Below are 54130 nucleotides of genomic sequence, written 5' to 3' on the forward strand. Positions count from 1 at the left end.
GTGCTCCGGGCTGGGTCTGCAAAGGCGATTGGCCCCCGCAGGGCGCAGCATGGCTGCCCGGGAAAACGAGCATTATAGAGCGCAAGTACCGCTTTGCCAAGAACTTCGCCGGGGTTCCCCCTGGCAGGGCTGCGGTGCAGCGGCCAGAAACTATAATCATGCCTTTGAGTTGGGCCTGTTGCGGGCATTCTGTTGCTGCTTGGCAACGCCGCACCAGCCTGTTGCCTGGGTACGCTTCATGCTAGACAAATCGGGTTCGGTCCCACAGCCCCTGCCGGGGGCGGTGGCACAGGTGCTGGCGCAGCTGGACACGGAAATGGCTGCCGTTGATGCTGTCATCGCCCGGCGTCTGCAGTCGGATGTGGTGCTGGTGCAGCAGGTGTCCACCTACATCGTCGGGTCGGGCGGCAAGCGCATGCGTCCGCGCCTGCTGCTGCTCATGGCCATGGCCATGGGCTACAGCCACCCGGACCAGCACGAACTGGCCGCCACGGTCGAGTTCATCCACACCAGCACGCTGCTGCACGACGACGTGGTCGACGAATCGGCCCTGCGCCGCGGCCGCGCCACAGCCAACGCCACTTTTGGCAACGCCGCCAGCGTGCTGGTGGGTGATTTCCTGTACTCGCGCGCTTTCCAGATGATGGTCAGCACGGGGCGGATGCGCGTGCTGGAAATACTGGCCGAAGCGACCAACATCATCGCCGAGGGCGAGGTGCTGCAGCTGATGAACATGCACGACCCGGAGATTTCGGTCGAGCGTTATCTGCAGGTCATCCGCTGCAAGACAGCCAAACTGTTCGAGGCCAGCGCGCGTCTGGGCGCGGTGCTGGCGCTGCATCCGCGCGAGGGCGAACCCGCTGCGCCCTGGCCCGAGGCTCTGGCCGGGCAGAGCGCCGACAGCATCGAGCGCGGCTGCGCCGATTTTGGCGCCAGCCTGGGCACCGCCTTTCAGCTGGTCGATGACATCCTGGATTACGAGGGCGACACCCACACCCTGGGCAAAAACATCGGCGACGACCTGCGCGAAGGCAAGGCCACGCTGCCGCTGCTGGTGGCCATGTCGCGCTGCAGCGACAGCGACCGCGCCTGGCTGCGCCAGTGCATCGAGCACGGCGAGGTCGATCGCCTGCCCGACGTGATCCGCATCGTGCGTGAGACCGGCGCGCTGGACGCCACCCGCGACGTGGCCCGCGCCGAGGTGGACCGTGCCTGCGAGGCGCTGGCGCCGCTGCCCGAAAGCCCGGTCAAGGACACGCTGCTGCACCTGGCGCGAACCAGCCTGGTGCGTCTGTTCTGATCAGGCCGGATCGCTGTCCGGTGCGTCTTTGGGGCTGTGCTCGAGCAGCCCGGCGCGCAGCTCGCCCAGATGCTGGTGCAGGGCCTGTTCGCGCTCCTGCAGCAGCTGCATGAAGGGCTGGCTGCCCGCCTCTTCAAGGCGGCCGATCTGCACCTGATAGCCCATGGGCGCCAGCATGGCGCGCAGCCACTGCTCGCCCAGCTTTTCCAGCGCCAGATCGAAGGCGGCGAATTCGACGCCCGAGCGCAGTCGCTCTTCGAGATCCTTGCGCTGGCGCTCGCCGGCTTCGCTCAGGGCGCTGCCTTCGGTTTCCAGCTTGGTGCGCTCGCCGCGCAGCAGGGTGTTGCCCGACACCTGCATCTGGCGCAGCAGCCAGTCTTCCTCGTTGGATTTGACGCCCTGGAACTCGGCGTGCAGCCCGTCGATCGTCAGCAGCGGGCCGTCAGCGCGCACGCGCAGGCGCTCCAGGTCTATGCCCAGCAGCACCTTGACCTTGCGGCGCAGCACGCCGACGTACTCCAGGTGGTCCTTGCCGGACAGGCTGGAGAGCGTCTTCTCGCGCTCGCCCATGTCCTCGCGCTTGAAATCGGTCAGCGTGCTGTCCACTTCCAGCAGCGTCAGACGCAGCACGCTGCGCACCTGCTGGAACTGCAGCTGCTGGGCCTTCACCCGCTCGACCTCGGCGATCAGGTCGCCGCGCTGGCGCAGCGCCACGTCCAGATCGGCTTTCAGCTCCGCCTCGCGCTGCGCGGCGCGGCTGGATTCGCCCGACACCAGCATTTTGGGCAGCACCAGGCTCAGGATCAGGGCGCCGACAAAGGCGCCAAGGCCGGCCAGCAGCACCGCCATGCCTTGGGTCGTGGCCAGAAAGGCCATCGCCAGAAAGAGCACCACCGTCGCCGCCCCGACCGCAAACAGCACGCGGTAGCCGATGCGCCGCAGCGGCGCCATCAGCTTCGAGGTGAATCCGCCAAACAGGGCCATGGCGCCTGGCCTCAGGCGATGGCCTTGTAACGCACGCGCTTGGGCCGCGCGCCTTCTTCGCCGAGGCGTTTCTTCTTGTCGGCTTCGTACTCCTGGTAGTTGCCGTCAAAAAACACCCAGCGCGATTCGTCTTCGGCGGCCAGGATGTGCGTGCAGATACGGTCCAGGAACCAGCGGTCGTGGCTGATGACCATCGCGCTGCCACCGAACTCCAGCAGCGCTTCTTCCAGCGCGCGCAGGGTTTCGACGTCCAGATCGTTCGAGGGCTCGTCCAGCATCAGCACATTGCCGCCCTGGGCCAGGGTTTTGGCCAGGTGCAGGCGCCCGCGCTCACCGCCCGACAGGGTGCCGACCATTTTCTGCTGGTCGTTGCCCTTGAAGTTGAAGCGGCCGATGTAGGCGCGCGACGGCATGACGAACTTGCCCACGACGATGTTGTCCAGGCCGCCGGAAACGTCTTCCCAGACGGTCTTGTTGGGGTCCAGGCTGGCGCGGCTCTGGTCCACAAAGGCCAGCTGCGCGGTCTTGCCGATGACGACTTCGCCGCTGTCAGGCGTTTCAACGCCCTGGATCATGCGGAACAGCGTCGATTTGCCCGCCCCGTTGGGGCCGATGATGCCGACGATGGCGCCTGGCGGCACCTTGAAGCTGAGGTTGTCGATCAGCACGCGGTCGCCAAAGCTCTTGGTGACGTTTTTGAACTCGATCACCTCGTTGCCCAGGCGCTCGGCGACGGGGATGAAGATTTCGTTGGTCTCGTTGCGCTTCTGGTAATCGGTGTCGGACAGCTCTTCGAAGCGGGCCAGACGCGCCTTGCTCTTGGCCTGGCGGCCCTTGGCGTTGCTGCGCACCCACTTCAGTTCTTCCTTCATGGCCTTGGCGCGGGCGTCTTCGCTCTTCTGTTCGGCCTCCAGGCGCTTCTCTTTCTGGTCCAGCCAGTCGGAGTAATTGCCCTTCCAGGGGATGCCCTGGCCGCGGTCCAGTTCCAGAATCCATTCAGCGGCGTTGTCCAGGAAGTAGCGGTCGTGGGTGATGGCCACCACGGTGCCGGAGAAGCGCTTGAGGAACAGCTCCAGCCACTCGACCGATTCGGCGTCCAGGTGGTTGGTGGGTTCGTCGAGCAGCAGCATGTCAGGGCGCGACAGCAGCAGGCGGCACAGCGCCACGCGGCGCTTCTCACCGCCCGAGAGCACGCCGATTTTGGCCTCCCAGGGGGGCAGGCGCAGCGCGTCGGCGGCCATTTCCAGCTGCAGGTCGGTGTTCTCGCTGCCCGCTGCGGCGATGACGGCTTCCAGCTCGGCCTGCTCGGCGGCCAGGGCGTCAAAGTCGGCGTCGGGTTCAGCGTAGGCGGTATAGACCTCTTCCAGGCGCTTTTTGGCGGCCAGCACGCCGCCGATGCCTTCTTCTACCGCCTGACGCACGGTGTACTCGGGGTCGATCTGGGGCTCCTGGGGCAGGTAGCCGATGTTCAGGCCGGGCATGGGCACGGCTTCGCCTTCGATCTCCTTGTCCAGGCCCGCCATGATTTTCAGCAGCGTCGATTTGCCCGAGCCGTTCAGGCCGAGCACGCCGATCTTGGCGCCAGGGAAGAAGGACAGCGAAACATCTTTCAGGATATGGCGTTTGGGCGGCACGATCTTGCCGACCCGGTTCATGGTGAAAACGTATTGGGCCATGGGGAATTTCTCGGGTAAGGGACGGGGCGCTGCAGCGCCAACCCCGGCATTATCGCCCAAGGCCACTGGCGTGTGACGGGGCGGGCGATGCGCTGGAAAAGCGCGGAATTTCCCCTGTATTCCTGACCTGTTTGGTGCGGGCTGCTGCGCAGAATGGCGGTATAAGCATTCACAATCCGATAAATCACTGTCTCTGCAGAACCTCCTCTGGCCGTCAAAATGCCCGATCCGATCACCCTGATCCAGCTCTGGACCGGACGCCTGCGCCAACGCTGGGCCCGGGCGGAGGGTTCGGTGTCGCCGCTGCTGGATTTCGGTCCTGCGCGCCACGGCATACCGGCCAGCGCGCTGCTGCAGCTGGCCAACATTGACCTGATCGACGGGGTCTGGGCTTTCGACTGTCGCAGCGGTGTGTCGCAGGTTTCGCAGCGCTGGCTGCAGACGCTGGGCTACACGCCCGACGATGTCCAGGGCCAGTCCATTTTCGACTTCTGGGCCGAGCGCATCCATCCGGAAGACCGCCAGCGCATCCTGGCCGGGGAAGAGCGCCAGCGCAGCGGCGAGCTCAGCGAGATGACCAAAACCTACCGCCTGCGCCATCGCGACGGGCGTTACCGCTGGCTGCACAGCCATTCCATCGTGACGCGGCGCGCGCCCGATGGCCGCCCTCTGAACATTCTGGGCAGCGACCGCGACATCACCGGCGAGCGCGAGCGCGAGGAAATGCTCGATTTCCTGCACACGCACGACGAGCTGACCGGGCTGCTCAACCGCCGCCAGTTCCACTCGCGCGCGCACTGGATGATCGACCTGGCGCGGCGCGAGAACAGCGGCTTTGCGCTGGTGCGCATCAATCTGGACCACTTTGGCGAAATCAACACCCTGATTGGTCACGAGGCGGGCGACGCGCTGCTGTGCGACGCCGCGCGCAGCCTGCAGGCGCTGACGGGCGACGGCGACGTGCTGGCGCGCATGGGCAGCGACGAGTTCGCGCTGGTGCTGGGGCCGGGCGAGGGCATACCGCCGCTGGGGCGGCGCCTGGAGGAGCTGCGCGACGCCCTCGATTCCCGCCACAGCGCCCCGGAGGGCGAGGTGCACGTCAGCGCGTCGATCGGTGTGGCGATGTTTCCGCAGGACGGCGCCCACCTGGACGAGCTGCTGCAGCACGCCGAGCTGGCCATGAGCTCCGCCAAACGCGCCGGGGGCCACGCCGTGTGCTGCTACACCAGCGCCATGAACCAGGAGGCCCAGCGCAAGCGCCGCCTGCTGGCCGACCTGACGCAGGCGCTGGCACGCGGCGAGGGCCTGGCGCTGCACTACCAGCCCATCGTCGAGCTGGAGGGCGGCGGCTGCAGCAAGGTCGAGGCCCTGATGCGCTGGACGCACCCGGTGCTGGGCGCGATCAGCCCGGCGGTCTTCATCCCCATGGCCGAAGAGGCCGGACTGATCCACGAGCTGGGTGATTTCGTCATGCGCCAGTCGCAGCGCGACATGGACCTGCTGGAGCAGGAGGGCCTGCCGCCGGTGCAGTTCAGCGTCAACCTTTCGCCGCTGCAGATCATGGCGCGCAACCGCGTCAACTGGGCCGACCAGACGCTGACCGATGGCGTCAGCCGCCACGCAGGGCGGCTGTGCATCGAAGTCACCGAAGGCGTGCTGCTGGCGCGCGGCCGTGCGGTGCTGGACAAGCTCGACGGCCTGCGCCAGCTGGGCATCCAGATCGCGCTGGACGATTTCGGCACGGGCTATTCGTCGCTGTCCTACTTGAACACTTTCCACGTCGATTTCCTGAAAATCGACCGCTCTTTCGTCAGCCGCATCCAGGGCGACAGCCGCAGCCTGGCGCTGTGCGAGGCGATGGTGCTGATGGCGCACAAGATCGGCATCCGCGTCATCGCCGAAGGCATCGAGACGCCGCAGCAGCTGCAGCTGCTGGCCGACATGGGCTGCGATTTCGGCCAGGGCTATCACCTGGGCCGGCCCATGGCGCTGGAGCAGCTGCGCGAGGTGCTGCGCACCACCGGCCGCGCACCGCAGCCTGCGTCTGCGCTGGCCCAGCTGGCTTAAGATCGCGGCTTCCATCAGACGGCAGACCGGGAGCGCACCATGTCTTACATCGACGATTCACTCTCTGCGGGCGAAACCGTGGTGGCCCGCTTCGGCCAGCACTGGCTGACCTGGATGCCGGTGGCGCTGTGCGTGCTGCTGGCGCCGGTCACGCTGGGGCTTTCGCTGATCGTGGCGGGCGTTCTGGCGCTGCGCATCCGCTCGCTGGAGCAGGGTCTGACCACGCGCCGCGTCATCCTCAAGACCGGCTTCATCAGCCGTCACAGCGAGGAAATGCGCCTGGGCTCGGTCGAAACGGTGGAGATCCGCCAGAGCCTGTGGGGCCGGATACTGGGCTACGGCAGCATCGAAATCACCGGGCGCGGGACCAGCGATCTGCTGCTGCGCCGCGTGGCCGACCCCATGGCGGTCAAGCGCGCGATCGAGAGCGCCGCCAACAGCGCCGAAGCCCATACCTGATCAGAAATTCAGCCGCAGGCCCAGATTGAGCTGGGTGCTGTCCTCGGGCCGCAGGCGGTCCATCTGCAGGCGCCGGCGCTGCTGCTGCAGCGTGGGCGTCTGGGCCAGCCAGTCGGCGTGCCGCCGTGTGGCGCTGGGTGCGGGCGCGCCGTCGCCCACGCTGAAGGTGACGTTGGCTCCGGGCAGCGTGCGGGCCGGGTCGGGCGGCTCTTCCAGGATCGACGGGGCCGCGCGCCCGGCCGCCAGGCTGGGCTGCTGCCAGGGCATCAGCGGCGTGGGTGCCCAGCGCGCCGTCAGGTTCTCCGCAGTGGCCTCGGTGGCCTGCGGACCAAACGGCATGGGGGCACCAGGGGCAGGCGTCTGCGGGCTGTGCAGCAGGCCCAGCCGGTCGCCGATCCGGTGGCCCACGTCCTGCGCCCAATGCCAGGCGCGCTGCAACGGCCGGGTGACCAGCGTGGTCAGCGGGCGGGGTTCGGGCGGGGACGCGGGCTCCGGGGCCCTCAGCGGCAGGGCGCTGGAATCCACCATGGGGCTGCAGCCAAATCCCACGGCGCTGGTGCAGCCCGGCGGCAGGGCGCCCGCCGCTGCGGCGGCCGGAGCCAGGATGGCGGGCGCGGCCACCTGGGCAGCGGCAGGCGCGGGCACGCAGACCAGAACAGCGGCCAGCAGGGCGGCCAGCGCGAGCGGGGGCGGCGGTGCAGTGTTCACCGGCGCATTGTCACCCGCTGACCAGATGGTCGTCCAGCACCTCAACCCAGTGTTTGACGGGCCATTGCGTGCCACTTTGAAGATGACTGATGCAGCCAATGTTGGCACTGATCAGCACATGACCGGCGCTGGGCGGCGGGCCGTCGGCGGCCAGGGCGTGCAGATCGCGCAGGCGGGCGTCGCGCAGCTGCTGGCTCAGCTCTGGCTGCAGCACGCTGTACGTGCCCGCCGAGCCGCAGCACAGGTGGCCGCCCAGGTCGTCCTGGCGCACCACAAAGCCCAGTTCGCGCAGCGAGGTCTGGACCGCGCTGGTCACGCCCTGGCCGTGCTGCAGCGTGCAGGGCGCGTGCCAGACCAGCGTGGGGCGGCTGGCCGAATCGCTGTCGCGCAGGCGCAGGGCCAGATCGGGCACCAGGCTGGGCAGCAGCTCGCTGACATCCACCGTCATGGCGCTGATGGCCGCGGCGCGCTTGGCGTAGTAGGGCTCGTCGGCCAGCAGCTCGCCGTACTGCTTGACGGTCAGGCCGCAGCCCGACACGTTCATGACGATGCGCTCGATCTCGCCCGACTGGATGTGCGGCCACCAGGCATCCACGTTCTGGCGCACCTGTTTCAGGCCTTTTTCGCTGTCGCCCAGGTGCAGGCGCACAGCGCCGCAGCAGCCCACGCCGTCGCCAACCAGGCTCTGGATGCCGACGGCATCGAGCACCCGCGCCGTGGCGCTGTTGATGTTGGGGCGCAGGCTGGGCTGGACGCAGCCCAGCAGCAGCAGCACCTTGCGCGCGTGTTCGCGGATGGGCCAGCGGTGCGCCTTGCCCAGCTTTTCCGAGCGCGGCGGCGCCTGGTCGCGCGTGGGAATGTTCTTCTGCAGCGAAGCTGGCATCAGCGGCCGCAGCGTCTGGCCGGCCTTGACGGCGGTGGACAGCAGCGGCGAGCCCAGGCCCTCGCGCAGCATCCAGCGGCGCAGGCGCTCGCCGCGCGGGCGCTCGACGCGCTCGTCGACAATCTCGCGGCCCACGTCCAGGATGCGCACGTAGTTGACGCCCGACGGGCAGGTGGTTTCGCAGTTGCGGCAGGTCAGGCAGCGGTCCAGGTGCTGCTGGGTCTCGCGCGTGGCTTCGGCGCCTTCCAGCACCTGCTTGATCAGGTAGAGGCGGCCGCGCGGGCCGTCCAGCTCGTTGCCCAGGAGCTGGTAGGTCGGGCAGGTGGCGTTGCAAAAGCCGCAGTGCACGCACGAGGAGAGCAGCTGCTGGGCCTTCTGGGCGCGCTCGTCGTCCTGGAGTGCGGGGGACAGGGCGGTGTACATGGTGTGCGTCGGGTCGTGGGCCGTTAATGGGGTGGGGCGTGCGGGCTCAGGAGCCGGGCTCGGAGCGGGACGCGCTCACCAGGCGCCCGTCCAGCGGGCCGTGTCAAAGACATCGTGCGGATCGCAGGCCTGTTTGATGCGGCGGTGGATCGTGGCGACGGCGGGGTCGGTGGCGTCGTGGGCGGGCGTGCTGTCCTGGCTCTGGGTGTGCAGCACCTGGGCGTGGCCGCCGACTGAGCGCAGCACCTCGCGCACGCGGGCGGGCAGCTCGTCGCTGAGCAGCCAGCGCAGCGCGCCCTGCCATTCGATCAGCGTGTTGCCGGGCAGGGGCAGCGCGGGCGTGGTCGAGGGCAGCGACAGCCGCCACAGGCGGTGGTGGCGGCCTTTTTCCAGGCGGTGCACGGCGGCCAGATAGTCCTGCTGCTGCGCGGAGACGGTTTCGTCGGGCGAGGCTTCAGGGCGTGCCGTGCCCTGGTGGATGCGCTTGAGCACCGCCGCGTCAAACTGGCTGACGGCGTGGGCCTGGGCAAAAAAGCCGTCGCGCACGTCGCGCAGGCCCATCCAGAAATCGTGGGCGGTGCCCGGGTCTATGCCCTCGCCGGGGTGACCGAGTTCGAGCAGCTCGCCGCCCAGGTGCTGTACGGCGTGGCGCACGACGGGGCGGGCTCCGGCCAGGCGAATGGCCAGCGTGCCGTCGAACCAGGCCGTGCCGGTGATGGGCCAGGGCTGTCCGGCCCAGCGGTTCATGGCGGCCAGCGCCTGGTCCTGATTGATGTCAAAGCGCAGCGTGGCCGTGGCGGCGGGCAGCGGCATCACCTTGAGCGTGACCTCGCAGATCAGGCCCAGCGCGCCCATGGAGCCGGCCATCAGCCGCGACAGGTCGTACCCCGCGACGTTTTTGATGACGGTGCCGCCGCTGCGCAGCAGCTGGCCGCGGCCGTTGATCCAGGTCATGCCCAGCACGTGGTCGCGCAGCGGGCCGCTGTGCGGGCGGGCCGGACCGCTCCAGCCCATGGCGACGGTGCCGCCGACCGTGTCCAGCCCGGCGGTGGCGGCGTGCCATTCGTGCACGCGCACCGGGCGCGGCGTGCCGTCGTCCAGCTGGCCAGGCTGTGGCGGCAGGGTCAGGGGCCCCAGGCGCGGGGGCTCGAAAGCCAGCGCCTGGCCGTGGCGGGCCAGTTCGGCCTCGACCCAGACCAGCGGCGTGCCCGCCGCGACAGTGACGAAGAGTTCGGAGGGCTGATAGTCGATCAGGCCCAGGGCGGCGGTGGCGTCCAGCACGCGCGCATCCGGCGTTGCGCGGTGCCCGCCCAGCAGGCTGTCTTTGGTGCCCCGGCCGCGCAGGCGCAGGCGGCGCCCTTCGGCGGCGGCCTGGCGGATGGTGCGGGACCAGCCGGTGTAGAGATCGTCCAGCGCCGCCCGGTCAGCGACCAGGCCAGCGTCGCGCAGCAGGGTCATTCAGAACCTCTCCAGTTCGGGGTGGGGCAGCGCGCCACCCGTGACGTGCATGCGGCCGGCTTCGGCGCAGCGGCTCAGCGTGGGCACGGCCTTGCCGGGATTGAGCAGGCCGGGTTCGTCGAAGGCGCGTTTGATGGCGTGCATCTGCGCCAGCGTGTCGGCGTCGAACTGCGCGCACATGGCGCCCAGCTTTTCCAGGCCCACGCCGTGTTCGCCGGTGACGGTGCCGCCCATGGCGACGCTCAGGTGCAGGATCTCGTCGCCGAAGGCCTGCGCGCGCAGCAGCTGGTCGGGGTCGCTGCCATCGAACAGGATCAGCGGGTGCAGGTTGCCGTCGCCCGCGTGGAAGACGTTGCTGCAGCGCAGCTGGTAGCGCTCCTGCATGGCGGCGATGGCTTCCAGCATGTCGGCCAGGCGGTGCCGCGGAATGGTGGAATCCATGCAGATGTAATCGGGGCTGATCCGTCCGCTGGCCGGGAAGGCGTTTTTGCGGCCTTTCCAGAACTGCAGGCGCTGGGCCTCGCTGCTGCTGGCGACGATGCGGTAGGCGCCGTTGTCCTGCAGCACCTGCGTCATGCGCTCGATTTCGTCATCGACCTCGTCGGTGCTGCCATCGCTTTCGCACAGCAGGATGGCGGCGGCGCGGCGGTCGTAACCGACCTGGACAAAATCGTCCACGGCGGCGGTCATGGCCTGATCCATCATTTCCAGCCCGGCCGGGATGATGCCCTGGGCGATGATGGCGGCGACCGCATCGCCTGCCTGGCGCACGGTGTGGAAGCTGGCCAGCAGGCAGCGCGCTTCGGCGGGGCGGGGCAGCAGGCGCACGGTGGCCTCCACGATGACCATCAGCAGGCCTTCGCTGCCCACGATGAGCGGCAGCAGATCAAAGCCCGGCGCGTCCAGCGCCAGCGATCCGAGGGTGATGGGCTCGCCGTCTATGGTGTAGCCGCGCACCTGCATGACGTTGTGCAGCGTCAGGCCGTATTTCAGGCAGTGCACGCCGCCCGCGTTTTCGGCGATGTTGCCGCCGATGGTGCAGGCCAGCTGGCTGCTGGGGTCGGGGGCGTAGAAGAGGCCGTGCGCCGCCGCCGCCTGGCTGATCGAGACATTGCGCACCCCGCACTGCACGGTGGCGGTGCGCGCCTGCGCGTCGATGCCGACAATGCGGCGGAACTTGGCCAGACTCAGCACCACGCCGTTGCCGTGCGGGGTGGCGCCGCCCGAAAGCCCCGTGCCCGCGCCGCGTGCGACCACAGGCACATCCAGCTTCGAGCAGACTTTGAGCACAGCCTGCACCTGAGCCTCGGTTTCGGGCAGGGCAACGGCCAGCGGCGGCTGGCGAAAGAGGGTGAGGCCATCGTTCTCGAAAGCCGTCGTGGCGGTCGTTGACGCCAGCAGCGCATGCGCGGGCAGGACGGCGGCCAGGGCCTTGACGATCTGTTTCTGGCGCTGGGCGCGCTCGTCGCCCGCCAGGACGGCTGCGTCGGCGTGCGGACTGGCGCGGGAGGAATCGGCAGCGGGCAAAGCAGGGGCCGTGGCAGCGGTTTCGGTCATGATGTCGGTTCAGTGGCCTTGTGTCGGACAGCGTGGCGTGCAGGCCATACTGTAACGTCTGCGCAGACTTTCGGCCGCGCCCCTGCGATCGGGGAGGACTCACTTCCGCCAAATGCGGACAACACCCGTAAAATGCGCGGTTTGCGTTGCTTTATATGACCCTGCGGCCTGGACGGCCCTGAAAGGACTCTTCCGTGTTTTTCATCTCTGATGCTTTTGCCCAATCGGCCCCGGCCGCCGCGACGTCGGCCTCTCCCCTTGGCGGGCTGATGCAGATGGCACCGCTGGTGCTGATGTTCATCGTGCTGTACTTCTTCATGATCCGCCCCCAGATGAAGCGCCAGAAAGAGCACAAGGCCATGCTGGCCGCGCTGGCCAAGGGCGACGAGGTCGTCATCTCCGGTGGCATTCTGGGCCGCGTGGCCGAGCTGGGCGAGCAGATCGTGCAGATCGAAGTGGCGTCCGGCACGGTGCTGTCGGTGCAGCGTCCGGCCATCCTGCAGGTGCTGCCCAAAGGCAGCCTGAAAGCCGCCTGAAGCCAGTCCGAACGGCTGCCCCTTGCTGATCCGCCGCCTTGATGGCCGGGCGCTGTCGCTGACACGTCCGGCCTGCGGCATTGTGTTTTGTCTTCGCCGAGCCCGGAAAGGGTCTGCGCCATGAACCGTTATCCCCTGTGGAAATACGCCCTGCTGCTGCTGAGTCTGCTGGTGGGTCTGCTGTACACCTTGCCCAATTTTTACGGCGAAGCGCCTGCGGTGCAGGTTTCGTCGGCCAAATCGGTGGTCAAGGTGGACAACCGCACCCTGCAGAAGGTCGAGGAGACCCTGCGCAGCCAGGGGCTGTCCAGCGATCTTGTCCAGTGGGATGGCAACACCATCCGCGCCCGTTTTGGCAGCACGGATGAGCAGATCAAGGCCAAGGACGCCATCAACAGCGCGCTCAACCCCGACGCGCAGGACCCGTCCTACGTCGTGGCGCTGAACCTGATCTCGCGCACCCCGGCCTGGCTGACGGCGCTGGGCGCCAATCCCATGTTCCTGGGGCTGGACCTGCGCGGCGGCGTGCACTTCCTGATGCAGGTGGACATGGCCACCGTCATCCAGAAAAAGGTCGAAGCCCTGTCGGGCGATGTGCGCAGCACGCTGCGCACGGCCGGCATCACGCCGCAGAACCTGCAAAGCAGCGCCCGCACGCTGACGCTGACCCTGGCCAGCGCCGACGAGGCCGCCCGCGCCCGCGACGCGCTGGGCCGCGAGCTGCCGGACCTGGTCTGGACGCCCGCGCCGGGCAACCCCGTGCAGCTGTCTGGCGCGCTGCGCCCGGCGGTGCTGCAGGCCACGCAGGAAGGCGCGCTCAAGCAGAACATCGCCACGCTGCGCAACCGCGTGAACGAGCTGGGCGTGGCCGAGCCCATCATCCAGCAGCAGGGGCTGGACCGCATCGTCATCCAGCTGCCGGGTGTGCAGGACACGGCCAAGGCCAAGGACATCATCGGGCGCACCGCCACGCTGGAAGTGCGCATGGTGGACGACAGCGCCGCCGCGCAGGCGGCAGCTCAGGGCGGATCCATCCCGCTGGGCATGGAGCGCTACGCCGAGCGCGGCGAGGGCGGCGGCGCGGTGGTGGTCCACCGCCAGGCCATCCTGACGGGCGAAAACCTGAGCGACGCGCAGGCCGGTTTCGATTCGCAGACGCAGGAGCCCGTGGTCAACCTGACGCTGGACAGCCGCGGCACGCGCATTTTCCGCGACGTCACCCGCGACAACGTCGGCAAGCGCATGGCCATCCTGCTCTTTGAAAAGGGCAAGGGCGAGGTCGTGACCGCGCCGGTGATCCGCACCGAAATCCCGGGGGGCCGGGTGCAGATCTCCGGCGCCATGACGGCCATCGAGGCCGCCGACACCGCCCTGCTGCTGCGCGCCGGTTCGCTGGCCGCGCCCATGGACATCATCGAAGAGCGCACCATAGGCCCGAGCCTGGGCGCCGAAAACATCGCCAAGGGCTTCCACAGCGTGGCCTGGGGCTTTGCCGCCATCGCGGTCTTCATGATCGTGTACTACGTGCTGTTTGGCGTGTTCTCGGCGCTGGCGCTGTCCTTCAACCTGCTGCTGCTGGTCGCGCTGCTGTCCATGCTGCAGGCCACGCTGACGCTGCCGGGCATTGCCGCCATCGCGCTGGCGCTGGGCATGGCGATCGACTCCAACGTGCTGATCAACGAGCGCATCCGCGAAGAGCTGCGCGCCGGGCTGCCGCCGCAGAAGGCCATCGCGCTGGGCTACGACCGCGCCTGGGCGACGATTCTGGATTCCAACGTGACCACGCTGGCGGCGGGCGTTGCGCTGCTGGTCTTTGGCACCGGCCCGATCCGCGGCTTTGCCATCGTCCACTGCCTGGGCATCCTGACCTCGATGTTCTCGTCGGTGGTGTTCTCGCGCGCGCTGGTCAACCTGTGGTACGGCGGCAAGAAAAAGCTCAAGACCGTGGCCATTGGCACGGTGTGGCGCCCGGACGGCCCTGTCACCGATCTGGCCGTCGAGGACGCTGAAGGCGATGGGCCCGGCTTTGTCGCCACCCCGGCCCGCCTGGGTAAAACCGCCCCCACGCGCAAGCACTGAAAGCGAGCAGGCACTATGGAACTCTTTCGCATCCGTCGCGACATCCCCTTCATGCGCCATGCCCTGGTGCTGAACGCGGTGTCTTTCATCACTTTCCTGCTGGCGGTGTTTTTCATCGTCACGCGCGGCCTGCATCTGTCGGTGGAGTTCACCGGCGGCACGGTCATCGAGGCCGCCTACACCCAGCCGGCCAACCTGGAGAAAGTCCGCCACGCGGTCGAAAGCCTGCAACTGGGCGAGACGCTGGTGCAGAACTTCGGCACCTCGCGCGACGTCATGATCCGCGTGCCGGTGCGCAAGGACGTGGATTCGGCGGTGGTCGCCGCCCGCGTGTTTGGCACGATCTGCAGCGCCGAGGGCGGCAGCGTCAAGGTGGTGCAGCAGGTCGGCAAATCGGGCGAAGCCGTCACCCGCGAGGCCTGCACGGCCGCGGACGGCAGCGAGCCCATCCGCCTGTCGCGCACCGAATTCATCGGCCCGGCCGTGGGCGCAGAACTGGCCAGCAGCGGCGCGATGGCGCTGGGCTTTGTGGTCGTGCTGATCATGGCCTATCTGGCGCTGCGCTTCGAGTGGAAGTTCGCCGTGGCGGGCATCATCGCCAACCTGCACGACGTGGTCATCATCCTGGGCTTTTTCGCCTTTTTCCAGTGGGAGTTCTCGCTGGCGGTGCTGGCGGCGGTGCTGGCGGTGCTGGGCTATTCGGTGAACGAATCCGTGGTGATTTTTGACCGCGTGCGTGAAATGTTCCGCAAAACGCGCAGCATGGACACGCCCGCCGTCATCAACCACGCCATCACCAGCACGATCAGCCGCACCATCATCACCCACGGCTCGACCCAGATGATGGTGCTGTCCATGCTGTTCTTTGGCGGGCCCACGCTGCACTACTTTGCGCTGGCGCTGACCATCGGCATCTGCTTCGGGATTTACTCCTCGGTGTTCGTGGCAGCATCCATCGCCATGTGGCTGGGCGTGCAGCGTTCTGATCTCGTGAAAACCGGTAACAAAGGCCACGACGACAACGATCCGAACGCTGGGGCGGTGGTGTAAAGTCCGCCGCAGGTTCCGTGCGCCGGCCCCGGGATGAGCCAGCGCCTGCCCCCCTTTGCCGGAGTACCTCTGTGTCCCAGAACAATCTGCCCGACCGCTGCCGCCGTTTTTTTGTCCGTGAGTGGCAGTCCGGCCTGCTGGATTCCATCGTCATCATCCAGAAGGCGGCGCTGACCCTGCTGGACAAGCCCAAGGAGCCCGGGCTGCAGCAGCGTCTGCGCGACGTGATTCACGAGGTTGAACGCCACATTGGCGGCTGGCCCAAGGCCTGCACCGAAGTCATGAGCGCCGTGGCGCAGACACGGCGCAACAGCGGCGAGTTCGACATGGACGCGCTGACCCTGGTCGACAACGACACCATCGAGGGCGAGATTCTGGTCTCGCGCCTGTCCATGGCCATGGTCGAGAAGGCCAACTGGGAAATCAACGATCTGCACATCCGCGTGCGCAGCCTGCTGCCCGGCAACGAGATTCCTGAAGACGATCTGCTGCAGCCGCCCAAACTGGCGGGCCTGCTCTTCAAGGCCTGGCGCAAGGTCGGCCTGTCGATGGAGGCCTGGCGCAGCCTGCAGACGGTGATCCAGACCGAGCTGGCCACTCTGGCCGAAGAGTGCTATCACGAGGCCAATGCCTATCTGGTGGATCTGGGCGTGATGCCCAGCATTGACGTGCGCCAGCTCAACAAACGCCAGCGCAGTTACGCCGCCCAGCACGGCAGCGCCGACGAGTCCAAGGGCGAGGGCGGTCTGTTCAAGCGCTGGGTCAAATCGGGCGAGCAGTCGCAGGCCATGCTGGGCAAGCTCAACAGCCTGCTGGGCAAGCACCTGCCCGGCCTGCTCAGCCGCCAGAACGACACGGGCGAGGTCCGCACGTCCGACCAGCTCAATGTGGCGATGAACGCCGAGCTGCAGCAGCTCAAGCAGCGCTTTGGCGAGCTGGAGGCTTCGGCGCAGCAGGACAGCGGCCAGCTGCTCAAAGACCTGCAGCAGCGCAAGGCCGTGCTGAAGCAAAGCGCCGCCAACGAGGAAGAACGCGCCACCATCGAGATCGTCGCGCTGCTTTTCCAGAGCATCCTCACCGAAGACCGCCTGCCCGCCGCGATGCGCGTGTGGTTCGCCCGCCTGCAGATTCCCGTGCTGCGCCTGGCGGTGACCGAGCCCAAGTTCTTTGCCTCCGGCGAGCACCCGGCGCGTCGCCTGATCGACCGCATGGGCTCGTGCGTGATGGGCTTTGACAGCATCGAGCCGTCCATCCTGCTGGGCAAGGTCGAGGAAGAAATCAAGCGCACCGTCGAGTTCATCGAGGCCTATCCCGATTCCGGTCAGAAGGCGTTCATCACCGCGCTGCACGATTTCGAATCCTTCCTGACGCAGTTCTTCAGCCACGGCGACGAGCGCACGCGCAAGAGCGTGAGCGTGGTTCAGCAGATCGAGCAGCGCGAAACGCTGGCCGTGCAGTTCACCATCGAGCTGCGCAAAATGCTGTCCGACGTGCCCGTGCACGAGGACGTGCGCAACTTCCTGTTCACCGTCTGGGCCGAAGTGCTGGCCAGCAGCACGGTCAAGTACAGCCTGCAGTCGGACGAGGTCAAAAAATACAAGCGCATCGCTTCCGAGCTGATCTGGGCCGCGTCGGCCAAGGTCACGCGCGAGGAACGCGCCCAGCTGATCAAGCGCCTGCCGCTGATTCTCAAGGGCATCAAGGAAGGCATGGCCTCGGTCGGGATGCCCGCGCCCGAGCAGACCGAGTGGCTGCGCCACCTCAACACCACGCTGGCGCAGGCTTTCACGGCCAAGGTCTCCGACATGCCCACCGAGCGCCTGCACGACCTGATGCGCAAGCTGGACGCGCTGGAGCAGGAGCTGCCCGATGTCGAGGATTTCGAGATCGACGACAGTTTCGTTTTCGAACTGTCGGGCGGCGAGCTGGAAAACGTCACCGTGATCAGCCACGGGGGCACCGAGCCGCCGTCAGTGTCTTCGCTGGCCATCGTCAACCGCCTGCAGCTGGGCACCTGGTTTGGTCTGCGCTACGGCGAATCCGAGGACAATGTGCAGCTGAGCTGGCAGGGCATGAACAAGCTGCTGTCGCTGTTCACCACGCTGGACGGCCGCAGCTACCTGATCCAGAAGCAGCGCGCTGCAGGCTACATCGAGGCCGAGCTGCTCGTGCCGCGCCACACCGAAACCATCACCGAAAAAGCCACCCGCCAGGTCCTGGCCAAGCTGGAAGCCGATCCGGAGCGGCTGCACGACTGAGCTTGCAGCGGCGTCAGGGCAGAGCCAGGGCGTCCATGACGGCGCGCTCGATCTGTCTGAGGTCGTCGCTGGACAGCGTTCCGATCCGCCGAATCACCCGCGTGGCCTTGTTCACCGTCGTGATCTGGTCGCAGACAGCCACTGAATCTGGTCCGGCCGACGGCACGGGCACGGCAAATACGGGTGCAGGCAGTTGCGATGAGGACAGCGGTACGACCATCACGGTGCGGCGCACCCGGTTGATGGCATCTCGCGACAGCACCACGGCAGGCCGCTGTTTCATGATTTCGGAGCCGACTTTGTACTCTTCGCCCTTGGGCGGATCAAAGTCGATCACATAAATGTCGCCGCGCCGGGGCGCTGGCACTGCGGCGGGGCTCATGCGATGGGCTCGCCGGCCACTGAATCGACGTCGCCCGATACGGCGCGGATGCTTTCGAATCCGGGAGCGGATTCGACCATCAGCGCCCACTGTTCCAGAAGGCGGTCTTTGTCTTCCTCGACTTTCAGACGCTCCTGAGCGGGGCCTTGCCGGGCGTAGGTCATTTGGCGCGGTCCGTTGCTCAGATAGAAGCGGAAGGCTTCTCGCAGAAGCTCGGAGCGGTTGCGACCTTCTTCAACGCAGGCCTGCTCGATCTGCCGCGCCAGGGTGTCTGGCACCGTGATGGTGTAGCGGTGGGTTTCAAACTGGGCCATGACAACCTCGTCTCATTCATCAAAAGTATGATTTTATGATCATCCCATTGGACCAGGTTGTCAATCCAGATCGCAGGGGATACGCAGACTTCCCTCCCGACTTAAACTGGCAGCGTCTCCCTCGCAAGGATCCGCCATGTCTGACGCCGCCCCCATCGCCTTGCCCCTGACCCGCGCGCAGCGTGACGCCGTGCAGCGCGCTCTGGCCGCGCAGGGCCAGCAGCCCGGTGCGCTGCTGCCCGTGCTGCACGCGGTGCAGGACGCGCTGGGCTTCATTCCGCCCGCCAGTGTCGCTGTGCTGGCGCAGGGCCTGGGCCTGTCGCGCGCCGATGTGCATGGCGTCATCACCTACTACCACCATTTCCGCCAGACGCCACCGGCGCGCCACACGCTGCAGCTGTGCCAGGCCGAAGCCTGCCGCGCCTGCGGCGCCACGGAGCTGATGGCGCAGGCCACGGAGCGGCTGTCTGCCGCGTTGCCCGGCGCTGTGGGCCTGGAGCCCGTCTACTGCCTGGGCCTGTGCGCCAGCGCTCCGGCGCTGATGCTGGATGAGCAGCCTTTGGGGCGCGTCACGCCGCAGCGTCTGGACGAGCTGCTCACGCCGCTGCTCGCGGCCGGTCAGGAGGCCGCATGAACATGCCAGTTTCCGCCTCTCCACAGCCGCTGCGCGTTTTCCTGCCCCGAGACAGCGCCGCCTTGGCGGTCGGCGCCGACGCTGTGGCGCAGGCGCTGCAGGATCAGGGCGTTGATGTGGTCCGCACCAGCTCGCGCGGCCTGTTCTGGCTGGAGCCGCTGCTTGAAGTGGACACGCCAGACGGCCGCATCGGCTTGGGTCCGCTGACGGCGCAGGACGTGCCTGGCCTGCTGCAGGCCTTACGAGACGGAACGCCGCATCCGCTGGCGCTGGGCCGTATGGACGATCTGCCCTTTCTGGCGCGCCAGCAGCGCCTGCTGTTTGCCCACGCCGGGCTGACCGACCCACTCTCGCTGTCTGACTATGAGGCCCACGGCGGCGGCGCGGGCCTGCGTCGTGCCATTGAACTGGGCGGCGAGGCCGTGGTGCAGCAGGTGCTGGACAGCGGCCTGCGCGGGCGTGGCGGCGCGGCGTTTCCGGCGGGCATCAAATGGCGCACGGTGCGCCAGGCGGACAGCGCGCAGAAGTACGTGGTCTGCAATGCCGACGAGGGCGATTCGGGCACCTTCTCCGACCGCATGACGATGGAGGGCGATCCCTTCCTGCTGATCGAAGGCCTGCTGATCGCCGCGCTGGCCGTCGGCGCCAGCCAGGCCTGGGTTTATGTGCGCTCCGAGTACCCGCACGCCATCGCCACTTTGAGCGAAGCGGTGGCCATGGCCCGCCAGGCGGGCTGGGTCGGCGCCGACGTGCTGGGCAGCGGGCAGTCGGTCGATATCGTGGTGCGCAAGGCGGCGGGCTCTTACGTCTGCGGCGAGGAAACCGCGCTGCTGGAATCGCTGGAAGGCCGCCGGGGCCTGGTGCGCGCCAAGCCGCCGCTGCCCGCGCTGTCTGGCCTGTTCGGGCAGCCCACGGTGATCAACAACGTGGTGACTCTGGCCAGCGTGCCCTGGATACTGGCGTACGGCGCGCAGGCCTACAGCGCGGTGGGCCTGGGCCGTTCGCGGGGTACGCTGCCCTTCCAGCTCGCGGGCAATATCGCCCGGGGGGGCCTGGTCGAACTGGGCTTTGGCGTGACGCTGCGCGAGCTGGTGTTTGATTTTGGTGGCGGTACGCGCAGCGGTCGGCCCGTCAAAGCCATTCAGGTGGGAGGGCCGCTGGGCGCTTACGTGCCCGAATCGGCCTGGGACACGCCGCTGGATTACGAGGCTTACGCCGCGCTGGGCCTCACGGTGGGCCATGGCGGCATCGTCGTGCATGACGACACGGCCAACCTGGCCGATCTGGCCGCCTACGCCATGCAGTTCTGCGCGCTGGAGAGCTGCGGCAAGTGCACGCCCTGCCGCATCGGCAGCACGCGCGGGGTGGAAGTCATCGCCCGCCTGCGCGGGGCGGCGCCGGGCAGCACGGCCCAGCAGGCGCAGCGCGAGCTGCTGAACGATCTGTGCGACACGATGCAGCACGGCAGCCTGTGCGCCATGGGCGGCATGACGCCCTTCCCCGTGCGCTCGGCGCTGGATCTGTATCCCGCCGATTTTGGCCTGGCGCCCCAGCCCGCCCGCACCTGACCCGACCGAGGATCGACCATGCTGCATCATCACGCCCCCGAAACCGATCACGGCACCCCGGCCAGCACCTCCACCGAAATGGTGGAACTGAGCATCGACGGCGTGCGCGTCAGCGTGCCCCAGGGCACCTCACTGATGCGCGCGGCCATCCAGGCGGGCGTGCAGGTGCCCAAACTGTGCGCCACCGACACGCTGCAGCCCTTTGGCTCCTGCCGCCTGTGCCTGGTCGAGATCGACGTCCGCAAGGGCTATCCGGCCAGCTGCACCACGCCGGCCGAAGCGGGGCAGGTCGTGCGCACGCAGTCGCCGCAGCTGCAGAAGCTGCGCCAGGGCGTGATGGAGCTGTATATCTCCGATCACCCGCTCGACTGCCTGACCTGCGCCGCCAACGGCGACTGCGAGCTGCAGGACATGGCGGGCGTCACCGGCCTGCGCGCCGTGCGTTACGGCAATGCGGGCGAAACCCGCGACGGCGTCTGCGGCCAGCACCACACGGCCAGCCCGGTGGACGAGTCCAACCCCTATTTCAGCTACGACCCCGGCAAGTGCATCGTCTGCAGCCGCTGCGTGCGCGCCTGCGACGAGGTTCAGGGCAGTTTTGCGCTGACGATTTCCGGGCGCGGCTTTGAGTCGCGCGTTTCGCCTGGCCAGGATCAGTCCTTCATGGACAGCGAATGCGTGAGCTGCGGGGCCTGCGTTCAGGCCTGCCCGACCGCCACGTTGCAGGAAAAATCGGTGATCGCGCTGGGCCAGCCCGAGCACAGCGTCATCACCACCTGCGCCTACTGCGGCGTGGGCTGCGGCTTCAAGGCCGAAATGAAGGGCAGCCAGATCGTGCGCATGGTCCCGTGGAAGGACGGCCGGGCCAACGAGGGGCACGCCTGCATCAAGGGCCGCTTCGCCTGGGGCTATGCCACGCATAAGGACCGCATCACCGCGCCCATGATCCGCGAGCGCATCACCGATCCGTGGCGCACCGTGTCCTGGGACGAGGCCCTCCGCTTCGCCGCCAGCCGCCTGAAAGACATTCAGGCGACGTACGGCCGCACGGCGGTGGGCGGCATCACCTCCAGCCGCTGCACCAACGAGGAGACTTACCTCGTGCAAAAGCTGGTGCGCGCCGCTTTGGGCACCAACAATGTGGACACCTGCGCGCGCGTCTGCCACAGCCCGACCGGCTACGGCCTGGGCCAGACTTTCGGCACCTCGGCGGGCACGCAGACCTTCAAATCGGTCGAATCGACCGACGTGGTGCTGGTCATCGGCGCCAACCCGACCGACGCGCATCCGGTGTTTGGATCGCGCCTCAAGCGACGCCTGCGCGGGGGCAAAACGGCCGGGGGCCAGCCCCGCGCCGGGCTGATCGTGATCGATCCGCGCCGCATTGATCTGGTCGAGTCGCCCCACATCCGCGCCGACCATCACCTGCAGCTGCGCCCTGGGACCAACGTGGCGGTGCTGACTGCGCTGGCGCATGTGGTCGTTACCGAAGGCCGGGTGAACGAGGATTTTGTTGTCCAGCGCTGTGACGAAAAAAGCTTTGCCGACTGGCGCGCCTTTGTCGCCCGGCCCGAGAACTCGCCCGAAGCCTTCGAAGCCGTCACCGGCGTGCCCGCCGCCGAAGTGCGCGCCGCTGCACGCCTGTTCGCGCAGGGGCCCAATTCGGCGATCTATTACGGCCTGGGCGTGACCGAGCACGCGCAGGGCAGCACGGCCGTCATCGCCATCGCCAACCTGGCCATGGCCTGCGGCATGATAGGCCGCGAAGGCGTGGGCGTGAACCCGCTGCGCGGCCAGAACAATGTGCAGGGCAGCTGCGACATGGGCAGCTTTCCGCACGAACTGCCCGGCTACCGCCACATCAGCGACACCACGGTACGCAGCCAGTTCGATGCCGCCTGGGGTGTCACGCTGGACCCGGAGCCCGGCCTGCGCATCCCCAATATGTTCGACGCCGCGCTGGCCGGCCGCTTCAAGGGCCTGTACTGCCAGGGCGAGGACATTGTCCAGTCCGACCCTGATACCCACCACGTGGCTGCTGCGCTTCAGGCGCTGGACTGCCTGATCGTGCAGGACATTTTCCTGAACGAAACCGCCCGCTACGCGCATGTTCTGCTGCCCGGATCGTCCTTCCTGGAAAAAGACGGCACCTTCACGAACGCCGAGCGCCGCATCAGCCGCGTGCGCCAGGTGATGCCGCCGCTGGCCGGTCTGGCCGACTGGCAGGTCACGGCGAAGCTGTCTGAAGCGCTGGGCTACCCCATGGATTACGCCAGCCCCGAAGAGATCATGGCCGAGATCGCCGCGCTGACACCCAGCTTTGCCGGGGTCAGCTACGCAAAAATCGAGCGCCTGGGCAGCGTCCAGTGGCCCTGCAACGACAGCACCGACGAGGCGGGGACGGCGCTCATGCACCAGGGCCGTTTTGTGCGCGGGCGCGGGCGTTTTTTCAACACGCAGTACGTCGCCAGCGACGAGAAAATCACCCCGCGCTTCCCGCTGCTGCTGACCACCGGCCGCACGCTCACGCAGTACAACGTGGGCGCCCAGACGCGCCGCACCGACAACAGCCAGTGGTTTGAAGAAGACCTTCTGGACATGCACCCGCACGACGCGCAGGAGCGTGGCATTGCCGATGGCGACCGCGTCAGCCTGGCCAGCCGCGCAGGCGAAACAGTGCTGCGCGCCCGCGTCACCGAGCGCATGGCGCCCGGCGTGGTCTGGACGACCTTTCACTTCCCGGAATCGGCGGCCAACGTCATCACCACCGACAGCGCCGACTGGGCCACCAGCTGCCCCGAGTACAAGGTGACCGCCGTTCAGGTGGCGCGCGTGATGGCGCCGGATACCCAGTCGGCCTGGCGGGCGAAGGATGCCGCCTTCCGCGACACCCAGATGGCGCTCGCCAGCGCCCTGGACGCCGCACGGCCATAATTCACCGCCATGACAGCCCTTCCCGAGCCCCTTGCCCCGCCCGGCGCCCAGACTTTCGAGGTCACCGTTCACCGCGACGGTGGCGTGCAGGCGCAGTCCGACTGGCTGGCGCAGGAGGTGCCGGTGGCGCTGGTGTTCAACGGCATCAGCCACGCGGTGATGCTGGCCAGCCCGGGCGATCTGGCCGATTTCGCTCTGGGTTTCGCGCTGACCGAAGGCCTGCTGAGCGATCCGTCCGAGCTGTACAGCGTCGACATCCAGCCCCGGCCGCAGGGGCTTGAGCTGCAGCTGACCGTCTCCGCCGCCTGCGAATGGCGACTGCGGCAGCGCCGCCGCACCCTGGCGGGGCGCACCGGCTGCGGCCTGTGCGGCACCGACAGTCTGGATCAGGTCATCCAGTCGCACGCGCCGCTGGCCGATGGCCCATGCGTGACCCGGCGCGCCCTTTGCGAGGGCCAGCGCGCCTTGCGCGCCCACCAGCGCCTGCAGCAGATCACCGGCGCGGCGCACGCGGCGGCCTGGGTGGGCCTGGACGGGGAGATCCGCCTGGTGCGCGAGGATGTGGGCCGTCACAACGCGCTGGACAAGCTGCTGGGTGCGCTCGTCAGCCCACCGCGCCTGCGCGAGCCCGGCCAGGCGGGCCCCCGTTTTGATCCGGCCGACGGCCTGGTCTGCATCACCAGCCGCGCCAGCCTGGAGATGGTGCAAAAGACCGCCGCTCTGGGCATCGCCACGCTGGCCGCCGTGTCGGCGCCCACGGCGCTGGCCGTGGAACGCGCGCGCGCGCTCCATCTGACGCTGGCGGGTTTTGTGCGGGGCGACGATCTGGTCGTCTACAGCCAGCCGCAGCGTATTCTGGAGGGAGACTGACATGACGCCCCTGGACCCCGGCAAACTCGCCACCATGGCCAACCGCATCGCCGAATTCTTCGCCGCCATGCCCGATCATGCCGAAGCGGTGGACGGCGTGGCCAGCCACATCCGGCGCTTCTGGGCGCCGCAGATGCGGCAGGATTTCGTGAGCCAGTTTGATGCGGGCGCGCTGCCCACGCTGCACCCGCTGGTGCAGGAGGTGCTGGAGCGTCACCGGGGAGCGCTGGCGGGGTGAATCCAGAACGGCAGACGGGGCAGTATCAACGGGCCTCATCGGCCGCCTGCGGCACCATCAGCCGCTCGACCAGAGGGTGCATGACCTTGCGCGGGGCGTAGATCAGGTGGTACTGCTCCTGCAGTTCGGTGCAGGTGGCCAGGTGCGCCAGGCCCAGGCGGCCGCGCAGGTAGGGGTCCAGCCACTCGGCGGCGGGGAACAGGCCCATGCCGGCGGCGCCGAAGGTGGTCATCAGGGCCATGTCTTCGAACTCGGCGACGATGCGCGGTTTGACGTGCTCGCGCTCCAGCCAGTGCTCGATCTGGGCGCGCATGGCCGAGTGCACGCTGGGCAGCAGCACGGGCTGGCCATGCAGGGCCTGCGGGAAGGGCTGATCGAGCTCGCGCAGGCGCTCGGGCGCGCCGTACCAGGCCAGCGCGGGCGAGGCCAGCAGCACACTGCGCAGGGGCAGGGCGGCTTCGGTGGGCGCGGCGCGGTCGGAGATCACGGCGTCCAGCTTGTGTAGCACCAGTTCGGCCCAGAGCTGTTCGTACTCGCCCTCGTTGCACAGCAGGCGCAGGTGCGGCGCGTCCAGCACCGGCTGCAGCAGGCGGTGGACGGCCAGCTTGGGCACGCCGTCCGAAATGCCGATGGCCAGACGCTGGACCTGGCTGCTGGCGGCTTCGCGTACCACGTCGGGCAGGCTCTGGCCGACTTCGAAAATGCGGTCGGCTTCGCGCAGCGCGGCCATGCCGGCCTCGGTCAGCACCAGCTTGCGGCCCTGAGGCTTGAGCAGGGCGTGGCCCAGCTGCTTTTCCAGCTCGCGCACCTGCGCGCTGATGGTCTGCACCGCCATATCCAGGCGCTGCGCTGCGCGCGTCAGGCTGCCCTCGTGGGCCATCACCCAGAAGTAGTAGAGATGGCGGTAGTTGAAGGGCGGGTTCACAGCAGCTGCGTCTGCGGCACGACCGACCAGCGGCCGGGCACATCGGCCAGCGGCGAGACCTCCAGCGTCACCTTGCAGCGCAGGCCTTTGCGCGAGCTCAGTTCAAACGCCTCCAGCAGCATCAGCCCGGGCGTGACCTGCGCCAGCGTCCTGCTGGCGGGGTTGAAGGCGTATTCCCAGCGGCCGTCGTCCATCAGGCTGAAGACGCCGCAGGCGCTGCGCGAACTGCTGGCGATAAAGCCGTGGCTCCAGTCCAGGTCCGGGTTCAGGCTGGCGGTGTCGGTGCGCACGTCGCCGCGCACGACCAGCGGGGCCGGTTCAGCAGCGGAGGCAGGAGGCATTTCGGGCGCCGGTGTGGGAGCGGGTGGCGCAGCGGCCGCCGCAGGCGCCTTGATTTTCAGCACCCAGTCCAGCTCGCGGCGTTTGCCCACCTGCTCGAAGCCCAGGCGCAGCGGGTACTGCGCGATCACGCGGCCGTCGGCGGGCAGCGCGGCGTGCGCAGCGTTGCGCTCGCTGCGCGCCTGGCCGTGCGCGTCGTAGACCTCGCGGCCCCAGGGATGGACCACGATGAAACCGCTGCTGCGGTCGCCTTCGATGCGGATCTGGTCCGACGAAGATTCCAGCGCAATCAGCAGGGGCAGGGACGAAGCCATATTCACAACTCCAGGGCGCACGACAAGCTTGGAACTCTACCACCCGCGCACGGCTTCCATGGCCTCTTCGATGCGCGAGACAGCGGTGATTTCCAGCCCCGGAACCGGCTTTTTGGGCAGATTGGCCTGCGGCACGATGGCGTGGCGAAAGCCCAGCTTGGCCGCTTCCTTCAGCCGCTCCAGCCCGCGCGGCGCCGGGCGGACTTCTCCGGCCAGGCCGACTTCGCCAAAGGCCAGAAAACCCTCGGGCAGCGCCCGCGAGCGCAGGCTGCCCTGGATGGCCAGCATCACGGCCAGATCGGCGGCCGGTTCGCTGATGCGCACGCCGCCCACGGCGTTGACGAAGACGTCCTGATCGTAGGTCTGCACGCCTGCGTGGCGGTGCAGCACGGCCAGCAGCATGGCCAGGCGGTCGCGCTCCAGGCCGACCGACAGGCGGCGCGGGCTGGGCCCGCCGCTGTCCACCAGCGCCTGGATTTCGACCAGCAGCGGCCGCGTGCCCTCCAGCGTGACCAGCACGCACGATCCGGGCACCGGCGCGCCCTGCGTGGACAGGAAGATGGCGCTGGGGTTGCTCACGCCGCGCAGGCCGCGCTCGGTCATGGCGAAAACGCCGATCTCGTTGACAGCACCAAAGCGGTTCTTGATGGCGCGCACCAGGCGGAAGCTGCTGTGCGTATCGCCCTCGAAGTAGAGCACCGTATCGACCATGTGCTCCAGCACGCGCGGCCCGGCCAGCGCGCCTTCCTTGGTCACATGGCCGACCATCACCAGCGTGCAGCCGCTGGATTTGGCGGCGCGCGTCAGGTGGGCCGCGCACTCGCGCACCTGCGCCACCGAACCCGGGGCGCTGGTCAGCTGGTCGCTGTACACGGTCTGGATGGAATCGATGACGCAGAAATCGGGCTGTTCGCGCTCCAGTGTGGCCAGGATGCTTTCCAGATGCGTTTCGGCCTGCACGTGCACGTTCTGGCCGGACAGCCCCAGGCGGTGCGCGCGCAGCGCCACCTGAGCGCCCGATTCTTCGCCCGTCACATACAGCACGCGCAGGCGCTGCGAGACCGCGTCCAGCGCCTGCAGCAGCAGCGTGCTTTTGCCGATGCCCGGGTCGCCGCCGATCAGGATGACGCCACCCGCGACCAGGCCACCGCCCAGCACGCGGTCCAGCTCGTCCAGGCCCGTGGGCTGGCGCTCGACCTCGCTGGCGGCGATGTCGGCCAGGCGCGTCACGGGCTGGCTGGCAGTCAGCGCGGCAAAGCGGTTGCGCCCCGCTGCGGCGGCAGGGGGCGCGGCAGCCGTTTCTTCCAGCGTGTTCCAGGCGCTGCAGTCCGGGCAGCGGCCCAGCCATTTGGGCTGGACGCTGCCGCAGTCGCGGCACACGAACTGCGATTTGCCCGCGCCTTTGGCGGGGGCCTTGCCCGCCGTTTTGCCCGCCGCCGGTTGGCCCAGGTTCATGCTGCGCCCGGGGCGTTCAGCGCCGACAGCGCCGACAGCGACACAGCGGTCTGCGCCGCCAGGCGGGCGTTGCCCAGCACCAGCTGGATGTTGCTGGCCAGGCTGCGTCCGCCACTGAGCTCGTTCACCCGCGCCAGCAGGAAGGGCGTCACGGCCTTGCCGTGGATGCCCTGGCGCTCGGCCTCGTCCAGTGCGCGGGCGATGGTGTCGTCGATCTGGTCGGCGTCCAGCGCGTGCTCGGGTGCGATCGGGTGGGCCACGACGCAGCCGCTGCTCAGGCCCAGTCCCCAGTGCGTGTGCAGCAGTTGCGCCAGACTGCCCGGGCTGTCGCGGCGCAGCGGCACGGCGTGGCCGCTCTCGCGGCTGAAGAAGGCGGGCAGCTCGTCGGTCTGGTAGCCGACGACGGGCACGCCGTGCGTTTCCAGATATTCCAGCGTCAGGCCCAGATCCAGGATGGATTTGGCCCCGGCGCAGACCACGGCCACCGGCGTGCGCGCCAGCTCCTGCAGGTCGGCCGAGATGTCCATGCTGCGCTCGCCGCCCCGGTGCACGCCGCCGATGCCGCCGGTGGCGAAGATGCGGATGCCGGCCCACGCGGCCAGCATCATCGTCGAGGCGACCGTGGTGGCGCCCAGGCCCCCCTGGCTGAGCACGCTGGCCAGATCCCGGCGGCTGACTTTGGTGGCGGCGTGTCCGGCGCGGCCCAGGGTGTCGATCTGCGCGGTCGACAGGCCGATGCACAGACGTCCTTCCTGGATCGCCATCGTCGCCGGAACGGCGCCCTGATCGCGCACGGCGGCTTCCACCTGCAGGGCGGTTTCGACGTTCTGCGGGTAGGGCATGCCGTGCGAGATGATGGTCGACTCCAGCGCGACCACGGGGCGGCCGCTGTGCAGGGCTTCGCGCACCTCGGGCTGGATCTGCAGGCGCTCGGCCAGCAGCGGGCCACAGGGCACGCCGGGAAGGGCGGAAGGAAGGGCGGCGGGAAGGGATGCGGAGGCAGAAGAGTTCATGTCGGAGCGTTAATTTCGTCAAGCAAGGCCGCCACGGCGGCCGGGGTCAGGTCGGGGGCGACGGTGTGCGGGCTTTCCACCGTCAGGGCCGAACAGGCGCTGGCCCAGCGCACGCGCTCAGGCCAGGTCCAGTCGTCCAGCAGGAGATGACCATACACCAGCGCCGCCATCAGCGCGTCGCCCGCGCCGCTGGTGTTGACCACGCCGCGCACCAGGCTGGGCTGCAGGCCGCTCTGCGCCGGCTGGCCGGGATCGCGCACGCTCCACAGCAGGCCCTGGGGGCCACCGCTCAGGAAAACGCGGGCCACGCCCGCATCGTGCAGGCCATCGATCAGACGCTGGGCGTCGTGCGTCAGCGCGGGGTCCAGGCCCAGCAGCACGGCGGCTTCCAGGCGGTCGGGTTTCAGGGTGTGGATGCGCGACAGCCACGGCCGCCAGCGCGCAGCTTTGTGGGCAGAGACCGGGTCCACAAACAGCGGCGGCAGTGGCCCGGTACTGTTAAGGGCCGCGTCGATCTGCTCGGGCGACAGGTTGCCATCGAGCACCAGCGCGGCGCTGCCTGACAGCCGCGGGCGCAGCGCGTCGGCCAGGTGCATCGCGGGCCAGCCCGCCAGCACGGCCATGTCGTTGACGGCGCCGGCCAGTTCGCCCGTGGCATCGTGCAGCGCCAGATACGCGGCGCTGCGCGCGCCCTTGGGCGCCCAGCCGCCGGTGGTGTCCACGCCGCAGGCTTCGGTGCTGCTGCGCAGCCACAGGCCCAGCGGATCGCTGCCCCAGGCCGACAGCAGATGAACCTGCCCTTGAGGCCCGCCTGGGGCCTGCAGCAGCCGCGCCAGGTTGTCGGCGATATTGCGCGCCACGCCGCCCGCGCTCACGCCGATGTCGCCGGGCAGCGAATCGCCCGCCAGTCCGGCCGTGTGCGTGCGGGCCAGCACGTCCACATTGGCGCCGCCGACCACCACGGCACAGGGGGTGTCAGTGCCGGTCATGGGGGTTCTCCGGCCCGGGCGAGCCCGAGCGCCAGTGCGGAATCTGCCAGCCGCGGCGCACCGCCAGCCCCCGCGATCCGGCCGTCAGGGCGACGCAGGCCAGCACGCTGATCCAGCCTGGCAGGCCCAGCGCGACCAGACCGAGGCACAGCCAGGCGCCCGCAAACGCACACAGCGCGTAGGGGCGGTGGTCTTTGAGCACGGCGGGAATCTCGTTGCAGACCATGTCGCGCAGCACACCGCCAAACGTGCCGGTGATGACGCCCAGCAGCACGGTCACCAGCGCGGGCATGTCGGCGGCGATGGACTGGTGCACCCCGGCGGCGGTGAACAGGCCCAGTCCCAGCGCGTCGGGCCAGAGCATGGCGCGTTCGGTGATGGAGAAATGCCTGTCGCGCAGAAACAGCATGGACAGCGCGCACAGCAGCAGCACGGCCCACAATGTGCTTTCGTGGCTGACCCAGAAAAACGGGCGCTGGTCCAGCAGCAGATCGCGCACCGTGCCGCCGCCAAAGGCCGCCAGGCAACCGACCACGCACACGCCCACAGGGTCCAGGCGCTTGCGCGCAGCCTCCATCACGCCCGACAGGGCAAACGCGGCGGTGCCGCCCAGCTCGACCAGCAGCTGCAGCGTCTGCCCCCAGGCCTGCAGGGGCAGATCAGCGGGAAGATGGGCTGGCAGGGCCAGAGCAAGGTCGGCGGACATGGCGGAGTCAGGACGCCGGCTGCAGCCGGATGCGCAGGCGGTCGGCGCTGATCTCGATCACCGGCTGGCCCAGTGTGCCCAGCATCTGGCGCTGGCTGGCGCTGAGCGTGTAGAGGCTGAGATCGTTGAAAAACTGCTCGGCCAGCACGCTGCCGATGCGCTGCAGATAGCCCTGCAGCGCCGTGGCCCCGCTGGCCAGTTCGAGCTGGTCGACGTTGACATCGCTCATGCGGATGCTGCCGTCGCTGGGGTCGTAGCGCAGGCGGTAGGTCAGCGCCACACGGCCGCGCGCCTGCAGATCGAAAATCCGGTCGCGCACCGCCAGCGCCAGAGCGGTGCCCAGACGCTGGTCCTGCGGCAGCAGCGTCACCTGCGGCGTCGAGAGCTGCACGGTCAGGACCTCCAGCACGCGTCGCTCCATGGGAAAGCGCGTGGCCAGTGCCTGGTTGAGCTGCTCGCGCGTCAGGCTCAGCCCGTCCGGGCCCAGCGGGTTTTTGCAGGCCGCCAGCAGCGGCAGCAGCGCGCCGGCGGCCAGCAGACGACGGCGCTGCAGATCAGGCCGCAAAGCCCGGATGGCAGTAGAGAAGACAGCGGTGTCGGGCATGGGTGTCCCTGGGGGCAGAAGGCATAGGCCGCGCGTGCGCGGGCGGAATCTTTCCCGATAAAATAGCAGACTCCACAGAAAGAGGGTTCCATGAGCACACCGATGACTCCCGAAGCGCGGGAGCAGGCCCGCTATCACATGATCGAGCAGCAGATTCGCCCCTGGAATGTGCTCGACGAAGCCGTTCTGGCGACGCTGTCGCGCGTGCACCGCGAAGATTTCGTCCCGCCCGCGCAACGCGAACTGGCCCTGATGGATTGCGAGCTGCCGCTGGACGATGGCCAGATCATGCTCAGTCCCAAAGTGCAGGCGCGGCTGGTGCATGACACCGTCACCGCGCTCGTGCCCACTGCACGCCGCATTCTGCTGATCGGCGCGGGCACCGGCTACATGGTCGCGCTGCTGGCCGATCTGGGCTGCGAGGTCCTGGCCACCGAGCAAAGTCCGGCCCTGCTCAAGCAGGCCGAAAAAAACCTGCGCGGCAGCCGCGTGCGCCTGCAGGCGGGTTCGGCCATTCCGTCGGAAGGCAACGGCTTTGACGCCGTGCTGCTGGCCGGATCGCTGCCGTCCATCCCCGATGCGCTGTGGGCCACGCTGCACCCGAATGGCCTCATCGTCGGCATTGTCGGCCGAGTGGCTGATCCGCTGATGGTCGCCAGCCGTCTGCGCCGGGTGGATGGCCGGGTGCGCAGCGAACCCCTGTTCGAGACCTGGGCGCCAGCGCTGCTGGGCCTGGTCGCCGAACCCCGCGAATTCGTTTTCTGATGCGCGCGCACCGCTCCTGCTGCTTCTCCGTGCCAACGGCCTGGCGCCGGGGCGTCCTTGCGGCTGCGGTGCTGCTGGCGGCGGGCGGCGCGCAGGCACAGTCCCTGCACGAGGTGCTGGCGCAGGCCCTGCAGTCCGACGCGACCTGGCGGGCCGCGCAGGCGCAGGCCGCGTCTGTGCCCTACAAGGTGGAACAGGCCCGCGCGGCACTGCGTCCGCAGCTCGGCCTGACCGGCAGCGCCACGGTTCAGGCCGCAGAAACCCCCGACAGCCAGACGGCCAAATCGGCCCAGAAGCTGGGCTTGGCGCTGGGCGTTTCCGCGCAGCAGAGCCTCTATAACCGCGCCAGCAGCCTCACGGTGGAGAAGGCGCAGCGCGGGCAGGACATTGCGCGCGCCACGCTCGAAGCGGCCCGGCAGGATCTGATCCAGCGCGTGTCGCAGGCTTACTTTGACGTGCTGACCGCCCAATCTGCCGTCCGCGCCCTGGAATCGGCGCTGGACGCGGCCCAGGGCCAGCTCAAATTTGCCACGCGCAATTTCGAGGTCGGCAACGCGACGGTCACCGATTCGCGCCAGGCGCAGGCGCAGGTCGATGTCCTGCAGGCGCAGCTGCTGTCGGCGCGCAACACGGTGCAGACGCGCCAGCTGGCCCTGGCGCAGATCACCGGCCAGGCCGACGTGACGCCCTGGGAGCTCAAACCCACCGCGCTGGCCGACAAAAACTCGATGCTGGCCGTGCGCCCCGAAACGGTGGACGAGTGGGTGGCGCTGGCCGAGAGCCTGTCGCCTGCCGTGCAGCAGGCCGCGCTGGCCGCCCAGAGCGCCGAACTGGACGTGGCGCTGGCCCGTGCCCAGGACGCGCCCACGCTGGCGCTGGTGGGTCAGGTGGGTGTCGCCCGCGACCAGTCGCGCAGCCGTGTACCGGGGGCGGGCTGGGTGTCGGGCAGTGCGCGCAGCGGCACCGGCCAGGTCGGTGTCAACTTCAACATGCCGCTCTACACCGGCGGCCTGAACGACAACCGCCTGCGCGAAACGCTGGCGCTGCTCGACGCCGCCCGCCAGCAGCAGGAAGCGGCGCGCCGCAGCGTGACGCAGGCAACGCGCACGGCGTTTTACACCCTGCGCTCGACGCAGGCGCAGGCCCTGGCGCTGCGCACCGCTGTATCGTCGGCCGAGCTGCTGCTCAAGGCGGCGCGTCTGGGTTATGAGGTCGGCATGAACACCAGTCTGGATGTGCTCAACGCCCAGAACCAGGTCTACCAGACCCGGCGCGACCTGGACCAGGCGCGCTACGGTGCGCTGTCGGCTTATCTGGGGCTGCGCCGTGCGGCGGGCGCCATCACCGACCAGGATCTGGCCGAGCTGGACGACAGGCTGCAGCCCGCCAAGCCCTGAGCGCCTGACTGGCTCAGAGCCATGCACCCCAAAAAGAAACCGGCCTTGAAGCCGGTTTCTTTTTGGGAGCGGGGCCGTCGCCGGGATTCTGCTTCAGCGGCGGCTCAGCGCCTGGCGGATGGCTTCGATTTTCTCGGCCGCTTCCGGGTCATTGCGGGCGTTGCGCCAGGCTTCGCGCACAAAGACGAAGAGCAGTAGCACAAACCCGGCGCCCAGCGTCGCCAGAACAGCGATCAGCCCCTTTTTGGGCTTGGATTTGAGCTCAGGCGGCATCGCCGGATCGACGATCTGGATGACGGCGCCCTCGCGGCTTTCGTCGATGCGGGCGACCTCGTACTGCTTGGCCATCATCTCGAACAGCGTTTCCTGATACTTGAAATTGCGGTATTTGTTGATGTAGCCCGAATCGACGCTGGCGGGCAGGCCGCTGTCCTGATCGCGGCGCTGGGCCTCGGCCAGCTGCTCGCGCAGGGCTTTCATCTGGTCCAGCGCCTGGCGGAACTCGGGCGCGTTCTCGGTCAGGTAACCGCGCATGGCGGCCATTTGCACCTGCAGCGCGGCGATTTTGGCCTGCAGCGTGGCCACGACAGCGATCGCCGTGTCCGGGCTGAGCTTGATCGTGCTGGCGTTGACGCCGCTGGCGCCCAAGGCGCTTTCGGCATCAGCCAGCTTTTTCTGGGCCTCGTCCATCTGCTTCTGGAAGAACGCCCGGCGCTGCTGGGCCTCGGTCAGGCTGACGCGGTCGAGCATCTTGCCCAGTTCCTGCACGTAGGCGTTGGCCAGTTCGGCGGCGAATTTGGGGTCTTTGTCGTCGACGCTGACGCTGATCAGGCCGGTTTTTTTGCCGTCGTCGGTCTGCGTTTTGGCCTTCAGCGCCTTGCGCGTGCCGTCCAGGGTTTCCTGCTCATAGCGCTTTTTCAAATCGAAGCGCTTGATCATGGCGTCCATGATGGTGTTGGTGCCCAGAAACGCCACGTACTGGTCGCTGGGGCTTTTGATGCCGGTGGCGGCGCCCGCCAGGCTGGCCAGGCCGCCCAGGCTCTGCAGCATGCTGGCCGCTGCGCTCTGCTGCTGCTGGGGCGGCAGAAAGGTGGTGGTGGCGGTAAAGGTCGGCGTGATGGCGAAGGTGATGCCCAGCGCCGCCAGGCCGATCAGCAGCGGCCCCAGAATCAGCAGCCAGAGGTTTTCAGCGACGACGCGCAGCAGGTCGAGCAGGCTGATTTCGTCTTCGTCCTCGAAGGGGGCGGCGGCGGACGCGGGGTCTTGGGGGTGCATGGTCTGAAAATGGCCCGGAGATCAAGGGCTTGGGGAAGTCGCGCGAAGTGCGGATTCTACCTTGCTGACGGCTCTGCGCGCGACGGGCAGTCGCAGCCCTGGCCAGCGGCGATCCAGCGCCCGGCCAGAGCCTGCGCCGCACTGCGCAAAGGCCAGGGGGCCGCCGCGGCCGCTGCCAGTGCCCCGCAGCGGTACAGGCCGGCGTCTTCCTGCCAGCGCAGCAGAGCGCAGGGGCCGCTCAGGCGCTGGGTCAGCACGCGGCCCAGCGGGCAGGGCGACAGCGCGCAGCACACGCCGCAGCCATTGCAGGGCGCTCCCAGGGGCGGCTGTACTGGAGCACCCGCGTGAAGGTGAATGACGGTGCTGTCTTTCTGGCGCATGGCGAGGGGTGGGCTGTGACGCAAGCCGTTCATTCTGCAGCCAAAGTGGCTTGTTGACTGGCCGTCTGGCAGGGCAGTGACCGCAGCGCGCAGCGGCTTTGCAGGCCGTTTCAGGGCAGGAGCTCGGACTTTTTGGGCTACAATCCCGCTGCTCTGGACTGGTCACCCCGTAAGACTGTCGCCTGTGATGGCGCTAACTTGCTGACCAGCACTCAGGCCGACGTGGTGAAATTGGTAGACACGCTATCTTGAGGGGGTAGTGGCGAAAGCTGTACGAGTTCGAGTCTCGTCGTCGGCACCAGATGACTCACGGGCTGTGGGTCGCGTCAATTCCGGTCTGCCCTTCTGGCAGGTCGATCGCAAAAGGCATGCAGCAACATGGACCTGCAAGAATATCTGCCCGTTATCCTGTTCATCGTTGTGGGCGTCGTCATTGGCGTGGCACCGATGCTCCTGGGCTCGGTGATGGGGCCTAACCGGCCTGATCCCCAGAAGAACTCCCCTTACGAATGCGGCTTCGAGGCTTTCGAGGACGCCCGCATGCAGTTTGATGTGCGCTACTACCTCGTCGCCATCCTCTTCATTCTGTTTGACCTGGAAATTGCTTTTCTGTTCCCTTGGGCGGTGGCGCTCAAGGACATCGGCCTGATGGGCTTCATGTCAGTGATGGTGTTTTTGGCCATCCTGGTCGTCGGCTTTGTCTACGAGTGGAAAAAAGGCGCGCTGAACTGGGAATGACCCGGCTGCTGCGACAGCCTGCAGCGTTTGTCCGATGATGGCAGCCTGCTGCTCCGGAGAGTGAAATGAGTATCCACGGTGTCCTGAAAGAAGGGTTCGTCACCACCTCGGTTGACACCCTGATGAACTGGTCCAAGACCGGTTCGCTCTGGCCGATGACTTTCGGTCTGGCCTGCTGCGCGGTCGAGATGATGCACGCCGGTGCGGCGCGCTATGACATCGACCGTTTCGGCATGCTGTTCCGCCCCAGCCCCCGTCAGTCCGATCTGATGATCGTGGCCGGCACGCTGTGCAACAAAATGGCGCCCGCACTGCGCAAGGTCTACGACCAGATGGCCGAACCGCGCTGGGTGCTGAGCATGGGCTCGTGTGCCAACGGCGGTGGCTATTACCACTACAGCTACAGCGTCGTGCGCGGCTGCGACCGCATCGTGCCGGTGGACGTCTACGTGCCGGGCTGCCCGCCCACCGCCGAGGCGCTGCTCTACGGCATCCTGCAGCTGCAGGCCAAGATCCGCCGCGAAAACACCATTGCCCGTCAGGTCTGAGATGAACCGCGCCCCCTACACCGACATCGCCACCCTGAAATCCCGCCTGCAGGCTGTTCTGGGCGAGCGCGCCCGTCAGTTCATCGAGCACCGTGGCCAGCTCACCCTCGTGGTGAATGCCGCCGACTATCTGGGCGTCGCCCGCGAGCTGCACGATCACGCTGATCTGGCCTTCGAGGTGCTGATCGACCTGTGCGGCGTCGATTACTCGACCTGGAAAGACATGCCCTGGGACGGGCCGCGCTACGCCGTGGTCACCCACCTGCTGTCCATTAAACACAACTGCCGCCTGCGCTTGCGCGTGGCGCCCACCGACGACGATTGGCCGGTGGTCGACAGCCTGACCGCCGTGTGGTCGGCTGCCAACTGGTTCGAGCGCGAGGCGTTTGACCTTTACGGCCTGATTTTCGAAGGCCACAACGACCTGCGCCGCATCCTCACCGACTACGGCTTCATCGGCCACCCCATGCGCAAGGATTTCCCGCTGACCGGCCACGTCGAAATGATTTACGACGAAGAAAACCGCCGCGTGAAATACCAGAGCGTGACCATCGATCCGCGCGAAATCACCCCGCGCGTGGTGCGCGAGGACCGCTACGGCGGTCTGCACTGAGACCGGGCACCAAGGCGAAGCACCATGGCTGAAATCAAGAACTACACCCTGAACTTCGGGCCGCAGCATCCGGCCGCACACGGCGTGCTGCGCCTGGTGCTCGAGCTGGACGGCGAAGTCATCCAGCGCGCCGATCCGCACATCGGCCTGCTGCACCGCGCCACCGAAAAGCTGGCCGAAACCAAGACCTACATCCAGAACCTGCCCTACATGGACCGGCTGGATTACGTCTCGATGATGTGCAACGAGCACGCCTACTGCCTGGCGGTCGAGAAAATGCTCGACATCGAGGTGCCGGTGCGTGCGCAGTACATCCGCGTGATGTTTGCCGAGATCACCCGCCTGCTCAACCACCTGCTGTGGCTGGGCGCGCACGGGATCGACTGCGGCGCGATGAACATCCTGATCTACTGCTTCCGCGAGCGCGAAGATCTCTTCGACGTCTACGAAGCCGTGTCGGGTGCGCGCATGCACGCGGCCTACTTCCGTCCGGGTGGCGTTTACCGCGATCTGCCCGACCAGATGCCGCAGCACCAGGCCAGCAAAATCCGCAACGCCCGCGAGATCGCCCGCCTGAACGAGAACCGCCAGGGCTCGGTGCTGGATTTCATCGACGACTTCACCCAGCGCTTCCCGCGCTATGTGGACGAGTACGAAACCCTGCTGACCGACAACCGCATCTGGAAGCAGCGCACTGTGGGCATCGGCGTGGTCAGCCCCGAGCGCGCCAAAAACATGGGCTTTTCCGGCCCCATGCTGCGCGGTTCGGGCATTGCGTGGGATCTGCGCAAGTTCCAGCCCTACGATGTCTACGACCGCATGGAGTTCGATATCCCCATCGGCACCAACGGTGACACCTACGACCGCTACCTGGTGCGCGTCGAGGAAATGCGCCAGTCCAACCGCATCATCAAGCAGTGCGTGGACTGGCTGAAAAAGAACCCCGGCCCCGTGATCACCGACAACCTGAAAGTGGCGCCGCCCAAGCGCAACGCCATGAAGTCGGACATGGAAGGCCTGATCCACCACTTCAAGCTCTTCACCGAAGGCATGCACGTCCCCGAGGGCGAGGTCTACCAGGGCGTCGAGCACCCCAAGGGCGAGTTCGGCATCTACCTGATCAGCGACGGGGCCAACAAACCCTACCGCATGAAGATTCGTGCGCCCGGCTTCCCCCACCTGGCTGCGCTCGACGAGATGGCGCGTGGCCACATGATTGCCGACGCCGTGGCCGTGATCGGCACCATGGACATCGTTTTTGGCGAGATCGACCGATGAATGCGCCCCTGACTCTTTCCGATGCCACCCGCGCGCGCTTTGACCGCGAAGTGGCCAAATACCCGCCCGAGCAGAAGCAGTCTGCGGTGATGGCCTGCCTGTCCATCGTCCAGCAGGAGCAGGGCCACGTCAGCCACGCGGCTGAAGTCGCCATTGCGGATTACCTGGGCATGGCGCCGGTGGCGGTGCAGGAGGTGACCACCTTCTACAACATGTACAACCAGAAGCCGGTGGGTCAGTACAAACTGAACGTCTGCACCAACCTGCCCTGCCAGCTTCGCGGCGGACAGGACGCCCTGGAACACGTCTGCCAGCGCCTGGGCGTGCACAAGGGCGAAACCACGGCCGATGGCGCCATCACGGTGCAGGAGAGCGAGTGTCTGGGGGCCTGCGCTGACGCGCCGGTGCTGCTGGTCAACGACCGCCAGATGCTCAGCTACATGAGCCACGACAAACTCGACCGCCTGCTGGACAAGCTGCAGGGCGCTGCGAAAAAAGGGGCCTGAGGTGCAACTCGATCTGAGCGAATTCCAAACCCAAGGCGACGCCACCTGCTTCCACGGCCGCCACATCCAGCCGCAGATTTACGCGGGCCTGGACGGCAGCAACTGGGATCTGGCGTCTTACGAAGCACGCGGCGGTTACGCGGCCCTGAAGAAAATTTTGGGCAAGGACGGCGGCGAGCCCTGGACGCAGGACCAGCTGATCGCCGAGATCAAGACCTCGTCGCTGCGTGGACGCGGCGGCGCGGGCTTCCCGACCGGCCTGAAGTGGAGCTTCATGCCGCGCGGCCTGCCCGGCCAGAAGTACCTGGTATGTAACTCGGACGAGGGCGAACCCGGCACCTGCAAGGACCGCGACATCCTGCTGTACAACCCGCACAGCGTGATCGAAGGCATGTGCATTGCCGCCTTCGCCATGGGCATCACCGTGGGCTACAACTACATCCACGGCGAAATTTTCGAGGCTTACGACCGCTTCGAGGAAGCGCTGGAGCAGGCCCGCGCCGCCGGTTATCTGGGCGACAACATCCTGGGCTGCGCCCACAGCTTCCAGCTGCACGCTTTCCACGGCTTTGGCGCCTACATCTGCGGCGAGGAAACCGCGCTGCTGGAATCGCTGGAGGGCAAAAAAGGCCAGCCGCGCTTCAAGCCGCCGTTCCCGGCCAGCTTTGGCCTCTACGGACGCCCGACCACGATCAACAACACCGAAACCTTCGCGGCGGTGCCCTGGATCGTGCGCAACGGCGGTCAGGCCTACCTGGAGTGCGGCAAGCCCAACAACGGCGGCACCAAGATTTTCTCCATGGTCGGCGACGTCGAGCGCCCCGGCAACTACGAAGTGCCCATGGGCACGCCCTTCAGCACGCTGCTGGAGCTGGCGGGTGGCGTCAAGGGCGGCAAAAAGCTTAAGGCCGTGATCCCGGGCGGATCGTCAGCGCCCGTGCTGCCAGCCGACATCATGATGGCCTGCACCATGGATTACGACAGCATCGCCAAAGCCGGCTCGATGCTGGGCTCGGGCGCCGTGATCGTCATGGACGAAACCCGCTGCATGGTCGAGAGCCTGCTGCGCCTGTCCTACTTCTACGCCCACGAATCCTGCGGCCAGTGCACGCCCTGCCGCGAGGGCACGGGCTGGCTGTGGCGCATGCTCAGCCGCATCCAGAACGGCGAAGGCCGCGCTGAAGACCTCGACATGCTGGACAACGTCGCGCTCAACATCATGGGCCGCACGATCTGCGCCCTGGGCGACGCCGCCGCCATGCCGGTGCGCGGCATGATCAAGCATTTCCGCCCCGAATTCGAAGCCAAGATCCGGGCCGCGCGCCCCGTCGGCGCTGCCGCCTGAGACTGGATGGACAACAACCATGGTTGAACTGGAACTCAACGGCCAGAAAGTGACCGTTCCCGATGGCAGCATGGTCATGCATGCCGCCGAGGCTGCGGGCACCTATGTGCCGCACTTCTGCTATCACAAGAAGCTGTCCATTGCGGCCAATTGCCGCATGTGTCTGGTCGAGGTCGAAAAAGCGCCCAAACCCGTTCCCGCCTGCGCCACGCCGGTGACGCAGGGCATGATCGTGCGCACCCACAGCGAAAAAGCGCTGGCGGCGCAGAAATCGGTGATGGAATTCCTGCTGATCAACCACCCGCTGGATTGCCCGATCTGCGATCAGGGCGGCGAGTGCCAGCTGCAGGATCTGGCCGTGGGCTACGGTGGCAGCGCCACGCGCTACGCGGAAGAAAAGCGCGTGGTCTTCCACAAAAACGTCGGCCCGCTGATTTCCATGGAGGAAATGAGCCGCTGCATCCACTGCACACGCTGCGTGCGCTTCGGCCAGGAGATCGCCGGGGTGATGGAGCTGGGCATGCTGCATCGCGGCGAGCACGCCGAAATCACCACGTTCGTGGGCCAGACCGTGGATTCCGAGCTGTCGGGCAACATGATCGACATCTGCCCCGTCGGCGCACTGACCAGCAAGCCCTTCCGCTACAGCGCCCGCACCTGGGAAATGTCTCGCCGCAAATCGGTCAGTCCGCACGATTCCACCGGCGCCAACCTGGTCGTCCAGGTCAAGAACAACCGCGTGCTGCGCGTGGTGCCGCAGGAAAACGAGGCCGTCAACGAATGCTGGATCTCCGACCGCGACCGTTTCAGCTATGAAGCGCTCAACGGCAGTGATCGCCTGACCGCACCGCGCATCAAGCAGGGCGGCCAGTGGCAGTCGGTGGACTGGACGACGGCGCTGAAGTACGTCGCGGACGGTGTGCAGCGCGTCAAGGCCGAGTTCGGTGCCGACGGCATTGGTGCTGTCGCCAGCGAAACCAGCACGCTGGAAGAGCTGTATCTGCTGAAAAAACTCATCAACGCCGTGGGCAGCCGCCACGTCGGCACCCGCACCCGCCACGCCGACACGCGCAACGTGTCGCCCAAGGGCGCACGCTGGCTGGGTCAGCCCATTGCCGCGCTGTCGCGTGTGCCGGGGGCGCTGGTCATCGGCTCTTTCCTGCGCAGCGAGCACCCGCTCTTCGCCAGCCGCCTGCGCGCTGCAGCCCGCAGCGGCGCGGCCATTCACCGCCTGCACAGCGTCGCCCAGGACTGGGCCATGCCGCTGGCGCACGACGAAATCGTCTCCTCCGACCGCTGGCTGGCCACGCTGGCGGGCCTGGTGGGGGCGCTGGCCACGATCAAGGGCGATTCGCTCGACTTGGGCGTGACCGCCAGCGCGGCCAACACCGCCTGGGCGCAGAGCCTGCTGGACGCGGGCGTGAACACCGTGCTGCTGGGCAACCAGGCCGAGCAGCACCCGCAGGCCAGCGAACTGCAATGGCTGGCCGATGCTGCTGCCCGCCTGCTGGGCGGCACGTGCGGCGTGCTGGGCGCGCAGGGCAACAGCGTGGGTGCGCAGTGGGTCGGAGCGGCGCAGGCCGACGGCGCGCTGGGTGCCGCGCAGATGCTGGCGCAGCCCATGAAGGCGCTCTTCCTGCTGAATGTGGACGGCGTTCAGGACGCCCGCGATGCCGAAGCCGCGCGCGCCGCGCTGGCCCAGTCCGGGCTGGTGGTGTCGCTGTCGCCCTTTGCCAGCGCCAACGCCGAATCTGCCGATGTGCAGCTGCCGATTGCCCCCTATACCGAGACGGCGGGCACCTACGTCAACGCCGAAGGGCGCGTGCAGAGCGCGCAGGGCGTGGTGCCGCCGCTGGGCGAAACCCGCCCGGGCTGGAAGGTGCTGCGCGTGCTGGGTAACCTGCTGAATCTGCCCGGTTTTGACCAGGACAGCGCCCGCGAGGTCGCGACCGAGGCCCTGCAGCAGGCCGGTGTCGGTCCGGATGGTGCAGCGGCAGTCAGCCAGCTCTCCAACGCGCCGGCCTCCAGCGTGACGCTGGCCAGCATCCAAGCGGCCCTGTCGGCCACCGGCGACGCCGGCCTGCGCTACTGGCCCAGCTACCAGAGCGATCTGGTGGTGCGCCGCGCTGCATCGCTCCAGAAAACCCGCAACGCCCAGGGCGCTGACATCACCGGGCAGGCTTCTGGCTCGGCCGTTCAGGTGATGGGGGTCCTCGCACCGGCAGCGCCTGCTGCTCCAGCCCAGGCGGCCTGACCCGCAGCCGCCACAACGACACACGCCAAGGAACCAGGCATATGCTGGATACAGTTCAACAATGGGGTACAGACACGCTGGGCGCCGCCTGGCCGGTGGTCTGGGCGCTGATCACGATCATCTGTGTGCTGCTGCCACTGCTGATCAGCGTGGCTTACCTGACGCTCTGGGAGCGCAAGGCCATCGGCATGACGCAGATCCGCCCCGGTCCCAACCGCGTGGGGCCGTTTGGTCTGCTTACGCCCATCGCCGACGCGGTCAAGCTGATTTTCAAGGAAATCATCCGCCCCACCGCCGCCAACAAAGGCCTGTTCTTTCTGGGCCCGGTCATGACCATCATGCCGGCGCTGGCGGCCTGGGCAGTGATTCCGTTTGGCCCGGACGTGGCGCTGTCGAATGTCAATGCCGGTCTGCTCTTCATTATGGCGATCACCTCGCTGGAGGTGTATGGCGTGATCATTGCGGGCTGGGCATCCAACTCGAAATACGCTTTCCTGGGCGCACTGCGCGCATCGGCGCAGATGGTGTCTTACGAAATCGCCATGGGCTTCTGCTTTGTGGTGGTGCTGATGGTCACCGGGTCGCTGAATATGGGCACCATCGTGTCCAGCCAGCAGCAGGGCTGGTTTGCGGCGCATGGCCTGTCTTTCCTGTCCTGGAACTGGCTGCCGCTGCTGCCGATCTGCGTGGTGTATTTCATTTCGGGTCTCGCCGAAACCAACCGTCACCCCTTTGACGTGGTGGAAGGCGAATCGGAAATCGTGGCCGGTCACATGATCGAATACTCGGGCATGGCGTTCGCCATGTTCTTCCTGGCCGAATACGCCAACATGATTCTGGTGTCCATGCTGTGCGTGCTGATGTTTTTCGGCGGCTGGGCGTCCCCCTTCGATTTCGCGCCCTTCACCTGGATACCCGGCTGGATCTGGCTGGCCATCAAGGTGTTCATTGTGGTCACGCTTTTCCTGTGGGTTCGCGCGACCTTCCCGCGCTACCGCTATGACCAGATCATGCGTCTGGGCTGGAAAATCTTCATCCCGGTCACGCTGGTGTGGCTTGTGGTGGTTGGTGTCTGGATGCAGACCCCGTGGTCGATCTGGAATTGAGGTCAGCTATGTCTGGTGGACTGAAAAACTTTATCAACAGCTTCTTCCTGATAGAGCTGTTCAAGGGCATGGCCCTGACGGGGCGGCATTTTCTCAGCCGCAATATCACCGTGCAGTTTCCCGAGGAGAAAACGCCGCAGTCGCCGCGTTTCCGCGGGCTGCATGCGCTGCGTCGCTATGACAATGGCGAAGAGCGCTGCATCGCCTGCAAACTGTGCGAAGCAGTCTGCCCGGCCATGGCCATCACCATCGAATCCGACCAGCGCGATGACGGCAGCCGCCGCACGACGCGCTACGACATTGATCTGACCAAGTGCATTTTCTGTGGTTTCTGCGAAGAAAGCTGCCCGGTCGATTCCATTGTCGAAACCCATATTTTCGAGTACCACGGCGAAAAGCGGGGCGACCTGTATTTCACCAAGGACATGCTGCTGGCGGTGGGTGACCGCTACGAAAGCGAGATTGCCCAGCGCAAGGCGGCCGACGCGCCTTACCGCTGAATCTGGCCCCCACGAGCCCTCCAGACGAGTTCCTTATGACCGCCTTTCTTTTCTACCTGTTTGCCACGGTGCTGCTGGTCTCCGGCGCGCTGGTGATCACCGCGCGCAGCACGGTGCACGCCGCGCTTTTCCTGGTGCTGGCTTTTTTCAATGCCGCCTGCCTGTGGATGATGCTCAAGGCTGAATTCCTGGCCATTACCCTGGTGCTGGTGTATGTCGGCGCGGTGATGGTGCTTTTCCTGTTCGTGGTGATGATGCTCAGCTTCAAACCCAGCACCGAACCCAACCGTCTCGTCAGACATCTGCCCATGGCGGTTGTGCTCGGGGTGGTGATTGCGGTGGAAATGTCGCTGGTGCTGATGAATAATTACCGGTTCAGCACCCAAGCGGGGGTGAATGCCGACATGGCCAGTATCCCCAATACCCAGCTGCTGGGCATGCACATTTACACGCATTACCTGTATCCGCTCGAACTGGCAGCTGTGCTGCTGCTGGTCGCCATGATTGCCGCGATTGCCCTGACGCTGCGCGGCCGCAAGGACGCCAAAGGGCAGGATCCGTCGCAGCAGGTGCGCGTGCGCAAGGCGGATCGCCTGAAAATGGTCCAGATCCAGCCGCCGCAGGTCGTCGAGGCCGAGGGCGTTGCTGCGGACACACAAGGGAAAGCATCATGATTTCTTTGGGACATTTCCTGTCGCTGGGCGCGGCGCTGTTTGCGCTGTCGGTCGTTGGTATTTTCCTGAACCGCCGCAACCTGATCGTGCTGCTGATGGCCATCGAGCTGATGCTACTGGCGGTCAACATGAATTTCATTGCCTTTTCGCATTTCAATGGTGATATGGCGGGGCAGGTGTTCGTGTTTTTCATTCTCACGGTGGCGGCGGCGGAATCGGCCATCGGTCTGGCGATTCTGGTGGTGCTGTTCCGCAACCGCTCGACGGTGGACATCAGCGAGCTCGATTCCCTCAAGGGCTAAACAGGCACAAGCATGGATCACGCACAACTCTCTCCGGGCCTGCTGCTCTTTGTGGCTCTGGCGCCTCTGGCCGGGGCCATTCTGGCGGGCTTTTTCGGTAAAACCCTGGGCCGCACCACCAGCCATCGCATCACCATACTGGGTGTGGCATTGTCTTTTCTGGCGTCGGCCTACGTGTTCAAACAGGTGGCCTTTGCGGGCGCGAGTTTCAACGGCACCATTTACGAATGGATGAAGGTCGGCGGCATCACCATGGAAGTCGGCTTCCAGGTCGATAGCCTGACGGCTATGATGATGTGCGTGGTGACTTTCGTGTCGCTGATGGTGCACATCTACACCATCGGGTATATGGAAGAGGATGACGGCTACCAGCGTTTCTTCGCCTACATCTCGCTGTTCACTTTCTCGATGCTTATGCTGGTCATGAGCAACAACCTGCTGCAGCTTTTCTTTGGCTGGGAAGCGGTGGGTCTGGTGTCATACCTGCTGATCGGTTTCTGGTATAAGAAGGAAACCGCCATTTTCGCCAATCTGAAGGCCTTTCTGGTGAACCGGGTGGGAGATTTCGGTTTTATTCTGGGCATTGGCCTGCTGGTGTATGCCACGGGCAGCCTGAATTACTCGGAAATCTTTGCGCAAAAAGACAAGCTGGCGACACTGATTTTCCCCGGCACCGAATGGATGTTGCTGACTGTCGCCTGCCTGTGCCTGTTTGTGGGTGCCATGGGCAAATCGGCGCAGTTCCCGCTGCATGTGTGGCTGCCGGATTCCATGGAAGGCCCGACGCCCATTTCGGCGCTGATTCACGCGGCGACCATGGTCACGGCGGGCATATTCATGGTGTCGCGCATGTCGCCGCTGTTTGAGCTGAGTGATACGGCCCTGAGCTTCATGATGATCATAGGCGCTATCACCGCGCTCTTCATGGGTTTCCTGGGCGTGATCCAGAACGACATCAAGCGTGTGGTGGCCTATTCCACGCTGTCGCAGCTCGGTTATATGACGGTGGCGCTGGGCGCTTCGGCCTATCCGGTGGCGGTGTTTCACCTGATGACGCACGCGTTCTTCAAGGCGCTGCTTTTCCTGGGGGCGGGCTCGGTGATTATCGGCATGCACCACAACCAGGACATGCGTTATATGGGGGGGCTGCGCAAATACATGCCCATCACCTGGATTACGTCGCTGGTGGGGTCGCTCGCCCTGATCGGTGTGCCCTTCCTGTCGGGTTTCTATTCCAAGGACAGCATCATCGAAGCGGTGCACCTGTCCACGCTGCCAGGGTCGGGCTTTGCCAGCTTTGCGGTCACAGCCAGCGTATTTGTCACGGCGCTGTATTCCTTCCGCATGTATTTCCTGGTCTTCCATGGCGAAGAGCGTTATCACCTGGCGCCGCATGACGACCATCACCACAACGATCACGGGCATGGCCACGCCGCCAAACCGCACGAATCGCCCTGGGTGGTGACGCTGCCGCTGGTGCTGTTGGCGATTCCGTCGGTGCTGATTGGTTTTATGACCATTTCCGGCATGCTCTACAGCGATTTCTTCAAGGGCGTGATCAGTATTGACGCCGCGCGCCATCCGGCGCTCGCCACGCTGGCTGAAGAATTCCACGGCCCGGTGGCCATGGCCCTGCACAGCGTGACCACGCTGCCGTTCTGGTTGACTCTGGCAGGTGTCGGCGTGGCTTACTGGTTTTATATGCTGCAGCCGTCGATTCCGAAAGCGATCTACAACAACTTCCGCTGGCTGCACACGCTGCTGGACAACAAGTACTACCTGGACGCTTTCAACGAGAAAGTGCTCGCCGCGGGAGCGCGCGGCATCGGCCGGGCGTTCTGGAAGGGTGGCGATGCGGCCCTGATTGATGGCGTGCTGGTCAACGGTTCGGCCCGCACAGTGGGTCTGTTCTCCCTGCTGGTGCAGCAGGCGCAAAACGGCCGTCTGTACCGCTACGCCTGGGTGATGTCGCTGGCGGTGCTGGTGCTGCTGACCTGGCAGCTGTGGCCCTACCTCTGACCGTGAGCCCGGACGCGGTCCGGGTTCCTGTGAATATCCTGTTACAAGGTTGAATCCATCATGGGTTTGTTGAGTTTGTCGATTTGGACGCCAGTGGTCTTCGGGCTGCTGCTGCTGGTGCTGGGACAGCGACTGGGTCCTTCCACGTCGCGTTGGCTGGCGCTGGCCGGGTCCGTGGTGGCTTTCCTGGTGACGATACCGGTCTATACCGGTTTTGATACCAGCAGTGCGGCCATGCAGTTCACTGAGCAGGCCGTCTGGATTGCGCCACTCAATATCTACTACAGCCTGGGAGTAGACGGCATTTCCATGTGGTTTGTGCTGCTGACGGCTTTTATCACCATACTGGTCGTCGCGGCGGGCTGGGAAGTGATCCAGGATCGCGTGCACGTTTACATGGGCGCATTCCTTGTGCTGTCGGGCCTGATGATCGGCGTGTTCTGCGCGCTGGATGGTCTTCTGTTCTACGTGTTTTTCGAAGCCACGCTGATCCCCATGTACATCCTGATCGGGGTGTGGGGCGGTCCGCGCCGGGTGTATGCGGCCTTCAAGTTCTTTCTGTACACGCTGCTGGGCTCTCTGCTGATGCTGGTGGCCCTGCTTTACCTCTACACGCAGTCGGGCAGTTTCTCGATTCTGGACTGGCACCGTCTGCCGCTGGGCATGTCGGCGCAAAGCTGGCTGTTCTTTGCCTTCCTGGCGGCATTCAGCGTGAAGGTGCCGATGTGGCCGGTGCACACCTGGCTGCCCGATGCCCACGTCGAGGCGCCCACGGGTGGCTCCATGGTGCTGGCGGCGATCATGCTCAAGCTGGGCGCTTACGGTTTCCTGCGGTTCTCGCTGCCGATTGCACCCGACGCCAGCCACCACTTTGCGCCGCTGATTATTGTGATGTCCATCGTCGCGGTGATCTATATTGGCCTGGTGGCGATTGTGCAGAAGGATATGAAAAAGCTGGTGGCTTATTCGTCCGTCGCGCACATGGGTTTTGTGACCTTGGGTTTCTTCATATTCAATCCGCTGGGCGTGTCGGGCGGTATTGTGCAGATGGTGTCGCACGGCTTTGTGTCGGCCGCGATGTTCTTCTGTATTGGCGTGCTTTATGATCGCGTGCATTCCCGCGAGATTGCCGATTACGGGGGTGTCGTTAATGTGATGCCCAAATTTGCGGCTTTTGCGCTTTTCTTCTCGATGGCCAACAGCGGGCTGCCCGCCACCGCCGGTTTCGTCGGCGAATGGATGGTGATTCTGGGCAGCGTGCAGCACAACTTCTGGCTGGGTCTGCTGGCTGCCACGGCACTGATTCTGGGCGCGTCTTATTCCCTGTGGATGTACAAGCGCGTTTACCTGGGTGATGTCAAGCACAAGCATGTGCGCGAGCTGGTGGACATCAACGGCCGTGAATTCGCCATTCTGGCGGTGCTGGCGGTGGCCACGCTTTACATGGGCCTGTACCCCAAACCTTTCACGGACGTGATGGAGCCCTCGGTGGCCCAGCTGCTCAAGCATGTCGCGACCTCCAAACTCTGAGCCTTTGGGCCTTCAGCGAACTAACTCCGGACGATAGCCACTCATGAATGCTCCGCTCCCTCTGAACTGGCTGGGGGTCTACCCCGAGATCATCCTGCTGGTGATGATCTGTGTGATCCTGCTCAACGACCTTTTCCTGCCGCAGGGCAAGCGTCACTACACCTACTGGCTCAGTCAGGCGACGGTGGTGGTGGTCGGCCTGATGCACCTGAGCATGCTGGGCAAGGACGCCTATCCGGCCATGCAGGGCCTGGTGCAGTCGGACACGCTGGGCCACTTCATGGCCTTTGCAGGCAGCGCCGCCACCTTTGTGACGCTGGCCTATTCGCGCCGCTACATCGCCACGCGCGAGATGTACACCGGCGAGTTCTACACCCTGAGCCTGCTGTCGCTGCTGGGCGTGAGCGTCATGGTCCAGGCCAGCCACTTCCTGACGATTTACGTCGGCCTTGAGCTGATGAGCCTTTCGCTGTACGCGATGACCGCGCTGCGCCGCGACCACGCCCGCAGCATCGAAGCCGCCATGAAGTACTTCGTGCTGGGTGCCATGGCCAGCGGCTTCCTGCTGTATGGCATGTCCATGATTTACGGCGCCACGGGGACGCTGTCCATCGAGCAGGTCTTCCAGACGCTGCAGGGCGGTGCTGTGCAGCATCCGGGCGTGATGACGCTGGGCCTGGTCTTCATCGTGGCGGGACTGGCTTTCAAGCTGGGCGCTGCCCCCTTCCACATGTGGGTGCCAGACGTTTACCACGGCGCGCCGACCAGCATCACCCTGATGATTGCGGCCGCGCCCAAGCTGGCTGCGTTTGCGGTCACGGTGCGTCTGCTGCTGGGCGGCCTGATGGCCTACGCCGAGCACTGGCAGCAGATGATGATGGTGCTGGCTGTGCTGTCCATGATCATTGGCAATGTGGCCGCCATTGCGCAGAGCAATCTCAAGCGCATGCTGGCCTACTCCACCATCGGTCAGATGGGCTTCATGCTGCTGGGCCTCACTCCCATGGTGGTGGGTGGGGGCACGCAATTCGCTGCGGCGGGCGCCAGTTCCGCCCTGTTTTACCTGGTCGCCTACGTGATGACGACGCTGGGTACTTTTGGCCTGATTTTGTGGCTGTCGGGCGAATCGTTCGAATCGGAAGAAATCGCCGATCTGTCGGGCCTGTTCAAGCGCTCCCCGGCGCTGGGTGCTGTGATGATTCTCTTCCTGCTGTCCCTCGCGGGCATTCCGCCGACGGTGGGTTTTTACGCCAAGATGTCGGTGCTGCAGGTGCTGGTCAGCACGGGCAATCCGCTGTACGTGACGCTGGCGGTGGTGGGCGTGCTGCTGTCTCTGGTCGCGGCCTTTTATTACCTGCGCGTCATCAAGGTCATGTACTTTGACGCCCCGCCAGAAGGTGCGGCCACGGTCTGCCCCAGTGGCACACTGGGTCTGCCCGGTGCGCTGCTGGCCATCAATGGCGTGCTGGTGATCGCCATGGGCATTTTCCCCGGCTGGCTGATTGGTATGAGTCGCAGCGCCATCGCAGCGCTGGGTCTGGCCGGCTGAGGGGAAAGTCGTGAACTGATTCACGACTTTCTTCCTGCAAAAGACGTAAACAGACCCATTCAGCCTCAAGTGACGGCCTGATCCGCCGATCTCCATTCATTGGCCCTTGCCTGTGCAGAGGGCGCCTGGAGTGAATGATGGATCAAGCTGGAAAAACGACCCGGTTGCGCCTGCTGCGCGCCCATGGCCTCTCCCTGATGGCGTTGCTGGTGCTGTCGGCCTGCGGGGGCGGCGGTGGAGGTTCCACCGCGACCCCGCCGACATCCTCACCCCCGCCGACCCCGTCAACGGTTCCTGCCGACACGTCGGGCGGCAGCAACGTCGCCCCGGTGGATGGCCTCAGCAACATCGATGTCACGCCCTCGGCCCAGACCGTTTCGCTGAGCTGGGCCCCTGTCACCGGCAGTGCGCTCTACCGCGTCTACCGGCTGGACAACGCCGCGGCCCTTGTTGAAGGGGGCGATGTGTCTTCCGAGGCCTTGGCCCCGGTGCGCAGGGAAATCTGCCAGACCTCGGAAACCAGCTGTGTCGATGGTGTGGATCAGCCGCTGGCCGAAAACAGCACCTACCGCTATGTGGTCGAGGCCCTGAAGAACGATGGCGCGCTCATCACCACCAACACCACGGTGCAGGCCAGCACGCTCGGCCGCGACGTGACGCCTGACAGCTCGCCCGAGCTGGCCGAAGCGGCCGTGGCCAGCGCCAGCAGCCTGCGCCTGCGCTGGAACGCCGTGCGAGGCGCCAGTTATTACGTCATTTCTGGCGGGAATTTCCCCGGACAGAAAAAAGTTGTCGGCACCAGCGTGGTCGATACCGGGCTGGATCCCTCGGTGGCTTACACCTACCGCCTCAAGGCCTGCAACGCGCTGGACGTGTGCACCACGCCGGTGTCTGTCACGGTGAACTCGCAAGGTTCCAGGATCACTGTGCCCGCCGCACCCAGCCCGGTGCTGGGTCAGGCCTACGCCAACAGCCTGGGCCTGACCTGGCGCCCGGTGGCCTGGGCGCAGAGCTACCGCATCAGCCGCGATGGCGCTGAAGTCGCCCGCGATCTGACTGCCACGTCCTACACCGACACCGGCCTGGAATCCGGCACCGGCTACAGCTACACGCTCCAGGCCTGCAACAGCCTGGGCTGCTCGCCGCAGAGCGCACCGCTCAAGGTCAGCACCGTGGTGGTTTACCGGGTGAGCGCCACCGTATCGGGCCTGGACACCACGCGCAGCGGGGCCGACCTGTCGGTCAGCGTCACGCTGGGCAACCGCAACGAAGTCCTGACCCTGACCGACGGCCGCAACATGCTGGGTGCGGTGGCGGCTGGCAGCACTTACTCGCTGCGCATCCTGCGCCAGCCCGTCAACGGCCAGAGCTGTGTGGTCACCACGCCGGGCCTGCGCACCGCCACCAGCGGTGTCAACGAGGCGGGCATCAACTGCCAGACGACCGTCGCCCTGTCTTACCCGCAGTCCAGCCTGACCCTGCCGTTCACGCTGGGCGTCAGCCAGGCCGCACCGCAGAGCCCCGAAGTGCGTGTGGGCACCACGGTGCTGTCGCCGCCGCCTGCCACTGGCTGGGCTTACGCCAGCAGCAACCCCGCTGTGGTGAAGGTGGGCGGCGATGGGGCGCTGGTTCCGGTCGCTCCTGGCAACGCGCAGATCAGCGCGACCTTGGACACTGACGGGTTCACGTCGGGCGGCAAGGCGGCGGTCTACAACGTGACCATCGCCCCACTGCCGACCCCCAATTCGTCGGATGCCCGTCCGGCATCGGAAACCGTGGCCGTGTCGCGCCTGGATCTGACCCAGATCTACGCGCAGGAGCCGGGCAGCCCCTACGAGGTCATCGTGCCGGGCCGCCAGCTGATGGTGCGCGTCTACCTGAAATCGGCCACGGCCAGTCCGGTGGCGCCGCCCGCCATGACGCTGACGGCCACGGGGCCTGACGGCAGCACGACGCAGTCCCTGCCCATGGTCTGCCCCACCGCAGTGCCGGGCTCCGACAGCACGCCCGACATCTACTCGAAGGCCGGGGCCTGCTACGCGGTGATCACGCAGCTGGATCTGGTGAAGAAGGGGATGCAGATCACCCTCGCCTCCCGGGATGGCAGCCTGGTGCGCACCATCACGCCCAAGGTCAACGACAAGAGCGTGATGAACATGCTGCTGGTGCCGGTGAAGGTGGAGTCGGACGTGGCCACGCTGCCCGACACCGCCGAGTACAGCCGCGCCATTCTGCGCACCATGCCTTTCGCCACGGTGAAAATGGCCACGCGCGGGGTCTACACCTCAGAACTGAAGGCCGACGATGCCAAACTGTTTAACGCCACACTGGGCGAACTGCGCAGCCTGAGCATCGCCGAAGGCGGCAAGCGTCACTGGTATGGCTTCATGCCCAAGTGGCTGCCGCTGGGGGGCGGCTCTTACCTGGCCGGTCTGGGTTACGTTGGCGGGAACGCCGGGGTGGCGGTTGGCATTGCCGGCGAGCGCACCTTCCTGCACGAAGTGGGCCACAACCTGAACCTGGGCCACGCGCCCTGCGGCACGGCAGGCAGCGATCCGGTCTACGCCAGCGAAGCCTGGACAGGCTCCAGCAAAGGCCTGCTGAGCAGCACGCCCATTTTTGACAGCAGCGCCGGTGATTTCACCAACCCGCTGCTGGCCAGCGATGGCGGCAACACCGACATCATGGGCTACTGCAACGGCAAGTGGTTCTCGGAGTACGGCTACAAGAAAGCGGCCGACTACATCCAGAAGAACAGCAGCCAGAAATACGTCGCCCAGGGCGATGCCGGGGCGGTCACCACAGGCGATCCGGTGCTGTATGTGTCGGGCAGCATCGACACGGCGGGCGTGGTCAGCTTCGCCCCGACGCAGCTCTTCCAGGCCGGACGTGTCAGCCCCGATCAGGGCGACTACATCCTGCGCGTGCAGCTGCGCAGCGGCGCCGTGCTGGAGCAGCGCTTCCAGCCCGACATGCTGGGCGACGACGCCACGATGACGATGATGTTTGGCGTGACGATCCCGCGTGTGGACGACATCGCCCGCATGGACGTGATCTACGGCGGCAACCTGCTGGCCACCCAGCCGCCCAAGGCGGCGGCCACGGTAAACGCGCAGGCCACCAGCGGCCCCATCGCCACGCAGGTGCGCGTGGCCGGCAGCAGCATCGCCCTGAGCTGGGACAGCCGCCGCTGGCCCTGGGCCGCGCTGACGCACATCGCCCCCAGCGGTGAGCGCACCGCCCTGCTGGCCCGCGCCACACGCGGCCAGGCCAGCACTCCGCTGCCGTCTGATCTGCCGGCGGGCGGCAAGTGGGAGGTGTCGCTCAGCGACGGCCTGAACAGCCAGCTGCAGGTGCTGCCGCGCTGATCGGTCCGCCCTCAAGGCCAGCGGCCGCCCCTTGCTCTGGCAGGGGGCGGCCGCTTTTTTTCGGGCGATGACATCCGGCCGATCAGGATTCGGGCGGCGCTTCCAGCCGGGTGCGGTGCCACAGGCTGGGGAAGAGGCGAATCCACAGCAGCGCGATGCACAGCGTGCCCACGCCGCCCGCCACCGTGGCGACCACCGGGCCCAGCAGGGCAGCGGCCGAGCCCGATTCAAACTCGCCCAGCTGGTTGCTGGCGCCGATAAAAATAGAGTTGACGGCGCTGACGCGCCCGCGCATCTCGTTGGGTGTTTCCAGCTGGACCAGCGACGAGCGCAACACCACGTTGACCATGTCGGCCGCGCCCGACAGCGCCAGCGCGCCCAGGGAGATCCAGAACGAGGTCGACAGCCCGAACACAATCATGCTCAGGCCGAACACCCCCACCGCGCCCAGCAACCAGCGCCCGGGCCAGCGGCGCAGCGTCCAGCGCGTCAGCACCAGCGACATCAGCAGCGCACCCACCGACGGCGCGGCGCGCAGCACGCCCAGGCCTTCCGGGCCAGTGTGCAGGATGTCTTTGGCGAAGATGGGCAGCAGCGCCACCGCGCCGCCCAGCAGCACCGCGAACAGGTCCAGCGAGACCGCGCCCAGCAGCGGCTTGCGCCGCCAGATGAAGTGCACCCCGGCCAGCACCGTGCCCCAGGACAGCGGTTCGCGCGACGTGGCCAGGCGCGGGTAGTGCAGCCCGTAAATCAGCGCGCTGCCGATCACAAAAAGCCCCAGACAGGTCAGATAGACGTGGCTGGCCCCGGCTACGTAGATGAACCCGCCCAGCGCCGGCCCGCCAATGACGGCGGCTTCCTGGCCGGTGGAGCTGAAGGCCAGCGCGCGCGGCAGCATGGCGGGTGGCACCAGCATGGGCGTCAGCGCCTGCTGCGCGGGCATCTGAAAGGCGCGCGCCACGCCCAGCAGCACCGACACGCCCAGCAGCCAGTCGCGGCTGATCCAGCCCTCGACGCTGCCCAGCGCCAGCAGCGCGGCCACCACGCCCTGGAGGCCCAGCGTCGCGGCCACGATGTGGCCCCGGTGAAAGCGGTCGGCGACGTGCCCGGCCAGCAGCGTCAGCAGCAGCGCGGGCATGAACTGGAACAGCCCGACCAGGCCCAGATCCCAGGCGCTGGACGTCAGGTCGTACATCTGCCAGCCCACGGCCACCATCAGCATCTGGTTGGCGGTGGTGCCCGCCAGGCGGGTCGCCCAGA

General features: G+C 66.7%; 47 protein-coding genes and 1 tRNA gene. 30 read left to right on the forward strand and 18 right to left on the reverse strand.

Translation table 11 applies throughout. From position 1 onward, the window contains the following. Nucleotides 1–316 precede the first annotated feature (316 nt). A complete protein-coding gene (locus RV045_RS04610) occupies nucleotides 317–1300 on the forward strand; it encodes a polyprenyl synthetase family protein (protein WP_423234644.1) in 984 nt (327 codons plus the stop codon). On the opposite strand, the gene RV045_RS04615 is transcribed toward RV045_RS04610, so the two are convergent. Further along, on the reverse strand, nucleotides 1301–2284 hold the full coding sequence (locus RV045_RS04615; RefSeq protein WP_423234594.1) for a hypothetical protein: 984 nt from the start codon (nucleotides 2282–2284) through the stop codon (nucleotides 1301–1303). 11 nt (nucleotides 2285–2295) lie between these two features. Beyond that, nucleotides 2296–3960, reverse strand: coding sequence for an energy-dependent translational throttle protein EttA (gene ettA / locus RV045_RS04620; protein ID WP_423234595.1), 1665 nt, complete (start codon nucleotides 3958–3960; stop codon nucleotides 2296–2298). Nucleotides 3961–4179: 219 nt separating this feature from the next. On the opposite strand from ettA, the gene RV045_RS04625 reads away from it, so the two are divergent. Next, complete coding sequence (locus RV045_RS04625) at nucleotides 4180–6027, forward strand: putative bifunctional diguanylate cyclase/phosphodiesterase (protein ID WP_423234596.1); 1848 nt, start codon at nucleotides 4180–4182, stop codon at nucleotides 6025–6027. A 39-nt stretch (nucleotides 6028–6066) separates the two neighbouring features. Next, nucleotides 6067–6486 carry a PH domain-containing protein gene (locus RV045_RS04630; RefSeq protein WP_423234597.1) on the forward strand — a complete coding sequence of 140 codons (420 nt, stop codon included), beginning with the start codon at nucleotides 6067–6069 and terminating at the stop codon, nucleotides 6484–6486. Here RV045_RS04630 and RV045_RS04635 read toward each other — a convergent pair whose 3' ends face one another. The 4 genes from RV045_RS04635 to RV045_RS04650 form a co-directional block, all read right to left on the reverse strand. Further along, on the reverse strand, nucleotides 6487–7194 hold the full coding sequence (locus RV045_RS04635; protein ID WP_423234598.1) for a hypothetical protein: 708 nt from the start codon (nucleotides 7192–7194) through the stop codon (nucleotides 6487–6489). A gap of 10 nt (nucleotides 7195–7204) precedes the next feature. Continuing rightward, nucleotides 7205–8500: a glycolate oxidase subunit GlcF gene (gene glcF / locus RV045_RS04640; RefSeq protein ID WP_423234599.1), complete on the reverse strand. Its 1296-nt coding sequence runs from the start codon at nucleotides 8498–8500 to the stop codon at nucleotides 7205–7207. A 75-nt stretch (nucleotides 8501–8575) separates the two neighbouring features. Then, nucleotides 8576–9958, reverse strand: coding sequence for an FAD-binding protein (locus RV045_RS04645; protein WP_423234600.1), 1383 nt, complete (start codon nucleotides 9956–9958; stop codon nucleotides 8576–8578). Next, entirely contained in the window at nucleotides 9959–11515 is a 1557-nt protein-coding gene (locus tag RV045_RS04650) for an FAD-linked oxidase C-terminal domain-containing protein (protein WP_423234601.1), read from the reverse strand. Nucleotides 11516–11709: 194 nt separating this feature from the next. On the opposite strand from RV045_RS04650, the gene yajC reads away from it, so the two are divergent. The 4 genes from yajC to RV045_RS04670 all read left to right on the forward strand — a co-directional run bounded on the left by yajC (nucleotide 11710) and on the right by RV045_RS04670 (nucleotide 17438). After that, the gene (gene yajC, locus RV045_RS04655; RefSeq protein WP_423234602.1) at nucleotides 11710–12051 is read left to right on the forward strand and encodes a preprotein translocase subunit YajC; all 342 of its coding nucleotides are present in this window, start codon (nucleotides 11710–11712) and stop codon (nucleotides 12049–12051) included. 120 nt (nucleotides 12052–12171) lie between these two features. Further along, the gene (gene secD / locus RV045_RS04660; RefSeq protein ID WP_423234603.1) at nucleotides 12172–14130 is read left to right on the forward strand and encodes a protein translocase subunit SecD; all 1959 of its coding nucleotides are present in this window, start codon (nucleotides 12172–12174) and stop codon (nucleotides 14128–14130) included. A gap of 15 nt (nucleotides 14131–14145) precedes the next feature. Further along, the gene (gene secF, locus RV045_RS04665) at nucleotides 14146–15180 is read left to right on the forward strand and encodes a protein translocase subunit SecF (protein WP_423234604.1); all 1035 of its coding nucleotides are present in this window, start codon (nucleotides 14146–14148) and stop codon (nucleotides 15178–15180) included. A gap of 71 nt (nucleotides 15181–15251) precedes the next feature. Further along, a complete protein-coding gene (locus tag RV045_RS04670; RefSeq protein WP_423234605.1) occupies nucleotides 15252–17438 on the forward strand; it encodes a DUF1631 family protein in 2187 nt (728 codons plus the stop codon). A gap of 13 nt (nucleotides 17439–17451) precedes the next feature. Here RV045_RS04670 and RV045_RS04675 read toward each other — a convergent pair whose 3' ends face one another. Together RV045_RS04675 and RV045_RS04680 are read right to left on the reverse strand one after the other, a co-directional pair. After that, nucleotides 17452–17820 (reverse strand): type II toxin-antitoxin system PemK/MazF family toxin, encoded by a 369-nt coding sequence (locus RV045_RS04675; protein ID WP_423234606.1) that lies wholly within the window; start codon nucleotides 17818–17820, stop codon nucleotides 17452–17454. Continuing rightward, on the reverse strand, nucleotides 17817–18134 hold the full coding sequence (locus tag RV045_RS04680; protein ID WP_423234607.1) for a CopG family ribbon-helix-helix protein: 318 nt from the start codon (nucleotides 18132–18134) through the stop codon (nucleotides 17817–17819). The genes RV045_RS04675 and RV045_RS04680 overlap by 4 nt, the downstream gene beginning before the upstream one ends. A 136-nt stretch (nucleotides 18135–18270) precedes the next feature. Here RV045_RS04680 and RV045_RS04685 point away from each other — a divergent pair, with 136 nt between their 5' ends. Genes RV045_RS04685 through RV045_RS04705 form a run of 5 tightly spaced genes read left to right on the forward strand, consistent with a single transcriptional unit; the run spans nucleotide 18271 to nucleotide 24378 of the window. Continuing rightward, entirely contained in the window at nucleotides 18271–18768 is a 498-nt protein-coding gene (locus RV045_RS04685; protein WP_423234608.1) for an NAD(P)H-dependent oxidoreductase subunit E, read from the forward strand. Between the two features lie 2 nt (nucleotides 18769–18770). Next, a complete protein-coding gene (locus RV045_RS04690) occupies nucleotides 18771–20336 on the forward strand; it encodes a formate dehydrogenase beta subunit (protein WP_423234645.1) in 1566 nt (521 codons plus the stop codon). Nucleotides 20337–20354: 18 nt separating this feature from the next. Continuing rightward, a complete protein-coding gene (gene fdhF, locus RV045_RS04695; protein WP_423234609.1) occupies nucleotides 20355–23270 on the forward strand; it encodes a formate dehydrogenase subunit alpha in 2916 nt (971 codons plus the stop codon). Between the two features lie 9 nt (nucleotides 23271–23279). Further along, on the forward strand, nucleotides 23280–24140 hold the full coding sequence (fdhD, locus tag RV045_RS04700; RefSeq protein WP_423234610.1) for a formate dehydrogenase accessory sulfurtransferase FdhD: 861 nt from the start codon (nucleotides 23280–23282) through the stop codon (nucleotides 24138–24140). Between the two features lies 1 nt (nucleotide 24141). After that, nucleotides 24142–24378, forward strand: coding sequence for a formate dehydrogenase subunit delta (locus tag RV045_RS04705; protein ID WP_423234611.1), 237 nt, complete (start codon nucleotides 24142–24144; stop codon nucleotides 24376–24378). Between the two features lie 25 nt (nucleotides 24379–24403). Here RV045_RS04705 and RV045_RS04710 read toward each other — a convergent pair whose 3' ends face one another. Genes RV045_RS04710 through RV045_RS04740 form a run of 7 tightly spaced genes read right to left on the reverse strand, consistent with a single transcriptional unit; the run spans nucleotide 24404 to nucleotide 30723 of the window. After that, a complete protein-coding gene (locus RV045_RS04710) occupies nucleotides 24404–25303 on the reverse strand; it encodes a LysR family transcriptional regulator (RefSeq protein ID WP_423234612.1) in 900 nt (299 codons plus the stop codon). Beyond that, entirely contained in the window at nucleotides 25300–25956 is a 657-nt protein-coding gene (locus RV045_RS04715) for a VCBS domain-containing protein (RefSeq protein WP_423234613.1), read from the reverse strand. The genes RV045_RS04710 and RV045_RS04715 overlap by 4 nt, the downstream gene beginning before the upstream one ends. Before the next feature lie 36 nt (nucleotides 25957–25992). Then, nucleotides 25993–27411: a DNA repair protein RadA gene (gene radA, locus RV045_RS04720; RefSeq protein ID WP_423234614.1), complete on the reverse strand. Its 1419-nt coding sequence runs from the start codon at nucleotides 27409–27411 to the stop codon at nucleotides 25993–25995. Next, nucleotides 27408–28424, reverse strand: a complete 1017-nt coding sequence (locus RV045_RS04725; protein ID WP_479722904.1) for a pseudouridine-5'-phosphate glycosidase — start codon at nucleotides 28422–28424, stop codon at nucleotides 27408–27410. The genes radA and RV045_RS04725 overlap by 4 nt, the downstream gene beginning before the upstream one ends. Then, nucleotides 28421–29413 carry a PfkB family carbohydrate kinase gene (locus tag RV045_RS04730; protein WP_423234615.1) on the reverse strand — a complete coding sequence of 331 codons (993 nt, stop codon included), beginning with the start codon at nucleotides 29411–29413 and terminating at the stop codon, nucleotides 28421–28423. Before RV045_RS04730 ends, RV045_RS04725 begins: the two co-directional genes overlap by 4 nt. Further along, nucleotides 29400–30119 (reverse strand): trimeric intracellular cation channel family protein, encoded by a 720-nt coding sequence (locus tag RV045_RS04735; protein ID WP_423234616.1) that lies wholly within the window; start codon nucleotides 30117–30119, stop codon nucleotides 29400–29402. The genes RV045_RS04730 and RV045_RS04735 overlap by 14 nt, the downstream gene beginning before the upstream one ends. Nucleotides 30120–30126: 7 nt before the next feature. Beyond that, the gene (locus RV045_RS04740; RefSeq protein ID WP_423234617.1) at nucleotides 30127–30723 is read right to left on the reverse strand and encodes a DUF1439 domain-containing protein; all 597 of its coding nucleotides are present in this window, start codon (nucleotides 30721–30723) and stop codon (nucleotides 30127–30129) included. 90 nt (nucleotides 30724–30813) lie between these two features. On the opposite strand from RV045_RS04740, the gene RV045_RS04745 reads away from it, so the two are divergent. Next, nucleotides 30814–31488, forward strand: a complete 675-nt coding sequence (locus tag RV045_RS04745; RefSeq protein WP_423234618.1) for a protein-L-isoaspartate O-methyltransferase family protein — start codon at nucleotides 30814–30816, stop codon at nucleotides 31486–31488. Nucleotides 31489–31517: 29 nt separating this feature from the next. Then, nucleotides 31518–32885, forward strand: a complete 1368-nt coding sequence (locus tag RV045_RS04750) for a TolC family outer membrane protein (RefSeq protein ID WP_423234619.1) — start codon at nucleotides 31518–31520, stop codon at nucleotides 32883–32885. Nucleotides 32886–32978: 93 nt separating this feature from the next. Here RV045_RS04750 and RV045_RS04755 read toward each other — a convergent pair whose 3' ends face one another. Both RV045_RS04755 and RV045_RS04760 read right to left on the reverse strand, forming a co-directional pair. Beyond that, nucleotides 32979–34160 carry a Wzz/FepE/Etk N-terminal domain-containing protein gene (locus RV045_RS04755; RefSeq protein WP_423234620.1) on the reverse strand — a complete coding sequence of 394 codons (1182 nt, stop codon included), beginning with the start codon at nucleotides 34158–34160 and terminating at the stop codon, nucleotides 32979–32981. 56 nt (nucleotides 34161–34216) lie between these two features. Beyond that, nucleotides 34217–34564 (reverse strand): hypothetical protein, encoded by a 348-nt coding sequence (locus RV045_RS04760; protein WP_423234621.1) that lies wholly within the window; start codon nucleotides 34562–34564, stop codon nucleotides 34217–34219. A 192-nt stretch (nucleotides 34565–34756) separates the two neighbouring features. Here RV045_RS04760 and RV045_RS04765 point away from each other — a divergent pair. From RV045_RS04765 to RV045_RS04840, 16 genes are all read left to right on the forward strand, one after another. Then, a tRNA-Leu gene (locus RV045_RS04765) sits at nucleotides 34757–34841 on the forward strand. Between the two features lie 77 nt (nucleotides 34842–34918). After that, entirely contained in the window at nucleotides 34919–35278 is a 360-nt protein-coding gene (locus tag RV045_RS04770; protein ID WP_423234622.1) for an NADH-quinone oxidoreductase subunit A, read from the forward strand. A 65-nt stretch (nucleotides 35279–35343) separates the two neighbouring features. Next, nucleotides 35344–35826 carry a NuoB/complex I 20 kDa subunit family protein gene (locus tag RV045_RS04775; protein WP_423234623.1) on the forward strand — a complete coding sequence of 161 codons (483 nt, stop codon included), beginning with the start codon at nucleotides 35344–35346 and terminating at the stop codon, nucleotides 35824–35826. A gap of 1 nt (nucleotide 35827) precedes the next feature. Then, on the forward strand, nucleotides 35828–36439 hold the full coding sequence (locus tag RV045_RS04780) for an NADH-quinone oxidoreductase subunit C (protein WP_423234624.1): 612 nt from the start codon (nucleotides 35828–35830) through the stop codon (nucleotides 36437–36439). Nucleotides 36440–36463: 24 nt separating this feature from the next. Beyond that, nucleotides 36464–37717 (forward strand): NADH-quinone oxidoreductase subunit D, encoded by a 1254-nt coding sequence (locus RV045_RS04785; RefSeq protein WP_423234625.1) that lies wholly within the window; start codon nucleotides 36464–36466, stop codon nucleotides 37715–37717. Continuing rightward, a complete protein-coding gene (locus tag RV045_RS04790) occupies nucleotides 37714–38223 on the forward strand; it encodes an NADH-quinone oxidoreductase subunit NuoE family protein (RefSeq protein WP_423234626.1) in 510 nt (169 codons plus the stop codon). Before RV045_RS04785 ends, RV045_RS04790 begins: the two co-directional genes overlap by 4 nt. A 1-nt stretch (nucleotide 38224) precedes the next feature. Continuing rightward, complete coding sequence (gene nuoF, locus RV045_RS04795; RefSeq protein WP_423234627.1) at nucleotides 38225–39568, forward strand: NADH-quinone oxidoreductase subunit NuoF; 1344 nt, start codon at nucleotides 38225–38227, stop codon at nucleotides 39566–39568. 19 nt (nucleotides 39569–39587) lie between these two features. Next, nucleotides 39588–41822, forward strand: a complete 2235-nt coding sequence (nuoG, locus tag RV045_RS04800; RefSeq protein WP_423234628.1) for an NADH-quinone oxidoreductase subunit NuoG — start codon at nucleotides 39588–39590, stop codon at nucleotides 41820–41822. A gap of 41 nt (nucleotides 41823–41863) precedes the next feature. Next, nucleotides 41864–42928, forward strand: coding sequence for an NADH-quinone oxidoreductase subunit NuoH (gene nuoH / locus RV045_RS04805; protein WP_423234629.1), 1065 nt, complete (start codon nucleotides 41864–41866; stop codon nucleotides 42926–42928). A gap of 8 nt (nucleotides 42929–42936) precedes the next feature. Further along, nucleotides 42937–43428, forward strand: coding sequence for an NADH-quinone oxidoreductase subunit NuoI (gene nuoI / locus RV045_RS04810; protein WP_423234647.1), 492 nt, complete (start codon nucleotides 42937–42939; stop codon nucleotides 43426–43428). A 35-nt stretch (nucleotides 43429–43463) separates the two neighbouring features. Continuing rightward, entirely contained in the window at nucleotides 43464–44102 is a 639-nt protein-coding gene (locus RV045_RS04815; RefSeq protein WP_423234630.1) for an NADH-quinone oxidoreductase subunit J, read from the forward strand. Then, on the forward strand, nucleotides 44096–44404 hold the full coding sequence (gene nuoK / locus RV045_RS04820) for an NADH-quinone oxidoreductase subunit NuoK (RefSeq protein WP_423234648.1): 309 nt from the start codon (nucleotides 44096–44098) through the stop codon (nucleotides 44402–44404). The genes RV045_RS04815 and nuoK overlap by 7 nt, the downstream gene beginning before the upstream one ends. Nucleotides 44405–44416: 12 nt before the next feature. Next, nucleotides 44417–46423, forward strand: coding sequence for an NADH-quinone oxidoreductase subunit L (nuoL, locus tag RV045_RS04825; protein WP_423234631.1), 2007 nt, complete (start codon nucleotides 44417–44419; stop codon nucleotides 46421–46423). Nucleotides 46424–46483: 60 nt separating this feature from the next. Then, on the forward strand, nucleotides 46484–47953 hold the full coding sequence (locus tag RV045_RS04830; protein ID WP_423234632.1) for an NADH-quinone oxidoreductase subunit M: 1470 nt from the start codon (nucleotides 46484–46486) through the stop codon (nucleotides 47951–47953). Between the two features lie 43 nt (nucleotides 47954–47996). Further along, nucleotides 47997–49502 carry an NADH-quinone oxidoreductase subunit NuoN gene (nuoN, locus tag RV045_RS04835; protein ID WP_423234633.1) on the forward strand — a complete coding sequence of 502 codons (1506 nt, stop codon included), beginning with the start codon at nucleotides 47997–47999 and terminating at the stop codon, nucleotides 49500–49502. A 137-nt stretch (nucleotides 49503–49639) separates the two neighbouring features. Further along, complete coding sequence (locus RV045_RS04840) at nucleotides 49640–52870, forward strand: hypothetical protein (RefSeq protein WP_423234634.1); 3231 nt, start codon at nucleotides 49640–49642, stop codon at nucleotides 52868–52870. A gap of 82 nt (nucleotides 52871–52952) precedes the next feature. Here the strand turns inward: RV045_RS04840 and RV045_RS04845 are convergent. Continuing rightward, on the reverse strand, nucleotides 52953–54130 hold a 1178-nt coding region (locus RV045_RS04845), incomplete at its 5' end, for an MFS transporter (RefSeq protein WP_423234635.1).

This window comes from Amphibiibacter pelophylacis (genome assembly GCF_037688875.1).
Lineage (GTDB): Bacteria > Pseudomonadota > Gammaproteobacteria > Burkholderiales > Burkholderiaceae_C > Amphibiibacter > Amphibiibacter pelophylacis.

Coding starts and splice junctions, on each gene's coding strand:
- RV045_RS04740 (WP_423234617.1), bottom strand. CDS start 30,723: ATGCCCGACACCGCTGTCTTCTCTACTGCCATCCGGGCTTTGCGGCCT.
- fdhF (WP_423234609.1), top strand. CDS start 20,355: ATGCTGCATCATCACGCCCCCGAAACCGATCACGGCACCCCGGCCAGC.
- RV045_RS04830 (WP_423234632.1), top strand. CDS start 46,484: ATGGGTTTGTTGAGTTTGTCGATTTGGACGCCAGTGGTCTTCGGGCTG.
- RV045_RS04650 (WP_423234601.1), bottom strand. CDS start 11,515: ATGACCGAAACCGCTGCCACGGCCCCTGCTTTGCCCGCTGCCGATTCC.
- secD (WP_423234603.1), top strand. CDS start 12,172: ATGAACCGTTATCCCCTGTGGAAATACGCCCTGCTGCTGCTGAGTCTG.
- RV045_RS04630 (WP_423234597.1), top strand. CDS start 6,067: ATGTCTTACATCGACGATTCACTCTCTGCGGGCGAAACCGTGGTGGCC.
- fdhD (WP_423234610.1), top strand. CDS start 23,280: ATGACAGCCCTTCCCGAGCCCCTTGCCCCGCCCGGCGCCCAGACTTTC.
- radA (WP_423234614.1), bottom strand. CDS start 27,411: ATGAACCTGGGCCAACCGGCGGCGGGCAAAACGGCGGGCAAGGCCCCC.
- nuoN (WP_423234633.1), top strand. CDS start 47,997: ATGAATGCTCCGCTCCCTCTGAACTGGCTGGGGGTCTACCCCGAGATC.
- RV045_RS04725 (WP_479722904.1), bottom strand. CDS start 28,424: ATGAACTCTTCTGCCTCCGCATCCCTTCCCGCCGCCCTTCCTTCCGCC.
- RV045_RS04790 (WP_423234626.1), top strand. CDS start 37,714: ATGAATGCGCCCCTGACTCTTTCCGATGCCACCCGCGCGCGCTTTGAC.
- glcF (WP_423234599.1), bottom strand. CDS start 8,500: ATGTACACCGCCCTGTCCCCCGCACTCCAGGACGACGAGCGCGCCCAG.
- RV045_RS04840 (WP_423234634.1), top strand. CDS start 49,640: ATGGATCAAGCTGGAAAAACGACCCGGTTGCGCCTGCTGCGCGCCCAT.
- nuoL (WP_423234631.1), top strand. CDS start 44,417: ATGGATCACGCACAACTCTCTCCGGGCCTGCTGCTCTTTGTGGCTCTG.
- nuoG (WP_423234628.1), top strand. CDS start 39,588: ATGGTTGAACTGGAACTCAACGGCCAGAAAGTGACCGTTCCCGATGGC.
- RV045_RS04775 (WP_423234623.1), top strand. CDS start 35,344: ATGAGTATCCACGGTGTCCTGAAAGAAGGGTTCGTCACCACCTCGGTT.
- RV045_RS04780 (WP_423234624.1), top strand. CDS start 35,828: ATGAACCGCGCCCCCTACACCGACATCGCCACCCTGAAATCCCGCCTG.
- RV045_RS04745 (WP_423234618.1), top strand. CDS start 30,814: ATGAGCACACCGATGACTCCCGAAGCGCGGGAGCAGGCCCGCTATCAC.
- nuoH (WP_423234629.1), top strand. CDS start 41,864: ATGCTGGATACAGTTCAACAATGGGGTACAGACACGCTGGGCGCCGCC.
- RV045_RS04675 (WP_423234606.1), bottom strand. CDS start 17,820: ATGAGCCCCGCCGCAGTGCCAGCGCCCCGGCGCGGCGACATTTATGTG.
- secF (WP_423234604.1), top strand. CDS start 14,146: ATGGAACTCTTTCGCATCCGTCGCGACATCCCCTTCATGCGCCATGCC.
- RV045_RS04680 (WP_423234607.1), bottom strand. CDS start 18,134: ATGGCCCAGTTTGAAACCCACCGCTACACCATCACGGTGCCAGACACC.
- RV045_RS04715 (WP_423234613.1), bottom strand. CDS start 25,956: ATGGCTTCGTCCCTGCCCCTGCTGATTGCGCTGGAATCTTCGTCGGAC.
- RV045_RS04785 (WP_423234625.1), top strand. CDS start 36,464: ATGGCTGAAATCAAGAACTACACCCTGAACTTCGGGCCGCAGCATCCG.
- RV045_RS04770 (WP_423234622.1), top strand. CDS start 34,919: ATGGACCTGCAAGAATATCTGCCCGTTATCCTGTTCATCGTTGTGGGC.
- RV045_RS04735 (WP_423234616.1), bottom strand. CDS start 30,119: ATGTCCGCCGACCTTGCTCTGGCCCTGCCAGCCCATCTTCCCGCTGAT.
- RV045_RS04730 (WP_423234615.1), bottom strand. CDS start 29,413: ATGACCGGCACTGACACCCCCTGTGCCGTGGTGGTCGGCGGCGCCAAT.
- RV045_RS04705 (WP_423234611.1), top strand. CDS start 24,142: ATGACGCCCCTGGACCCCGGCAAACTCGCCACCATGGCCAACCGCATC.
- RV045_RS04615 (WP_423234594.1), bottom strand. CDS start 2,284: ATGGCCCTGTTTGGCGGATTCACCTCGAAGCTGATGGCGCCGCTGCGG.
- RV045_RS04685 (WP_423234608.1), top strand. CDS start 18,271: ATGTCTGACGCCGCCCCCATCGCCTTGCCCCTGACCCGCGCGCAGCGT.
- RV045_RS04625 (WP_423234596.1), top strand. CDS start 4,180: ATGCCCGATCCGATCACCCTGATCCAGCTCTGGACCGGACGCCTGCGC.
- RV045_RS04610 (WP_423234644.1), top strand. CDS start 317: ATGGCTGCCGTTGATGCTGTCATCGCCCGGCGTCTGCAGTCGGATGTG.
- ettA (WP_423234595.1), bottom strand. CDS start 3,960: ATGGCCCAATACGTTTTCACCATGAACCGGGTCGGCAAGATCGTGCCG.
- RV045_RS04690 (WP_423234645.1), top strand. CDS start 18,771: ATGCCAGTTTCCGCCTCTCCACAGCCGCTGCGCGTTTTCCTGCCCCGA.
- nuoI (WP_423234647.1), top strand. CDS start 42,937: ATGTCTGGTGGACTGAAAAACTTTATCAACAGCTTCTTCCTGATAGAG.
- RV045_RS04815 (WP_423234630.1), top strand. CDS start 43,464: ATGACCGCCTTTCTTTTCTACCTGTTTGCCACGGTGCTGCTGGTCTCC.
- RV045_RS04645 (WP_423234600.1), bottom strand. CDS start 9,958: ATGACCCTGCTGCGCGACGCTGGCCTGGTCGCTGACCGGGCGGCGCTG.
- RV045_RS04755 (WP_423234620.1), bottom strand. CDS start 34,160: ATGCACCCCCAAGACCCCGCGTCCGCCGCCGCCCCCTTCGAGGACGAA.